The organism is Loktanella salsilacus (genome assembly GCF_900114485.1).
Taxonomy (GTDB): Bacteria; Pseudomonadota; Alphaproteobacteria; order Rhodobacterales; family Rhodobacteraceae; genus Loktanella; species Loktanella salsilacus.
In genome coordinates this window covers 112,138-153,274 of record NZ_FOTF01000011.1, presented here as the reverse complement: position 1 = coordinate 153,274, position 41,137 = coordinate 112,138, and the positions used below count along the sequence as shown (strand labels likewise).

Here is a 41,137-nt window from a genome sequence, read left to right as displayed (position 1 = left end):
GAGATGTTCCGCAAGCTGCTGGACTCCGGTCAAGCTGGTGACAACGTCGGTATCCTGCTGCGCGGCATCGACCGTGAAGGCGTGGAGCGTGGTCAGGTTCTGTGTAAGCCAAAGTCGGTTGCACCGCACACTAAGTTCGAGGCCGAGGCCTATATCCTGAACAAGGAAGAAGGCGGTCGTCACACACCGTTCTTCGCGAACTACCGCCCGCAGTTCTACTTCCGTACAACGGACGTGACCGGCACCGTGATCCTGCCCGAGGGCACGGAAATGGTTATGCCTGGTGACAACCTGAAGTTCGAAGTCGAACTGATCGCACCGATCGCCATGGAAGACGGCCTGCGTTTCGCAATCCGCGAAGGCGGCCGCACCGTCGGCGCTGGCGTTGTGTCCAAGATCCTGGCGTAAGCCATCCGTCAGACCGGCAACGGTCCGACAACAGAAAGGCCGCTTCCGAAAGGAGGCGGCCTTTTTCGTATATTTTTAAGCATTGCGATGAGCGCTTCGACGTCGAAAGGGAATACATGGACCGCAGAGAGCTAGAAATGACTGTTCTGATGACGCCTGATATGGCAAATTTCAGTGGAAAAGTTCACGGAGGCGCGCTTTTGAACTTGTTAGACCGCGTCGCTTTCTCCTGTGCGTCTCGCTATTCGGGTGAATACGCGGTGACCCTTTCGGTTGACCGCGTGGTGTTCAAGGAACCGATCGCAGTGGGGGAATTGGTCACATTTCGGGCGAGCGTGAACTACGCAGGGCGCACATCCATGGAGATTGGTATCAGGGTTGAAGCGGAGAATATCCGCGATGGAACGCGCCGACATACCAATTCATGCTATTTTACGATGGTTGCGGTGGACGCAGCGGGTAAACCATTTGCTATCCCTAAGCTTGCCGTGGACACGCCTGTGCGACAACGCCGAGTTGACGCCGCGATTAGGCGAAGGCAGCAGGCCCGCGACGAAGGCTAGGGGGGCATAGTGTGGCGTTGCAGGGCAAGAACCCCCCTTGCCACACCGCCCGACTCACCCTATACGGCCAGCAACTCACCAAGGGTGCGCTTTGCGTGCCCTTTTTAAGTTACCATAAGACGCGACGAGGGGGCCGGATGAGCCTGTCTCCTCCTCTCCGATCTAAGCCCTAGTTGAAGGGTGATGTCACATGGCAGCCAGCCAGAACATCCGCATCCGCCTGAAGGCGTTTGACTACCGCGTCCTTGACGCTTCCACCGCAGAGATCGTCTCTACCGCTAAGCGCACCGGCGCTTCGGTTCGTGGCCCGATCCCGCTGCCAAACAAGATCGAAAAATTCACCGTTTTGCGCGGTCCGCACATCGACAAGAAGTCGCGCGACCAGTTCGAGATCCGTACGCACAAGCGTTTGCTTGATATCGTCGATCCGACTCCGCAGACCGTTGACGCCCTGATGAAGCTCGACCTCGCCGCTGGCGTGGACGTGCAGATCAGCGTTTAAGGAGGATATTGAATATGCTCCGTACAGGATTGATCGCGAAGAAGCTGGGCATGACCCGCTTGTTCATGGAAGACGGCCGCCAGATCCCGGTGACCGTTCTTGCGCTGGAAAACCTTCAGGTCGTCGCACAGCGTACGCCCGAGCGTGACGGCTACACAGCCGTTCAGCTGGGTGCTGGCACAGCCAAGGTAAAGCGCGTCAGCGCGCCAATGCGTGGCCACTTCGCCAAGGCGAATGTGGAACCAAAGCGCAAGGTTGCTGAATTCCGCGTTGCGACCGAAAACATGATCGCCGTTGGCGAAGAAATCACTGCGAACCACTACTTCGCTGGTCAGTTTGTCGACATCTCCGGCACATCGATCGGTAAAGGTTTCCAGGGTGCCATGAAGCGTCACAACTTCGGTGGTTTGCGCGCGTCGCACGGTGTTTCCGTGTCGCACCGTTCGCACGGCTCCGTTGGCCAGTGTCAGGATCCGGGCCGCATCTTTAAAGGTAAAAAGATGGCCGGTCACATGGGTTCCGCTCGTGTTACCACCCAGAACCTGCAGGTCATCAAGACCGACCCCGATCGCGGCTTGATCATGGTCAAAGGCGCTGTTCCCGGTTCTAAGGGCGCATGGGTCACTGTTAAGGATGCCGTCAAAAAGGCGACACCCGAAGGCGTGATGTACCCAGCTGGCCTGAAGTCCATGGACGACGAAGCCAAGCGTCTGGCCGAAGAAGCAGCAGCAGCCGCAGCCGCTGCAGAAGCAGCAGCCGCACTGGCCGCCGCTGAAGCAGAGCAGGCCGCACTTGAGGCAGCTGAAGCTGAGGCCGCAAACGAAACCCCGGCGGACGACGCCGCAAACGAGGGTGACAAAAATGAAGGCTGATGCAATCAAGATCGACGGCGCATCCGCTGGTTCCGTGGAACTGGATGACGCCATCTTCGGACTGGAGCCGCGTGCGGACATCCTGCACCGTGTGGTCCGTTGGCAGCGTAACAACGCACAGCAGGGTACACACTCCACGCTGGGCCGTTCCGATGTGTCTTACTCGACCAAGAAGATCTATCGCCAAAAAGGCACCGGTGGCGCACGTCACGGTTCCAAAGGCGCGCCGATCTTCCGTCACGGTGGTGTTTACAAGGGTCCAACCCCGCGTAGCCACGGCCACGAGCTGACCAAGAAGTTCCGCAAGCTGGGTCTGCGTCACGCGCTGTCCGCTAAGCTGTTGGCTGGCGAGCTGGTCGTGATCGACCAACTGGCTGTCGACAACGCCAAGACATCGGCGCTGGCTAAGCACGTGAACGATCGCGGCTGGAAGCGCGCGCTGATCATCGACGGTGCCGAGGTCAACGCTGACTTCGCCCGCGCAGCGCGCAACTTGGCCAATCTGGACGTCCTGCCCTCCATGGGCGCGAACGTCTATGATATTCTGAAAAGCGATACCTTGGTCATCACGAAGGCCGGTCTCGAAGCACTGGAGGCTCGACTGAAATGAGCGCGAAGGCAGAACACTACGACGTGATCCGCAAGCCGATCATCACGGAAAAGGCGACCCAGACATCCGAGAACAACGGTGTTGTTTTCGAGGTGGCTATCGACGCCAACAAGCCGATGATCAAGCAGGCCGTTGAGGCCCTGTTCGGTGTGAAGGTCAAGGCCGTCAACACGACGATCACCAAAGGTAAAGTGAAGCGCTTCCGCGGCTCGCTTGGTACCCGTAAGGACGTTAAGAAGGCCTATGTGACGCTCGAAGAGGGTAACTCCATCGACGTGTCCACCGGTCTGTAAGACTGGCTTTACGGTTAGACTAAAAAAGGCCCCCTGCGAAAGCGGGGGGCCTTTTTTACGAAAGTCACCTTAATGATTTGGAACAAGGTTCGGCTAGGAGCTGAAAGCAAATGGGCGAAGCAAAGCTAAAACAGCGCAAGCACGCTGATATACTGGCAAACGCAAATGGATGCCTTTACTGCGCTGGTCGGCGCAAGGCTATCCAAATTGATCACATGCCACCCCGGGCGATGTTCCGAATGTCCCAGCGACCTCGGGGCTTAGAGTTTCCGTGTTGCGCTGAATGTAATCAGGGCACCAGCCGCTTGGATGTCGTGGCAACTTTTATGACTCGGACCTTCCCGGGTATCCAAAATGATGCAGATAGCGCTGAGTGGGACAAGGTAATGAATGAGGTCGGTCGGGTCGCACCCGGATTGCCGCGTGAAATCATGGTTCCCCCCAATGAAATGAGGGCGATGTTAGCATCTCAAGGCATTTTTGATGAAAATTTAGCTGCATTTAAAGCTGATGGTCCAATTTTAGGCTCTCATATGCAGGCTTTTGCAGCTAAAGTCGGCTTCGCTCTGCGATATGAGGATGTTGGATATCCCGTTCCAGATGCGGGAGCAGTTCAAGTGAGGTGGTTCACGAGCTCGGAAAATTTCTCTGGGGTACTTCCTGAAAGTCTTTTGAAAAGTGTCGGAGAGACAAAATTTTTGAAGCAGGGAAAAATTGATACAGAGGGTCACTTTGAATACGGATGGGGCGATTTCGCTCTTAAGCCGAATGTCAGGCTTTATTATGCAAAGTTTCGTGAGGCATTTACAATCGCGGCCTTTGTTGCTGATGATTTGAAGGATGTCCCCTTTCCGGTAGGTCAGCTAGCTACATTTGCGCCTGGGGATCTTACCGAAGATCTTTATGATAGGATTGTAGACTGGTAAGTGTTGCGCCGCCCTTGCCAGCTCACCCCCTCCCTGCTATCAGCCGTCAATCACGCGGCCTCGGATTCGTTCCGGGGCCGTTTGGTTTATTCTTTGGGACCTTCGGGGCCCTTCACTTCAGGCACCCTGCAAGGGGCGCCGCCAAGCAAACGGAAGACAGAAACATGGCACTAAAGTCGTACAAACCGACGACGCCGGGCCAGCGTGGGCTGGTGCTGATCGACCGTTCGGAGCTTTGGAAAGGACGTCCCGTTAAGGCCCTTACTCAGGGTCTTACGAAATCGGGCGGCCGGAACAACACCGGACGGATCACCATGCGTCGTATTGGTGGGGGCGCTAAGCGTCTTTACCGCATCGTCGATTTCAAGCGTAACAAGCTGGACATGTCCGCTGTTATCGTGCGGATCGAATATGACCCGAACCGCACCGCTTTCATCGCGCTGATCCAGTACGAAGACGGCACACAGAATTACATCCTGGCACCTCAGCGTGTTTCGATCGGTGACAAGGTCATCGCGTCGGCCAAAGCTGACATCAAGCCAGGCAACGCTATGCCTTTCTCTGGCATGCCGATCGGTACCATCGTTCACAACATCGAACTGAAGCAAGGCAAGGGCGGCCAGATCGCTCGTGCTGCTGGCACCTATGCCCAGTTCGTTGGTCGTGACGGCGGCTACGCTCAGATCCGTTTGTCCTCGGGCGAACTGCGTCTGGTCCGTCAGGAATGCATGGCCACCATCGGTGCCGTGTCTAACCCTGACAACAGCAACCAGAACCTCGGTAAAGCCGGTCGTATGCGCCACTATGGCGTGCGTCCGTCCGTTCGCGGTGTCGCTATGAACCCGATCGACCACCCGCATGGTGGTGGTGAAGGTCGGACCTCCGGTGGTCGTCACCCGGTCACCCCGTGGGGCAAGGGCACCAAGGGCAACAAGACTCGCGACAAGAACAAGGCGTCCTCGCGTCTGATCGTCCGTTCGCGTCACCAGAAGAAGAAAGGCCGCTAATATGGCTCGCTCTGTATGGAAAGGCCCTTTCGTCGACGCTTATGTGTTGAAGAAGGCCGAAGCGGTCCGCGAAGGCGGCCGCAACGAAGTTATCAAGATCTGGTCGCGTCGCTCCACGATCCTGCCCCAGTTTGTGGGCCTGACGTTTGGTGTGTACAACGGCAAGAAGCATATCCCTGTCAACGTCAGCGAAGACATGATCGGTCAGAAGTTCGGTGAGTATTCCCCGACACGGACCTATTACGGTCACGCAGCCGACAAAAAAGCGAAGCGGAAGTAAGCCATGAGCAAGGACAAAAATCCCCGCCGCGTGGCCGACAACGAAGCCCGCGCAAAGCTGCGGATGCTGCGTACCAGCCCGCAAAAGCTGAACCTGGTTGCTGCGTTGATCCGCGGTAAAAAGGTTGAGAAGGCCCTGACGGACCTGACCTTCAGCAAGAAGCGTATTGCTGGCGACGTGAAGAAGTGCCTTCAGTCGGCTATCGCTAACGCCGAGAACAACCACAACCTGGACGTCGATGAACTGGTCGTCGCCGAGGCCTATGTGGGCAAGAACCTGATCATGAAGCGCGGTCGTCCGCGGGCTCGTGGCCGGTTCGGCAAGATCGTCAAGCCGTTCTCGGAAATCACAATCCTGGTACGCCAGATTGAGGAGCAAGCATAATGGGTAACAAAGTCAATCCCATCGGCATGCGTCTGCAGGTCAACCGTACCTGGGACAGCCGCTGGTATGCAGATACCAAGGACTACGGCAATCTGCTGCTGGAAGACCTCGCCATCAAGGCGTTCATCCGCAAAGAGTGCAAGCAGGCTGGCATCAGCCACGTGATCATCGAGCGTCCGCACCGTAAGTGCCGCGTCACGATCCACGCAGCACGTCCGGGCGTCATCATTGGCAAAAAAGGTGCAGACATCGAAGGTCTGCGTCTGAAACTGGCCAAGCTGACGAAGTCCGAACTGCACCTGAACATCGTTGAAGTGCGCAAGCCCGAGATGGACGCAGCCCTGGTTGCTGAAAACATCGGTCAGCAGCTTGAGCGTCGTGTGTCCTTCCGTCGTGCTATGAAGCGCGCCGTGCAGAACACCATGCGTATGGGTGCCTTGGGCATTCGTGTGAACCTGGCCGGCCGTCTTGGCGGCGCCGAGATCGCACGGACCGAATGGTACCGTGAAGGCCGCGTGCCTCTGCACACGCTGCGTGCCGACATCGACTATGCGCTGTACGAAGCAATGACCCCCTATGGCATCATCGGGATCAAGGTCTGGATCTTCAAAGGCGAGCTGATGGAGCACGACCCAACCGGACATGATCGCAAGCACGCCGAGCTTCAGGAAGGCGCTATCCCGCGCGGTCCTGGTGGCCCGCGCCGTGATCGCTAAGGAGTAACACAAGATGCTGCAACCAAAGCGCACTAAATTCCGCAAGATGCACAAGGGCCGGATCCATGGCGAAGCAAAGGGCGGGTCTGACCTGAACTTTGGCACCTATGGTCTGAAGGCGATTGAGCCCGAGCGGATCACTGCACGCCAGATCGAAGCTGCACGTCGTGCCATGACGCGTCACATGAAGCGTCAAGGCCGCGTCTGGATCCGTATTTTCCCGGATCTGCCCGTCACCTCTAAGCCCGTCGAAGTTCGTATGGGTAAAGGTAAGGGTTCTGTCGACTTCTGGGCAGCCAAGGTTAAGCCTGGCCGCGTGATGTTCGAAATCGACGGTGTTGACGAAGTCACTGCACGCGAGGCTCTGCGCCTTGCTGCGATGAAGCTTCCGATCAAGACCCGCACGGTCGTTCGCGAAGACTGGTAAAAAGTCGGGCTTATCGCCCTTCTGAAATAAGAAGCCCCCGCCGAGAGATCGGCGGGGGCTTTTTCGTTTCAGCGGTGAGCTTGAGTTCAAGCGGCGGAAAGTGCCGCAGCGATCTGATCTTTCAAATGCAGGCGCTGCTTGCGCATGTCAGCCATATGCTCGTCTGTGGTGGGCTCCACGTCAGTTTCCGCCCGGTGAACGGCGCGATTTACCTCGTGGTATTCGTCAGTCAGTTTTGCGAAGTGCGCGTTCGATGCGCGCAGGGCCTTCAGCTGCTCGGCTTGCGCGGGAAATTCTTCGGATAGTTCGTGGGGTGTGTTGGACATCGTTGTCTCCTTTTTACTTCGCTATTCTAGCTTGCTGCCGCTCAATCAGCCTTGACCCAAATCAAGATGCGTAAGTCTGCTCTCGCCACAGCTCTGGCGCTGCGATATGATGGGGGCATGTCAGATATCTCATCACTCTTCGTGACCCGCCTTTATCGCGCCAAGCTGTCAGAGCATGGCAAACCTATCGACGCCGCCGAGTTGGAGGCGACATGTCTGTCCATTGCCGAGGATGATGAGGCAGGGCAGGCGTGGTGCGAGGAGCACGACTTTCCGGGCTACACGTCTTACGCGTCGCTGACGGACCTGCCGTGGCGGATGCCGATCTTTAAGACGCTGAAGAAAGCGCTGGATAAGCACGTCAAATCCTTTGCGGCCGATCTGGCGTTCGATCTGGGCGATAAGAAGCTGAAGCTGGAAGATTTGTGGATCAACATCCTGCCAGAGGGCGGCATTCACACGGCGCACATCCACCCGCATTCCGTCATCTCTGGCACGACCTATGTTGCCATGCCCAAGGGTACTTCTGCGATCAAGTTTGAAGACCCGCGTCTGCCGATGATGATGGCCTCTCCTGGCCGCGTGAAAGGGGCAGAGGAGGCGCTGCGCCAGTTCATCTATGTCGCCCCGGACGTGGGTGATGTGCTGCTGTGGGAAAGCTGGCTGCGCCACGAGGTGCCGATGAACATGGCAGAGGAAGACCGGATCAGTGTGAGCTTTAACTATCGCTGGGGCGATTGATTACTCTGCCGCTGCCGGCACGATATCAAGGCTGATATTGCCGATCGTCTTGTCCCGCAGCGGAGCCCGATACTTGAGGGCTCCGTTGACGATATAAAGCTTGGCGACCTCATATTCCGTAAATGCGCCTGTGCTATCGGCAATGATCAAGATCGCTTGCTTAGCGAGCGGGGTACTTGGCTGAATGAGCTCGAAATAGAGCGGGTCTGCGTTCGCCGCGAGGCTTTGCACCACGCTTAGTACATCATCGTACTCGGTGATCCGCTCATCCTTAAAGTAGCAGTACCCTTCGGATCCCGCGACACCGACGGCAAGGACCACGCCAACCGCAATTCCGATCGGTGATACCAGTGCCGCGCCTGCAGCGCCAAGGCCGGATCCGGTGCTTGCCACCAGACCCGCTGCCCCAGCCGCCGAGGTGCTAACGGCCGCCGACCCCAACAAGGACGCCCCAGTCGCGGCGTCGGTTAAGGTGTAATACCCAAGGGCATTGCCAGCAGCGCTGGTGACGCTGCTTCCGGTGGATGCGACCGCGGCGGAGCCTTTGCCGATCAGGGAGCTTAGTCTGTAGTCGCAGGCCCCGGCTGATGCGGTGTGGGCTTGCAAGGCCACGGATAGAGCGCAAAAGGCAAGGAAAGGTCTGAACGCCATCTTATCGAATCCCTAAAACCGCGAAAGGCAGATATGCGCAGATACTGCATCGCGGCCCGCATTCAACAAGCCACAGTTCGGTTACTGAGCGACAACGCGCTGCGAGGCGATGTTTTCTGGCAGGGACTGGCCTTCTGGTGAAACGGTCTGCTTTAGCGTTTCGTTGTGGGCGTCTTGGGCGGCGGCTGCGACGGGGTCGAACGAGTTGCAGGCCGTCAGGGCCATCAGGGCGGAGAGGGCTAGGGAAATCTTTAGCACGGTTAAAACCTTTCAATTTGGCCGGGGCCGTTAGTGCGAAATTAACCCTCGACCCAAAGCGATGGCAGCGCAAGCCGAAACCCTAGTTTACAGTGGTCTAAGGGGTTGCCACATGGGTGCAACACCTGTAGAGGAGCGCTTCATCGTGAACTCCACTGGACGACGGGTGACCCTTTTGGGCCTTCCAGTGATGTTGAAAGGAAATGGCATGAACGCCAACGAACTGCGTGACAAGACGCCCGACCAACTTCGGGAAGAGCTTGTAAACCTTAAGAAAGAGTCCTTCAATCTGCGTTTCCAGCAGGCTACTGGCCAGCTGGAAAACACCGCAGGCATCCGGAACGCACGTCGCTCCGCTGCTCGCGTGAAAACGATTCTTAACCAAAAAGCAGCAGACGCTGCCAAGTCGGAGGCCTAAAGAATGCCTAAGCGTATCCTGACAGGCGTCGTGACGTCGAACCAGAACGAGCAGACTGTGACCGTTTCGGTCGAGCGTCGCTTTAAGCACCCGCTGCTGCACAAGACTGTGCGGAAGTCCAAGAAATACCGCGCCCACGACGAGAACAACACGTTCAACGTTGGCGATCAGGTTCGCATTCAGGAATGTGCGCCTAAGTCCAAGACGAAACGCTGGGAAGTGATCGCAGCTTAAGCTGCGCCACCAACAGTTTAACGAAACCCTAGGGCCCGTCGGACAGAAATCGACAAAGCGCCTTAAAGGTCGAAAGGTAACCAAATGATCCAGATGCAGACCAACCTGGATGTTGCTGACAACAGCGGCGCTCGCCGTGTTCAGTGCATTAAGGTTCTGGGCGGTTCGCACCGCCGGTATGCTTCCGTGGGTGACATCATCGTGGTGTCGGTCAAAGAAGCTATTCCACGTGGTCGCGTAAAGAAGGGTGACGTCCGTAAGGCCGTCGTCGTACGCACCGCTAAAGAAGTTCGCCGTGAAGACGGCACCGCGATCCGTTTCGATCGCAACGCTGCTGTTATTCTGAATAACAACAACGAGCCAGTTGGTACCCGTATCTTCGGACCAGTTGTTCGTGAGCTGCGCGCCAAGAACTTCATGAAAATCATCTCTCTTGCGCCGGAGGTGCTGTAATGGCTGCCAAACTTCGCAAAGGTGACAAAGTCATCGTGCTTGCTGGTAAGGACAAAGGTCTGTCCGGCGAGATTAAATCTGTGGATCCGAAAGCTGGCAAAGCGATCGTCGAGGGTGTAAACATCTCGATCCGTCACGCCAAGCAGTCGCAGTCGTCCGAAGGCGGTCGTACGCCTAAGGCGATGCCGATCCAGCTGAGCAACCTGTCGCTGGTCGATGCCAACGGTAAAGCGACTCGCGTCGGTTTCCGTATGGACGGCGAGAACAAGGTGCGCTTTGCCAAGACCACAGGGGATGCACTCTGATGCTCGATCAAGCAAACTACACCCCGCGCCTGAAGCAGCAGTATATCGATACGATCCGCGCTGCGCTGACGGAAGAGTACAGCTACAAGAACCAAATGCAGGTTCCAAAGCTGGACAAAATCGTTCTGAACATCGGTTGTGGTGCTGAAGCTGTCCGTGACAGCAAAAAAGCCAAATCCGCTCAGGAAGATTTGTCCACAATCGCCGGCCAAAAGGCCCTGACCACACGCGCTAAGAGATCCATCGCTGGTTTCCGCGTTCGTGAGGACATGCCGCTGGGTGCGAAAGTTACCCTGCGTGGCGACAAGATGTACGAATTCCTGGACCGTCTGATCACCGTCGCAATGCCGCGTATCCGCGACTTCCGCGGCGTGTCCGGCAAGTCTTTTGACGGCCGTGGCAACTATGCCACCGGTCTGAAAGAGCACCTGGTGTTCCCCGAGATCAACTTCGACAAGATCGACGAGAACTGGGGCATGGACATCGTGATCTGCACCACCGCAGCAACCGACGCTGAAGCCAAGAGCCTGTTGAAAGCGTTCAACATGCCCTTCAACAGCTGATTGGGAGAATATTAGATATGGCTAAGAAATCCATGATCGAGCGCGAGAAGAAGCGCGAAAAGCTGGTGGCGCAGTATGCTGAGAAGCGTGCGGCTCTGAAAGCGATCATCAACGACCAAGAGAAGCCAGTCGAAGAGCGTTTCAAGGCAACTATGGCTTTGGCCAAACTGCCGCGTAACTCTTCTGCCGTGCGTCTGCACAACCGTTGCCAGTTGACCGGGCGTCCTCACGCCTATTACCGCAAACTCAAGATCAGCCGGATCGCGCTGCGGAACCTTGGTTCCAATGGCGAAATCCCCGGCATGGTCAAGTCGAGCTGGTAAGGAGAATTTATTATGAACGATCCTATCGGTGATATGCTGACACGCATCCGTAACGGCCAAATGCGCGGCAAGAGCGTGGTGGAAACACCTGCGTCCAAGCTGCGTGGCTGGGTTCTGGATGTGCTGGCCGACGAAGGCTACATCCGCGGCTATGAGGCGAAAGATGGCAAGGACGGTCACCCCGCCTTTGACATTAGCCTCAAGTACTATGAAGGCGATGCCGTCATTCGTGAAGTGAAGCGGGTCTCTAAGCCCGGTCGTCGCGTCTACATGGCCGTCAATGATCTGCCGTCCGTCCGTCAGGGCCTCGGTGTTTCGATTGTCTCCACCTCTAAAGGTGTGATGTCTGATGCAAATGCACGCGCAGCCAACGTCGGCGGCGAAGTGCTTTGCACCGTATTCTAAGGAGAGCATAATGTCTCGTATTGGTAAGAAGCCGGTCGAGCTGCCCTCCGGGGTTGAGGCGACAGTCTCCGGCCAGACCATCGAAGTAAAAGGCCCTAAAGGGACACGTTCCTTTAAGGCAACCGACGACGTGACCTTCTCGGTCGAGAACAATGCAATCACTGTGACGCCGCGCGGCAAATCCAAGCGCGCTCGTCAGCAGTGGGGCATGTCTCGTTCGATGGTGGAAAACCTCGTCACCGGCGTCACCACTGGTTTCAAGAAAGAACTTGAAATCAACGGCGTTGGTTATCGTGCAACAATGCAGGGCGACAAAGTCCTGAAATTGGCGCTCGGTTACAGCCACGATGTGAACTTCGAAGTGCCTGAGGGCGTCACTGTGACGGCCCCTAAGCAGACCGAAATCATTGTTGAAGGTATCGACCAGCAGCTTGTTGGCCAGGTCGCCGCGAATATTCGCGAGTGGCGTGCACCCGAGCCCTATAAGGGCAAGGGCATCAAGTACAAAGGTGAGTATATCTTCCGCAAAGAAGGTAAGAAGAAGTAAGGACGCATATCATGGCAAACAGCAAAAGAACTCTGTTTCTGAAGCGCCGCATGCGCGTCCGGAACAAACTGCGGGCTGTGAACTCCGGGCGTATGCGCCTGTCGGTTCACCGTTCCAACAAGAACATCAGCGTCCAGCTGATCGACGATGTGAACGGCGTGACGCTTGCGTCCGCTTCCACTCTCGAAAAGGCACTGGGCGTCGTTGGTCAGAACAACATCGAAGCTGCCAAGAAGGTGGGCGCTGCTATTGCAGAGCGTGCCAAGGCAGCTGGTGTCGAAACCGCGTACTTCGATCGTGGCGGTTTCCTGTTTCATGGCAAGGTGAAGGCAGTTGCCGACGCCGCGCGTGAAGCTGGTCTGAAAGTCTAAGCTAAAGTGAAGGCGGATGCCCGTTAGGGTGTCCGCCTCGATGATCGGGGGGCTTTTTGTCCCACTGCGATCGACCCAAGCGGCGCAAGCCACCAAGATAAGGAATGCCACACATGGCAGAACGTGAACAGCGCGGGAACCGTCGTCCTCGCGAAGAAGCAACACCGGAATTTGCCGATCGTCTGGTCGCCATCAACCGCGTGTCCAAGACCGTCAAGGGTGGTAAGCGCTTTGGCTTCGCCGCACTCGTCGTCGTCGGCGACCAAAAAGGCCGCGTCGGTTTCGGTAAGGGCAAGGCCAAAGAGGTCCCCGAAGCGATCCGTAAGGCAACTGAGCAAGCTAAGCGTCAGATGATTCGCGTCGCCCTGAAGGACGGCCGGACTCTGCACCACGACATGGAAGGCCGCCACGGCGCTGGCCGCGTTGTGATGCGTGCAGCAACAGCTGGTACTGGTATCATCGCCGGTGGTCCAATGCGTGCTGTGTTCGAAATGCTGGGCGTTCAGGACGTTGTGTCCAAGTCCATCGGTTCGTCGAACCCCTACAACATGATCCGGGCCACCATCGAAGGCCTGAACAAAGAACAATCGCCCCGCTCTGTGGCGCAGCGTCGCGGCAAGAAAGTCGCCGACATTCTGCCCAAGCGTGACGATCACGTGACCGAGCAAAGCGACGTGGCCCACAATGCCACCGAAGCTGAAGCTTCGGCTGACGCGTAAGGAGATCTGAGCATGGCTAAAACAATCGTCGTCAAGCAGATCGGTTCTCCGATCCGTCGCCCCGCCGTTCAGCGTGCAACGCTGGTCGGCCTCGGCCTGAACAAAATGAACCGTGAGCGCGAGCTGGAAGATACACCTTCCGTCCGCGGCATGGTCAACAGCATCCCGCACCTCGTTAAGATCATCGAAGAGCGCGGCTAAGCTGCCAGCGACCATTTGGTTGCGAGAACTATCGGAACGCCCCGAGGGAAACCTTGGGGCGTTTTGCGTTTCTGACAGAGTGTAAATTCAGCGTTTATAAACTGCTTAAATGCTATGCGTTTCGCGCATAACAGCCCGCAGTTTCTAGCGATTGTCCGACTCGGTTATGGGGCCTAGATGAGCCCTACAAACGAAATGAACTGTTTGGTGAAAAACACCAAATGGCCCGCACATAGATTGGACGCCATCATGGCAAATATGAACACTCTCGCACCGCACGTTTCCGGCTCGACCTTTGGTCAGGTCATCATCGACACCATCGCAGACCTGCGCGACCGCCGTGCGCAGCGCGCTGTCTATCGCCGCGTCTATAACGAACTAAGCGCCATGGGCCCACGCGAGCTTGCCGACATCGGTATCAGCCGTAACAACATTGCGGAAATCGCCAAGCAGTCCGCTTACGGACTTTAAGCTTCAAACATCCGCATGATGATGAACGCCTCGGCTACCGCCGGGGCGTCTTGCGTTAAATCGGTCGGATTTTAAGGCGGCTAGCAGGGCAGGGGGCAAATAGTGCGATCCAAGATTCGGTTCCTTGACGCAGGAATGCGCCAACGCTATACGCCGCCAGTCTGCTCCCGTTCGGGTGCCGATTCATATGTAATGCCGTGTGCCACGTTCCCGTCGCTGGGTGTGGTCCTCCGGCTAAAGGAGAAGCGACAATGTTTAAGCTGAATGAACTGTCCGACAACGAAGGCGCAACCCACCGTCGCAAGCGCGTTGGCCGTGGCCCAGGTTCCGGCAAAGGTAAGACCGGTGGTCGTGGTATCAAAGGTCAGAAGTCCCGTTCGGGTGTTTCGATCGGTGGCTACGAAGGCGGTCAGATGCCGTTGTACCAGCGTCTTCCTAAGCGCGGTTTCAACAACATCAACGCAAAGACCTATTCGGTCGTGAACGTGGGCCTGATCCAGAAGTTCATCGACGAAGGTAAAATCGATCCTAAGAACGACCTGACCGAAGATGCGCTGATCGCATCCGGCCTGATCCGTCGTCTGAAGGACGGTATCCGCGTTCTGGCAAAAGGCGAGATCACATCGAAGATCACGCTGGTCGTTCACGGTGCATCCAAAGGCGCAATCGAGGCAATCGAAAAAGCCGGCGGTAGCGTGACTGTGACTGCTAAGCCAAAGGCTGGCACTGAAGCGGCCTGATCGCTTGCGGGCGACGGCTTCGTCGCCTAGATAGGGTCTGAGTTTTCCCAAACGCCGCCACCGGGACATCCGACTGGCGGCGTTTTTCATATAAAAGAGACTTGCATGGCATCCGCTGCAGAACAAATGGCCGCCAACATGAGCTGGGGCGCCTTCGGCAAGGCGACAGAGCTGCGCAGCCGTATCCTTTTCACCATTGGTATGCTGATGGTGTACCGCCTTGGGACGTATATTCCGGTTCCCGGCATCGACGGCATCCAGCTGCGCGCCTTTATGGACGACGCGGCTGCTGGTATCGGTGGCATCCTTTCGATGTTCACCGGTGGTGCGCTGTCCCGGATGGGCATCTTTGCCCTTGGGATCATGCCGTATATCTCGGCTTCGATCATTGTGCAGCTTCTGGGCTCCATGTGGGAGCCGCTGAAGAACCTCAAGAAAGAGGGTGAGCAGGGGCGTCGCAAGATGAACCAGTACACGCGCTATGGTACGGTTCTGCTGGCAACGGCGCAGGCCTATGGTCTTGCAAAGTCACTTGAGGCGGGCGGCCTTGCGTCCAACCCTGGCCTGTTCTTTACCGCAGCTTGCGTGATTACGATCGTCGGCGGCACCATGTTCCTGATGTGGGTGGGTGAGCAGATCACCAGCCGCGGCATCGGTAACGGTATCTCTTTGATCATCTTCGTCGGCATCATTGCCGAGGTACCGGCTGCTTTGGCGCAGTTCCTGTCGCAGGGCCGGTCGGGTGCAATTAGCCCCTTCGTCATTGTCGGTGTGATCTTAATGGTCATCGCAATTCTGGCCTTTGTGGTGTTCATGGAGCGGAGCTTGCGCAAGATCCACATCCAGTACCCCCGTCAGCAACGCGGCATGAAGGTCTATGACGCCTCCTCTAGCCACTTGCCGATCAAGGTGAACCCGGCTGGCGTGATTCCTGCGATCTTTGCCTCGGCTCTGCTTCTGCTGCCGACGACGATCAGCACATTCTCTGGTGGATCGACCAACGTCGTGATGTCGACGCTTCTGGCCTACTTTGGCCCGGGTCAGCCTCTTTATCTGTTGTTCTTCACGATCATGATCGTGTTCTTTACCTACTTCTATACCCGCGAGGTCGCCTTTAAGACCGATGAGGTCGCGGATAACTTGAAGAACCAAAACGGCTTTGTTCCAGGCATTCGTCCGGGCAAGAAGACGGCCGAATATCTTGACTATGTCGTAACTCGCATTCTGGTTTTGGGCTCTGGCTATCTGGCGCTTGTCGCCTTGTTGCCGGAAATCATCCGTAGCCAGTTCGCTGTGCCATTCTACTTTGGTGGCACTTCGGTTTTGATTATCGTCTCGGTAGGGATGGATACGATACAACAGATTCAGTCTCACTTGCTGGCACACCAGTACGAGGGGCTGATTGAAAAATCGCAGCTACGTGGCAAGCGTGGTGCGAGCAAGCGGAGGGGACCGGCGCGTCGATGAATATTATCCTACTAGGACCGCCGGGGGCGGGCAAAGGAACACAAGCGCGTCGTCTCGTTGACGAACGTGGCATGGTGCAGCTTTCCACGGGTGATATGCTGCGGGCCGCCCGCACGTCTGGCACCGAAATGGGCAAGCGCGTCGCTGATGTCATGGATCGCGGCGAACTGGTCACCGATGAAATCGTCATCGGTCTGATCCGCGAGCAACTGACCAATGACGATTCGGCGAACGGCTACATCTTTGACGGCTTCCCCCGGACTCTGGCGCAGGCTGATGCACTTGGTAATTTACTGGCTGAGCTGGGCGAGAACCTTGACCGCGTGATCGAGATGAAGGTCGACGATAATGCGCTTGTTGCGCGGATCACGGCACGATCGACCTGCGGGAATTGCGGCGAAGTCTATAATGACGCGACCAAGCCAATTCCGAGTGATGGCGTCTGCACCAGCTGCGGCGAAAAATCCGAGTTTGTTCGCCGCGCCGATGACAACGAAGAAAGCCTAAAGACGCGTCTGCTGGCTTATTACAAGCAAACCAGTCCGCTTGTCGGCTATTACTACGCCCGTGGTGACCTGCGGTCGGTTGATGGTTTGGCCAGCATGGACGAAGTGGCGGCGCAGATCAAAAAATCGCTATGACGGCACTGTTCGGTTGGGGGCTTGACCCCCGGCCAGCACGCCTCTAGATACCCCCATCCCGCAAGGGAATCACTGCCGTAGCTAGGGTCGCACCCAAACGTTACGGATTACCTTATATGACATGGGCCCGCCGCACGTTCGGTCGGGCCTGCGTTGTGAAAAAAGGGTCTGGTATCACGGACCCGCAACGAAAAGGAAAGCTCACGTGGCACGTATTGCCGGCGTAAACATCCCGACTGCAAAGCGGGTTCCAATCGCCCTGACCTATATTGCCGGAATCGGCAACACGACTGCAGCACAGATCTGCGAAGCAACTGGCATCGACGTCACGCGCCGCGTGAACGATCTGTCCGACGCTGAAGTGTTGAAGATCCGCGAATACATCGACGAGCACGTTACTGTTGAAGGTGACCTGCGTCGTGAAACCCAGATGAACATCAAGCGTTTGATGGACCTTGGCTGCTACCGCGGCCTGCGTCACCGTCGTGGTCTGCCCGTTCGCGGTCAGCGTACGCACACCAACGCTCGCACCCGCAAAGGCCCCGCTAAGGCCATTGCTGGCAAGAAGAAATAAGGAGCCCCCGTCATGGCACGAGATACCCGCCGGACCGGCAAGAAAAAGGTCTCCAAGAACATCGCAGCTGGCGTTGCGCATGTGAACTCTTCTTTCAACAACACCAAGATCCTGATCTCGGACGTTCAAGGCAACGCGATTGCCTGGTCGTCCGCAGGCACCATGGGCTTCAAGGGTTCGCGTAAATCGACTCCTTATGCTGCTCAGATGGCTGCAGAAGATGTTGGCAAGAAAGCCCAAGAACACGGCGTCAAGACGCTGGAAGTCGAAGTGCAGGGCCCCGGTTCGGGTCGTGAGTCCGCGCTGCGTGCGCTGGCTGCTGCCGGTTTCAACATCACTTCGATCCGTGATGTGACCCCGATGGCCCACAACGGCTGCCGCCCACCAAAGCGTCGCCGGGTCTAAGTTAGACTACTACATGAGAGGGGCCGCGCGATTGTGCGCGGCCCCAATCTGCCGTTTTGAAACCTCGAGCGCCCGACTTTTTGGACATGAAGTCGAGCAAGGATGGAGGGACTATGATCCACAAAAACTGGGCTGAGCTGATCAAGCCGACACAGCTGGACGTGAAGCCGGGCAATGACCCGCACCGTCAGGCGACCTTGATCGCAGAACCGCTGGAGCGTGGCTTTGGCCTTACGCTTGGCAACGCGCTGCGCCGCATCCTGATGTCGTCGCTGCAAGGTGCCGCTATCACGGCCGTGCAGATCGACAATGTCCTGCATGAATTCTCCTCCGTCTCTGGTGTTCGCGAAGATGTCACTGACATCGTTCTGAACCTGAAGGGCGTCGCGATCCGTATGGACGTGGAAGGCCCGAAGCGTCTGAGCGTTCAGGCTAAAGGTCCGGGCATTGTCACCGCTGGCGACATCTCGGAAACGTCTGGCATTGAGGTTCTGAACAAGGATCACGTGATCTGCCACCTTGACGATGGCGCTGATCTGTACATGGAACTGACCGTCAACACCGGTAAGGGCTATGTCGCCGCTGACAAGAACAAGCCCGAGGATGCCCCGATTGGCATGATCGCAATCGACGCGATCTATTCCCCGGTCAAGAAGGTCAGCTATGACGTTCAGCCGACCCGCGAAGGTCAGGTTCTGGACTATGACAAGCTGACGATGAAGATCGAAACCGACGGCTCGCTGACGCCTGACGATGCTGTGGCCTATGCTGCGCGCATCCTTCAGGACCAGCTGCAGGTTTTCGTGAACTTCGACGAACCAGAATCGGCTTCTGCTGGTGGCGACGACGACGGGCTGGAATTCAACCCGCTGCTGCTCAAGAAAGTCGACGAGCTGGAACTGTCTGTTCGTTCGGCAAACTGCCTGAAGAACGACAACATCGTCTATATCGGCGATCTGATCCAGAAGACCGAAGCCGAAATGCTGCGCACGCCGAACTTTGGCCGCAAGTCCTTGAACGAGATCAAGGAAGTGCTGTCGGGCATGGGTCTGCACCTTGGCATGGACGTCGAGGACTGGCCGCCAGACAATATCGAAGATCTGGCCAAGAAGTTCGACGACCAGTTCTAAGAATAGGGGGCGGGTCACGATCCGCCCCTTTCCAAAATGCCCGCACGTAGCGGGGAATACCTGGGCAATACTGCCCCAATAATGCGGCTGACACGCATCAGACCGCTGCACAAAGTATAATTAGGAGATGACCAAATGCGTCACGCAAGCGGCTACCGCAAACTGAACCGGACCCACGAGCACCGTAAAGCGATGTTTGCTAACATGGCTGGTTCGTTGATCGAGCACGAGCAGATCAAGACGACTCTGCCGAAAGCTAAAGAATTGAAGCGTATCATCGACAAGCTGATCACGCTGGGCAAGCGCGGCGACCTGCACGCGCGCCGTCAGGCCAACGCGCAGCTGAAGCAAGAGATGCACACTGCCAAACTGTTCGAAATCCTCGGCCCACGTTACGCAGAGCGCATGGGCGGCTACTGCCGCGTCATGAAAGCTGGCTTCCGTTATGGCGACATGGCACCGATGGCGATCATCGAGCTGGTCGACCGTGACCGCGACGCCAAAGGCGCTGCTGACAAGGCCCGCCTGATCGAGATCGACGAAGAGGCGTAAGCACTCTCCTCCATCCTATCGCGAAAGGCTCGGTCCAGTGGACCGGGCCTTTTTCGTTTTCGGGGTGCTGCGCAGATGTCTTTCAATACTGCTGAAACGGACCTAGATATCTTTTATGCCGGATCTTTTTGATAGCCCCTCCTCGCCGTCCTCTGCCAGCGCTGGCCCGCGCCCGTTGGCGGACCGTTTGCGGCCGCAGACCTTGGGGCAGGTGATTGGGCAGGAACAGGTTCTGGGGCCTGACGCGCCGCTTGGCGCGATGCTCGCTTCGGGTTCACTGTCGTCACTGGTGTTGTGGGGGCCGCCCGGCGTGGGCAAGACCACCATCGCCCGGCTGCTGGCGGATGAGACGGACTTGCATTTCGTCCAGATCAGCGCGATCTTTACCGGTGTGCCCGAACTGCGCAAAGTGTTCGAGGCGGCCCGCATGCGCCGCCAGAATGGCAAGGGCACGCTGCTGTTCGTGGACGAGATTCACCGTTTTAATAAGGCGCAGCAGGACGGTTTTCTGCCGCATATGGAAGACGGCACAATCCTTCTGGTCGGTGCCACGACGGAAAACCCCAGCTTCGAACTGAACGCCGCTTTGCTATCGCGCGCGCAGGTGCTGATCCTGACGCGCTTGAATGACGCTGACCTAGAACGCCTCGCGCAGCGTGCAGAGGCCGACCTTGACCGCAAGCTGCCGCTGGACGCGCAGGCGCGGGGTCAACTGATCAACATGGCCGACGGCGACGGGCGCACCCTGTTGAACTTGATTGAACAGGTGGCGGCGTGGAAGACGGACAAGCCGCTTGGCACGGACGCGCTGACGTCCCGCCTGATGAAGCGGGCGACGAAATACGACAAGTCCGGCGACGAGCATTACAACCTGATCTCTGCGTTGCATAAATCGGTGCGCGGATCTGACCCCGATGCTGCGCTGTATTGGCTGGCGCGGATGCTGACGGGCGGTGAAGACCCGCGTTACCTTGCGCGCCGTATTGTGCGTATGGCGGTCGAAGATATTGGCCTTGCCGATCCGCAGGCCCAGCACATCTGCATTCAAGCCTGGGAGACCTACGAGCGCCTTGGCAGCCCAGAGGGCGAACTGGCGCTGGGGCAGGCGGTCACGTACCTCGCGCTCGCGCCTAAATCGAACGCAGGCTATGTCGCCTTCAAGGCGGCGATGGCTGCTGCGAAGCAAACCGGGTCAGAGCCGCCGCCGCGACATATCCTGAACGCGCCGACGAAGCTGATGAAGGAACAAGGTTTTGGCACTGGATATGCCTATGACCACGACGCGGAGGACGGTTTTTCCGGTCAGAACTATTTCCCCGATACGATGAAGCGGGGGATCTACTATCTACCTGTCGATCGCGGGTTCGAGCGCGAGCTGAAAAAGCGCGTGGATTTCTTTGCAGGGCTGCGGGTCAAGCGTCAGGGCGGCACGAATTGACAAGTTGACCTGTTCGGGCGACAGGGGGTGATGATCTTGACTGCTTTCACTGTGGCCCTTGGCGGGGCGATCGGCGCGACGTTGCGCTGGCTGAGCGGAATGCTGACGCTGCGCATCATGGGGCAGGGGTTCCCTTGGGGAACAGTGTCGGTGAATGTACTCGGCTCGTTGCTGATGGGCGTGGTCGTTGTGGCGCTGGCGGAAAAGGGCGGCATGCGTGCAGCCCCGTTTCTGATGACCGGACTGCTCGGCGGCTTCACGACCTTTTCGGCGTTTTCGCTTGATGCGGTGGCGCTGATGGAAAGAGGCCAGTTCAATCTGGCCGTCGCCTATGTAGGCGGCAGCGTAATTATTGGACTGGCGGCGCTGGTCTTTGGCATGACTTTGACACGGATGGTATTGGCATGAGCGGCGGTGTTCAGACGCGGGTAATTGGCCCGGACGACGGCGATCAGCGGCTTGACCGTTACCTGCGGCGGCTGTTTCCGCACCTGACGCAGGGTCGGATCGAAAAGATGTGCCGCAAGGGCGACATCCGCGTCGACGGCGGCCGGGTAAAGTCGAACACGCGGCTTGACGTCGGGCAAAGCGTCCGCATTCCGCCGCTGCCGACAGAGGCACAGGTCGATGCCGAGCGGAGCATGATGAAGCAGGGCGTCACCAAGGCTGACGCTGCGCTGATCATGTCCTGCGTGATTTACCGCGACGACCATATGATCGTCATTAACAAGCCTGCTGGCCTCGCCACGCAGGGCGGCACGAACACCACCCGCCACGTTGACGCGATGTCAGAGGCGCTGATGTTTGGCTATGACGAAAAGCCGCGTCTGGTGCACCGTTTGGACAAGGACACCTCTGGCGTTCTGATCTTGGCCCGCACGCGTATGGCGGCCAAGCAGTTGACAGAGAACCTAAAGCACCACGCCACGCGCAAGATTTATTGGGCCGCCGTCGCTGGCGTGCCGCATCCTCGCGCTGCGACGATCAAGTACGGCCTGCTGAAGGCACCGGGTCACGGCAAGGGCGGCGAGAACGAAAAGATGCGCTGCATTCACCCCAAAGACGTCGACAGCACCGAAGGCGCAAAGCGCGCCACGACGGATTACGCTGTGCTAGACACGCTGGCAAAGCGGGCTGCATGGGTTGCTTTGGTGCCGATCACAGGCCGGACCCACCAGTTGCGCGCCCACATGGCCGAGATCGGTCATCCGATTATCGGTGACGGCAAATACGGTGGGACAGAGCAGGAAAACATGGGCGACGGCTGGGGCGCTGGCATGGGCGGCGATATCAGCCGCAAAATGCACCTGCATGCGCGCAGCTTGACCATCGAGCATCCCGAAACTGGCGCAATTCTGCACCTGACAGCACCGCTGCCAGACCATATGCAGCGCACGTGGGACTTCGTCGGCTGGCAGGTCAGCCATGCGCCGGTCGATCCCTTTAATATGCCCGACTAATCACAAGGGGCCCGTTATGCCTGACCTGCGCCTTGTCATTTTTGACGTGGACGGAACGCTTGTCGACAGTCAGGCGGAAATCCTTGGCGCGATGACGCACGCCTTTGGTGCGGTTGGGCTTGTCACCCCAAGCAGGGCAGAGGTTTTGTCGATCGTCGGTCTGTCGCTGCCAGAAACCTTTGCCGTGCTGTGCCCCGATCTGGACGCCGCGACGCGCGATGAATTGACGCGGCAATACCGCGCGTCGTTTCATGACCATGCGGTAGAGGACCTGAAACGGCGCAGCCCCCTGTTTCCCGGCGCGCTAGAGGCGTTGCACCGCTTGCAAGCGCAGGATCACACGCTGCTTGCTGTCGCGACGGGGAAGTCTAAGCGGGGGCTGGATCGGCTTGTTGATCAACATGCGCTGCAGGGGCTGTTTATTAGCGGCCAGACCTCAGATTTTCACCCGTCCAAGCCGCATCCGTCGATGGTGTTGACTTGTTTGGCGGACGCCGAGGTTGCGCCGCACCGCGCGGTGATGGTCGGCGACACACGCTACGACATGGATATGGCCCGCGCCGCCGGGGTTGCCACGATTGGCGTCGATTGGGGCTATCACGCGCCAGATACCCTTGGCGCTGACCGTCTGATTAATACCTTCGCGGCGCTGGACGCTGCCATTGATGACCTGATCGGAGATCCCGCATGAGCGACTGGGCCCCCAAACGTTTCTGGACCAATGCCACAACTGTAGCCCGCGACGGTGGCTTTGCCGTCGATCTGGACGGCCGTGCGGTCAAGACGCCTTACAAGCAGCCCCTGATCATGCCGACGCAGGCCATGGCAGACCGTGTCGCCGCAGAATGGCAGGCGCAAGGCGAGAAAATTGACCCCACAACAATGCCAGCCACACGCGCTGCGAACTCTGCCATCGACAAGGTGACGCCGCAGTATGCGGATGTTGTGGCGATGCTGGCGTCTTACGGCGAAAGCGATTTGCTGTGCTATCGCGCTGCTAATCCAGACGTGTTGGTCGCCGCCCAATCGCAGGCTTGGGACCCATGGCTAGATTGGTCTGCGACGACACTGCAAGCCCATCTGCACGTCACGACGGGTCTGATGCCAATCCCGCAGCCTGCCGAATCGCTGGATCGGTTGCACGCCCATGTCGGGCAGTTCGATCCCTTTGCGCTAACGGGCTTTCACGATCTTGTGCAACTGTCAGGTTCTTTGGTTCTGGCCGCTGCCGTCGCATCGGACGCATTGACGCCGCAGGATGCTTGGCCGCTAAGCCGGATCGATGAGGACTTTCAGATCAGCCAATGGGGTGACGACGAGGAAGCCGCTGAAGCGGCAGCGATTAAACAGCAGGCGTTCTACGATGCCGCGTTGTTTCTGAACCTAAGTCGATCAACCTAAGGCGGTCAAAAAACAGGCCAATCCAGTCAAACTGCCGCTCGCGTAGGCAGATACAGCCGATTGACCCGGCAGTAACTCTTGACCTCTGGGCTGGAATCCGCCCAATCTCTCTCCATTGGGGGGGTAACCCGTCAAAACCCAACCGTTCGGACGAACGGAGTAATTGGCTGCCCTTTATGGGCGGATACTCAGGAAGAGGTAATAATGAAAAAGACCGTACTTTTTGGAACGCTGGCAGTTGCCGGTCTGACAGCTGCTGCTGCATCCGCGGCAACGCTGGATGACGTCAAGGCACGCGGCCACCTGAACTGCGGCGTCGTGACCGGTCTTGCCGGTTTTGGTGCACCAGACGCCAATGGCGTTTGGGAAGGTTTTGACGTTGATGTCTGCCGCGCTGTTGCAGCTGCGATCTTTGGCGACAAGGACGCTGTCGAATTCGTTCCGACAACCGGCGAAACACGTTTCACCGCGCTGTCCTCGGGCGAGATCGACCTGCTGGCTCGTAACACCACCTGGACAATGTCCCGCGACACCGACCTGAAGTTCGACTTCATCGGCGTGAACTACTACGACGGTCAGGGCTTCCTGATCCCGAAATCGCTGGGTGTGACATCCGCTAAGGATCTGGACGGCGCAACCGTCTGCATTCAGACCGGCACCACGACAGAGCTGAACTTGGCCGACTTCTTCCGCGCTAATAACATCAGCTACCAGCCTGTGGCCGTTCAGACGAACGCCGAAGGTCAGCAGCAGTATCTGGCTGGCGCCTGCGACGTCTATACCACGGACGCATCCGGCCTGGCCGCAACCCGTGCGACTTTCGAAGCACCGGGCGACCACGTTCTGCTGCCTGAAATCATCTCGAAAGAGCCGCTGGGCCCGCTGGTCCGTCACGGCGACAACGAGTGGGGCGATATCGCCATGTGGACGCTGAACGCACTGATCGCAGCTGAAGAGCTGGGCATCACGTCTGCCAACATCGCAGAGATGTCCGCAGCACCGACCAACAACCCTGAAGTGAACCGTATCCTCGGCACCGAAGGCGAGCTGGGCGCGATGATCGGTCTGTCCGCTGATTGGGCAAAGAACGCGATCATGGCTGGCGGCAACTACGGCGAGATCTTCGAGCGCAACATCGGTGAGAACACTCCCATCGGTCTGGCACGTGGTCTGAACGCACAGTGGACCGACGGCGGCCTGCTGTATTCGCCACCTTTCCGCTAAAAATATAGGCGAAAGGCCCGGTTTATGCCGGGCCTTTCGTCATTCTGATCCACATACGTTAAGAACGTCTGCCAGCGCGTGGTGCATCCGGGCCAACCGGAGCAACCTGAACAAAGTCTGGCATTGCCCGGGGAGAATATAATGTCATCGATGTCGGATAGCCCGCCACGCGAAAGCTTTCGGCTGAGCCAGCTTATCTACGACACACGCTATCGGTCTTTGACCATCCAAGTCATCACGCTCGCCTTGGTCTGCGTCGGTATTTATTGGCTGGTCTCTAACCTTTTGGCGAACCTTGCCAGTCTTGGACTGCAGCCTGATTTCAGCTTTCTAAGCTCGCGCGCTAGCTACGATATCACATCGAGTATCGGCACATGGCTGGTGGGCTACACCAACGCAGGGTCTCACTTTGATGCGGCCCTTGTCGGTCTTTACAACACGTTGCTCGTCGCCTTTCTGGGCATCATTTTGGCAACCATCCTTGGCGTTCTAGCGGGTGTTCTGCGCCTGTCACGCAACTGGTTGGTCAGCCGCCTGATGGCAGTCTATGTCGAAGGCTTCCGCAACGTGCCGTTGCTGCTGTGGATCCTATTGATCTACGCAGTCTTTTCCGAAGCTACCCCGCGCCCCGGCGATTTCCGTGTCGGCGACGATGGCACGGCAACAGCGTCGTTGATCTGGAACAGCATCGCTGTGACCAACCGTGGCACCTATTTGCCAGCGCCAATCTGGGGGGCGAACTCAGGTCTGCTGGTCGCGGTCTTTGTTGCATCGCTGATCGGTGCTTTCGCCTATCGGCGCTATGCGAAAAAGTTGCTGTTTGATACGGGCCGCCTGCTGCCTATGGTCTGGCCGCTGTTTGCGATCGTGATCGTGCCGTCCGTTCTGGCGTTCTTTGTGCTGGGGCGTCCTGTGACGCTAAGCTATCCTGAACTGACCGGTTTCAACTTCAGCGGTGGCTTTCAGTTAAGCAACCAGTTGATGGCCTTGTGGTTGGCCCTGTCGCTTTACACCGGTGCCTTCATCACGGAAATCGTCCGCGCTGGCATTCTGTCTGTGTCCAAAGGTCAGTCAGAGGCCGCAGCCGCCCTGGGCGTGCGTCCGAACCGCGCGATGAGCCTTGTGATCCTGCCGCAGGCGATGCGTGTCATCATTCCACCGCTGACTTCGCAATACTTGAACCTGACCAAGAACTCGTCCCTCGCCTTGGCTGTTGGCTATGCCGACGTGCGGGCGACGCTGGGTGGCATTACGCTGAACCAGACGGGACGCGCGCTCGAATGTATGTTGCTGCTTGGCCTCGTTTATCTGGCCCTGTCCCTTGCGATTTCGTTCGTCATGAACGTCTTCAATAATTCAATGAAACTAGAGGAGCGTTAAGATGAGCGATACGCACGCACAAACCGCCCCTTACGTCCGCGAGAGCATGATTGCGCAGCAGCCGCCCCCCCTGAAGGAGGCGGGTGCAGTGAAATGGGTGCGCGAAAACCTGTTCCCGACATGGCTAAATGGCCTGATGACACTGATCGCGATCTACGTCGTCTGGGTCGTCCTAAGCCATCTGGTGCCGTGGTTCGTCAGCCCGACATGGACGGCGACGTCTTTGTCGAACTGCCGCGAAATCTTGGCCGCCAGCGGCGACGCTGCGTCCAAGGCCTGCTGGGGCGTTATCCGTGACCGCTGGGAGCAGTTGTTGTTCGGTTTCTACCCGTCAGAGTTTTACTGGCGTCCCACACTTGCACTGGTCGTGATGTTGCTGGGCCTTGGCCCCGTGCTGTTCGGCAACTTCCCGCGCTGGTTCATGGGCTTCTCGCTCGCGTCGCCTTTCTTGATCTTCTTTCTGATCTGGGGCGGGCCGATCTGGCTGCCAATTGCTGTTGCGCTTGGCTTTGTGCTGGGTGTGTTCGCATTCCGGGCACTGGTCGGTGTTAACCAGATCGTCGGCGTGATCGCTGCAATCTTGGTACCGGTGCTGTATTGGTTGTTCGTCATGGGACCGCTGGTCGATACGCTGGCTTCTATCGCGCCCATCGGCCTTGAATCTGTACGGTCGAACCAGCTGGGCGGCTTCCTGCTGTCCGTGGTCATCGGTGTTTCAGCCATCGTGCTATCGCTGCCGCTGGGCATCATCCTTGCCCTTGGCCGTGCGTCCGACCTGTTCATCGTGACCAAGCTAAGCGTTGGTTTCATCGAGATTATCCGCGGCGTGCCGCTGATCGTCTGGTTGTTCACCGCGTCCTTGCTGCTGAACTACTTCCTGCCGCCGGGTACGAACTTTGACCTGACGCTGCGGGTTATCATCATGGTGACGCTGTTCTCTGCCGCATATATCGCAGAGGTCGTGCGCGGCGGCTTGGCCGCTGTGCCCAAGGGTCAGTACGAAGGTGCCGATTCGCTGGGCCTATCCTATTGGCAGTCCATGCAGCTGATCGTCCTGCCGCAGGCGCTCAAGATCTCGATCCCAGGTATCGTGAACACCTTTATCGGCCTGTTCAAAGATACCACGCTGGTGCTGTTTATTGGTCTGCTTGATCCGCTGGGTCTGACCAACGCAATTCGTGCCAGCACCGACTGGAACGGCGTCTATTGGGAACTGTTCGTCTTTATCGGCGTCCTGTTCTTCATCGCCTGCTTCAGCATGGGCCGTTATTCACTGCACCTGGAGAAGAAACTCCAGCGCGAAAACCGTTAAGGGAGGCATGACAATGTCAGAGGCCGTTCAAGATCGCCAAATCAATCGCAGCGCCATGCAGGTCAGCGATGAAGTTGCCATCGATATCAACAACATGAACAAGTGGTACGGCACGTTCCACGTGCTGCGCGACATCAACCTGACGGTGAACCGCGGCGAGCGGATCGTTATTTGTGGGCCTTCTGGCTCTGGCAAATCGACGCTGATCCGCTGCATCAACCGTTTGGAAGAGCACCAGTCCGGTCAGATTATCGTCGACGGCACAGAGCTGTCGTCGGACTTGAAAAACATCGATAAGATCCGGTCAGAGGTTGGTATGTGCTTTCAGCACTTCAACCTGTTCCCGCACCTTACGATTCTGGAAAACTGCACGCTGGCCCCCATCTGGGTCCGCAAGACGCCCAAGAAAGAAGCCGAAGCAACGGCGATGCATTTCCTTGAGAAGGTGAAGATTCCCGATCAAGCAAATAAGTATCCCGGTCAGCTTTCCGGTGGCCAGCAGCAGCGCGTCGCTATCGCGCGGTCGCTATGCATGAAGCCGCGCATCATGCTGTTTGACGAGCCGACGTCGGCGCTGGACCCAGAAATGATCAAGGAAGTCTTGGACACCATGATCGAGCTGGCGGAAGAGGGCATGACCATGCTCTGCGTAACCCACGAAATGGGCTTTGCGCAGGCTGTGGCGAACCGTGTGATCTTTATGGACCAAGGTCAGATCGTGGAGCAGAACGAGCCGCATGCGTTCTTTAACAACCCGCAATCAGACCGGACGAAACTGTTCCTGAGCCAGATTCTGGGTCACTGACGAATGCTCGGTCGGAAAAGGGCGGGGGCCAGCCCCCGCACCCCCGAGGTATTTTTGACCAGAAGAATTAAGGACCGCTTGCTGGCTGGCAGGCGGTCCTTATTGATTTAGATCGGCGGGGATAACGAAGTCGGTGACTGTGCCTTGGCGAATGTCTGACCAGTCGGCGGCATCGAACCGCATGACGGTTGTCGCGGCAGTGGGGTAATCGTCAAAGCGTTGGTGCTGCGGCGGTGTTAGTGCCAGTTGCTGCGCCGCAAACCCAATGCCTGGGTTATGGGCGCAGATCAGTACGGTCTTTGCGCTTTGGCGTTTGATAAGCCGCAGGATCGTATCCACAGAGGCATTGTAGAGGGCAGACAGGTACTGCGTCTGATCCGTTTGGTTTAGGCCAGACAAAACGCCCTGCATCGTCTGGCGCGTGCGGGTCGCGTCAGAGGACAAAGCCGCATCTGGCAGGTAGCGATTCTGCCGAAGCCAGGCACCTATCGCATGTGCATCGCGTGTGCCGCGATCTGTTAGGGTGCGTTCGTGATCCGATGCGATCGGATCGTCCCAGCCGGATTTCGCATGGCGCAGCAGGATCAGTGTAAGGGACACCGATTAGTCCTGCCGCGATTTGACGCGCGATTCCGTGGATCGGATGATCGAACCGGCACCATGTTCGGTAAAGAGTTCAAGCAAGGATGCGTTCGGCAAACGTCCGTCAAGGATCACGACGGCGCGCACGCCGTCCTCGATCGCCTTGAGGGCCGTTTCCACCTTTGGGATCATGCCGCCAGCGATGGTGCCGTCGGCGATCATGTCGCGGATCTGGTCGGGGTTGAGTTGGGTCAGGACTTCGCCATTCGCATCCTTGACGCCGGCCACGTCCGTTAGCAGCAACAAGCGGTCAGCCTTAAGGGCACCCGCAATCGCGCCGGCGGCTGTGTCGCCGTTGACGTTAAATGTCTCAAGGAAATCCATGCCGGTCGCCACGGGGGCGACCACAGGAATGATGCCCGCGCCGTAAAGGTCGCGTAGCACTTGGACGTTCATTTCGACCGGGCGACCGACAAAGCCGAGTTCTGGATCGTCCACCTCGGCGACCATCAGGTCGTCATCTTTACCGGACAGGCCGACAGCGCGGCCGCCTTCGTCCATGATGGCCTGGACAATACGCTTGTTCACAAGCCCGGTCAGTACCATTTCGACCACTTCGACAGTCGCTTGATCGGTGACGCGCTTGCCGCGGATAAATTTCGATTCGATGCCAAGTTTGTCGAGCATCTCGTTAATCATGGGGCCGCCGCCGTGGACGACTACGGGGTTCATACCGACTTGTTTCATCAGCACGATGTCGCGGGCGAATTCAGCCATCGCGTTGGCGTCGCCCATAGCGTTGCCGCCAAATTTCACGACGACAACGGCACCGGAATAGCGTTGCAGATAGGGCAGGGCCTCTGACAGCGTGCGCGCTGTGGCGATCCAGTCTCGGTTCATGTCCTGAGTCCTCATGGCTATCCCCCGGGGTGTGTTGCCTAGGGATAGCGGAGCGCGCGCGCCCCCTCAAGCGATGATCGCAAGCGAGGTTTAAGCTTCGATAGACGCGATCACAGCGCGCAAGGCGGCGATGCCCTCACCTTTTTCCGAACTGGTCAGGATAAGCTCTGGATAGGCGGCGGGGTGCTTTGCCATGGCGGCGCGGGTTGCGGCCATGCTGGCGTCAAGCGCGTCGCCTTTGACCTTGTCCACCTTGGTCATCACGACTTGGAACGTCACCGCGGCGCGGTCGAGGAGGGTCATGATTTCTTCGTCCACGGCTTTGGCCCCGTGACGCGCGTCGATCAGAACAAAGACCCGGCGCAGTGTCGGGCGACCTTGCAGATAGTTTTTTAGCAGGGCCTGCCACTTGGCAACGACGGCGACGGGCGCATTGGCAAAGCCATAGCCCGGAAGGTCGACGACATACAGCTCACCTGCGGTGAAGAAGTTGATCTCTTGCGTCCGGCCCGGCGTGTTGGACGCGCGGGCAAGGCCCTTGCGACCCGTCAGCGCGTTAATCAACGACGACTTGCCGACGTTCGATCGTCCGGCAAAGCAGACCTCTAACCGGTCGGCAGGGGGCAGGCCGTCCATTGCGACGACACCTTTTAGGAATGTCGTCTCGCCTGCGAACAGCAGGCGACCTTTTTCCAACGCCTCGTCCGAGGGCATTTCAATTTCTGGGAATGGCAGTTGCATCACAGCACCTCTAGTTCGTCGCCAAGGGCGATCCTGCCGCCGGTCATTACGGCTGCATAAACGCCGAAGTCGGTATGAGTCCAGCCATCGCGCAATGCACCAAGCGTATCAGCGTCGCGTAGGCCGGTTTCTGGGCTGGCTGCGGTATGGGCGCAACGGGCAATCCGCTCTTGGATCCGTAGGGTTACCGCGCCAATCCGAATGTCACGTCCAATCCAGTCCCACTCGGCCCAAGGGGGCAGGCCGTCGAGCCAGATATTCCCGCGCCACCGCTCTGGTTCCAGCGGTTTCCCCAGTTGATCCGCCACTGCGGCATGGCTGGCGGTGTTCATAATCGAAACAGAGGGGTATTTCGTGTCCGTCATGCCGCGCTGGCCTGCGGTGACGATAGCCTGCGGCGCAGCGCGGCCCGGCGGCGTCAGGGGCGTAACCCAAGTGATGAATGCGGCGGCGCTTTGCGGATCATCCGGCTGGATTGAAATATCGGGCAGGGCAGGGTGCTGCAGATGCACAGTCTGCGATTCTTCGTCCAGCGTGGCCGTCATTGCTGCCAATGCTGGGTTGCGGGTGCCGATCATGAAGGCGTGGCACTCGTCCCAGCCCCCCTGATACCGAGAGGCGCCGGACGTAACCGCCCAGCGCCTGTCGTATGGCATCGTCTGACCCGCAATCAGTGTGATCGCGTCCAATGCCTGTCGTCCATGGCTTTTGATCGGGTGCCGCCACAGTGCGGCGACAGTTCCGGTCACTTGGACTTAGGCTTCTTAGGGCTATTGGCCGCGACCGGTTCACCCTTTTTGCGGCTAAAGGTGGTTCGGATGTTGCCAAACACATCAGGCTTTGCCCCGTGGCTGCGCATGATGATGTACTGCTGCATAAAGGTGATTGTGTTGTTCGTGATCCAGTAAAGAACCAGACCCGACGCAAAGCGACCCAGCATAAACATGAACACCCAAGGCATCCACGCAAAGATCATCTTTTGCGTCGCATCTGCTGGGGCTGGGTTCAGTTTCTGCTGCAGCCACATCGAGATACCCAGCAGGATCGGCAGAACGCCAAGGCTGATGATATGGATCGGCGAGGTGACGTCAGGCGTCGCCCATGGGAACAGGCCGAACAGGTTCAGGATGGACGACGGATCGGGTGCGGACAAGTCTTGGATCCAGCTGATCCACGGCGCGTGACGCAGTTCCAGCGTGACGAAGATCACTTTGTACAGCGAGAAGAAAATAGGGATCTGGATCAGGATCGGCAGACAACCCGCGGCGGGGTTCACCTTGTTTTCCTTATACAGTTTCATCATGCCGGTTTGCAGTTGCGATTTATCGTCGCCGGCACGCTCTTTCAGCTTCTCCATCTCTGGCTGAAGTTCCTTCATCTTCGCCATGCTGACGTAGGACTTATAGGCCAGCGGAAGAACCAGGAGTTTGAGGAAGAAGGTCAGCGCGATGATGGCGAAACCCATGTTGCCGATCAGCAGGTTCAGGTGGTGAAGTACCCAGAAAATCGGCTTAGTCAGGAAAAAGAACCAGCCCCAGTCGATGCTGTCGACAAAGCCCGTGACACCAGCCTCTTGGTAGTCACGGATGGTTTCCCATTCCTTAGCACCGGCGAAAAGCTGCGTTGTTACGCTGGCGGTGCCGCCGGGGGCGACAGTCTGGGCGTCCTGCACAGCCTCTGCCTGAAAGATGTCGCGGCCGGGGAAGTATTTGGCGACGGACCGGAAGGGCACAGCCTGGTTCGGGATCAGCGTCGTCATCCAGTAGTGGTCGGTATAGCCGATCCAGCCTGCGGATGTGACGTCCTGCCGTTCCGCATTGGTGCCTTCGCGGTCATCGACCGCGAAATCAAGCATTTTCTTGTACTTAACTTCTTCCAGCGTGCCGTCGGTCATGCGGACCAGACCTTCGTGCAGGATAAAGAAGTTCTGCAAGTCAGACGGCATACCTTCTTGGCGCAGCAGACCGTAGGGGCGCAGGCTGATCTCTTCGGTGCCGGTGTTTTCGACGCTTTGGTCGACGCTGAACATGTATTTGTCATCAACCGAGATTTGGTTGCGGAAGATCTGGCCAGCGCCGTTGTCCCAAACCAGCGTGATTGGCGTGTCCGGGGTCAGCGTCTCTCCAGCTTCAACGGTCCACAGTGTGTCGGGGCCGGGGACGGCATCGGCAGCGATACCCGTCGCCGCGGCCCAGCCGAATGACGCGAAATAGGCGTCCGGCGTGCCGCTGGGGGACAGCAGCGTGACCTCGGGCGAGGTGTCGTCGATTGTCTCGTTGTATTGCGTCAGCTTCAGATCGTCGATCCGGCCACCCAGCAAGGAAATCGTGCCCGACAGCTCTGGTGTCTGCACGTTCACGCGCGGGGCGTCGGCTACAGCGGCTGCTTCCGCGTCAGTTGGGGCCGCGATGCCGCCAGTGACAGGATCAGCCGTCGGCACCGTCGTATCCATCTGTTCCTGCGTCGCCTCTAGCGTCGCGGGGGCCTGCACCTCTGGCGGGAACAAGAATGTCCAGACGATGATAACCAGCGTGCTGAGCACAAGTGCCAGGATCAGGTTCTTGTTTTGATCTTCCATGCGTCGCAACCGTCCGTCTGTGAAATCTGGTGGGATTGGTTCAAACCGTGCAGGCCCCAAAGGTCAAGGGGTTTCAGGGTCTTTGTGATTTAGGGCAAGTCCCGTAAAATCGAACAATGCCGTATCAAGCAGATGGCTTGGCCGGGTGTTCATCAGGGATGAGAATATTTTCTGGCGCCGTCCTGGGCTGTTGGTTTCCCAGCCATCCAGCAGGCGTTTGATCTGCTGGCGCTGCAACCCGTCCTGCGATCCACACAGGTCGCAGGGGATAATGGGATAGTTCATCGCTTGGGCGAATTTTTCGCAATCCGCTTCGGCCACATGGGCAAGAGGGCGGTACAGAAACAGATCGCCCTCGTCATTCTTTAGCTTGGGCGGCATCGTGGCCAGCTTGCCACCGTGGAAAAGGTTCAGGAAGAACGTTTCCAAAATGTCATCGCGGTGATGGCCCAGCACAACGGCGGTGCAGCCTTCCTCGCGGGCGATGCGATAAAGATTGGCGCGGCGCAGGCGTGAACACATGGTGCAAAGAGTGCGGCCTTGCGGGGTTTTATCCATCACGACGGAATAGGTGTCGCGATATTCGATCCGGTGCGGCACGCCCATTTTCTGCAGAAATTCGGGCAGAACGGTCGCGGGAAAGTTAGGTTGGCCCTGATCGAGGTTGCAGGCAAGAAGCTCTACCGGAAGCAAGCCGCGCCACTGCAATTCGTATAGGATCGCCAAAAGTGTATAGCTGTCCTTGCCGCCTGACAGGCAAACGAGCCACTTGCCGCCGGGCGCAATCATGCCATAGCGGTCAATCGCTTCCCGGGTGTCGCGCACGAGGCGTTTGCGTAATTTCTTGAACGCGACCGTGTCCGGTGCGCCGTGAAACAGCGGATGAATTTCGGTTTCGTCAAGCATGGCATCACCTACTGCGGCAGGGGGCAAAACACTAGTAAAATTGATCGGCAAGGCGATTCCCGTGTCCGGCGACGCCAGCCAATTTTTTGCCTAAGATTTGGTGGCTAGTCAGGCACGTTATCGATGCCGGACCCGCCCCAAGGCTGGCAGCGCCCGATGCGCCGCAAGGTCAGCCATCCGCCCTTTACCGCGCCATGCTTTTCCAGCGCTTCAAGGGCATAGGCCGAGCAGGTCGGATGAAAGCGGCAGCCATGACCAACCCACGGGGACAGCAGCAAGCGATATGCACGCACGGGCACCGCGACAATATACGCCAGCGGCGTCACTGGTGTACCTTCGCAAGGGCGCGGATCAGGTCTGATTGCAATTGCAAAAAGGGCAGCGCACCGGTTGTCTGGGCGCGGCCCACAAGGACGTAGTCCCAGCCGGGGCGGCCATGCACCGGCAGGATCATGCGCGCAATTTCACGCAGACGGCGCTTGGCTCGGTTCCGCGCTACGGCGTTGCCGACCTTTTTAGAGCAGGTATAGCCCACACGCATCAGATCACTGCCGTCGTCGCGCGGACGGCCCTGCAAATGAATGCCGGGCGTGCCTTGTCTGCGACCATGGCTTGCGGCGATAAAATCGCGCCGCTTTGTCAGGACCTGCGGACACACTAAAACCGCCGGTTCGCCCTTGTCAGGCGTATCCGGCGGCGTCATGTCGGTCATCGTCAAGTGACGCGCTTACGCGCTCAGCTTGGCCCGGCCTTTTGCGCGGCGGGCGTTGATGATCTTGCGGCCAGACGGCGTCGCCATACGGGCACGGAAACCGTGACGGTTTTTGCGGACGCGGTTGCTGGGTTGGAACGTGCGCTTCATCGCTTGTCCTCCGGTTCGGGGGCCAAACCCGGGATGGATTCGAGGCCCGTCATTCATTCAGACCTGCCCTTTAAGTGGAGGGCCCTCGCGTGTCAACGGCGCTGCGCGGTAAGTTTTGCTACGGTGTGCAATATATAGTGCAACGAATTGTTACAGTTTAGCCCCTAGAAGCCCGACTTTGGGCTGGTCGGATCAAGGCCGCGTGAGTCGTCTATCCGCCGCCCATCCAGTGCGCCATGTAGGGTGCCAAGGTCCAGCGCCCCTGCGGCAGAAAGAGTGAAGATGTCCGATACGACCACCGCGAACCCTATTTTGCGCCGCCTACCTTTGATTGTGATCGTCATCGTTGCGGTTCTGGGGGCTTGGTTGCTCCGTGACTATCTCTCGTTCGATGCGCTTAGCCAGAACAGAGAGGCGCTGCTGGCGTTCCGCGATGCTAATTATCTGCTTTGCGTGCTTGGGTTTATCGCGGCCTATGCCGTGATCGTGGCGTTCAGTTTGCCCGGTGCGACGATTGCCACACTGACGGGCGGCTTTCTGTTCGGCAGCTTCCCCGCTGCCTTTCCGGTGCTGCCGGGTGCGATTTTTAACGTGACCGGGGCGACGATCGGCGCGATTGCGCTGTTTCTTGCGGCACGCTGGGGGCTTGGACAGTCTTTGGCGAAAAAAATGGATGCCAGTGACGGTGTCGTTAAGCGAATCAAGGACGGCATTGATGATGAAGGCAATCAGTGGTCGATGTTGTTCCTGATCCGGTTGGTTCCGGCTGTGCCATTCTTCGTTGCGAATCTGGTGCCCGCTTTGGTGGGCGTGCCGCTTTACCGTTTCGCGGTTACGACCTTTTTCGGAATCATGCCCGGCGCGGTTGTCTATACTTCGGTGGGTGCGGGCCTTGGTGAAGTGTTCGCCCGCGGCGAGACGCCCGATCTGGGCATTATCTTTCAGCCGGCGATTCTGTTGCCAATCCTTGGGCTTTCCCTGCTGGCCGCCCTTCCTCTGATCATCAATGCCCTGCGCGGCAAGAAAGGCCTGTAACATGAGCCGTATTGAAACTGATATTTGCATCATCGGTGCCGGATCCGCTGGCCTGTCTATCGCATCGGGTGCTGCCCAGATGGGCGCGCGCGTTGTCCTGATCGAGGGGCATAAGATGGGCGGGGATTGCCTAAATTACGGCTGTGTTCCGTCAAAGGCGCTGTTGGCGTCGGCCAAGCACGCTCATGCTGGGCTGGATAATCCTGACTTCGGCATCGCGCAGGCTCATCCAGAGGTTAACTACGCAGGTGCCAAGGATCATGTGCGCCGCGTGATTGATGCGATCGCCCCAGTCGATAGTCAGGAACGATTCGAAGGATTCGGTTGCACAGTCATCCGCGAAAACGGACGCTTCATTTCTGAAACAGAAGTGCAGGCCGGCGAGACCATCATCAAGGCCCGCCGTTTCGTCGTTGCCACCGGGTCCGGCCCTTTTGTGCCGCCCATTGATGGCCTCGATAGCGTAACGGTTCACACCAACGAGACGATTTTTGATCTGCGCGAAAAGCCTGACCACCTGCTGGTCGTGGGCGGCGGTCCCATCGGGATGGAGATGGCACAGGCGCATGTGCGACTTGGCTGCAAAGTCACGGTGATCGAAGGCGCCAAGGCGATGGGCAAGGATGACCCTGAAATGGCTGCCATCGTGCTGGACAATCTGCGCAGCGAAGGCATCGAAATTGTCGAAGATGCGCAAGCCAGCCGGATTAGCGGCGGTGATGGCACGATTACAGTGCACACACCTAAGGGCGACTTCACCGGCTCTCACTTGTTGATGGCCGTGGGCCGCGCTGTGAACGTCGCAAATCTGGGCTTGGATACGGCCAATGTCGAACATAATCGCAGGGGCCTTAAGGTTGACGACAGCCTGCGTTCTGTCAGCAACAAGCGCGTTTATGCTGCGGGGGATGTTGCTGGCGGTCTGCAATTCACTCACGTCGCGGGCTATCACGGCGGACAGCTCGTGCGGTCGCTGGTGCTTGGCCTGCCGTCCAAGGTGCGTACGGACCACATTCCGTGGGTCACCTATACTGACCCAGAGCTCGCGCAGGTCGGGCTGACCGAAGCGCAGGCGCGCGAAGCACATGGCGACAAGCTGACGGTCGTGCGGTCTGAATATTCTCATAATGACCGCGCGAATACAGAGCTTCAGATGCGCGGTCTGATCAAGGTCATGGTTGTCGGTGGCAAGCCTGTGGGTGCGTCGATTGCGGGGCATCTTGCAGGCGAATTGATCGCGCTTTGGGCTATGGCGATTGCCAACAAGATGAAAATGCAGGCTATCAGTAATACCGTTTTACCTTATCCAACCTATATGGAACTGAACAAGCGGGCCGCCGGGGCATATTTCACCCCCAAGCTGTTCGAAAGTGATATGGTCAAACGGATCGTGGGGCTGGTACAGCGCTTCCTTCCCTAACGTCGGAGGTGCAATGCTGAACACTCTCTCAGGTCGCTTCCTGATTCTGACCGTCATCTTCGTGATGCTGGCAGAAATATTTATCTTCGTCCCCTCGGTGGCCCGCTTCCGAGAGGACTATTTGCTGGCTCGTCTGGAACGGGCGCAGATCGCGTCGCTGGCGGTTGAAGCCACCGACATGATTGCGCCCGAGCTAGAGGCAGAGTTGCTGACCAACGCTGGCGTCTTTAACGTCGTGTTGCGGCGCGACGACATGCGGCAGCTGGCGCTGTCCTCTCCAATCCCGGCGGAAATCGCGGCCACCTACGATATGCGCGACCCTTCTGGGCCCGCATTGATTCGGGCGGCTCTGGGCACCCTGTGGGATCAGTCGCCGCGGATCATTCGTGTGATCGGCACCCCGGTGCAGGGCGGGGGGCAGCTGATCGAGGTTACGATGGATCAGATGCCGCTGCGCAGCGCGATGATCGAATACGGTCTGAACGTCCTGCTGCTGTCGGCTATTATCTCTGTCATTACGGCCTTTTTGCTGTTCCTCGCGGTGCAAACGTTTTTGGTCCGCCCGATCAAGGGCGTCATCAGTCACATGCAAAATTACGCAGAGGCACCAGAGGACGCACGCCGCATCATTGCGCCCAGCGCCGGTGTACGAGAGTTGCGCGATGCCGAAAACGCGCTGCAGATGATGCAGACCCAGTTGACGTCGGCTCTGCGCCAGAAGGATCGCCTTGCACAGTTGGGCGGCGCGGTCGCCAAGGTTAGTCACGACTTGCGAAATATCCTCACGTCGGCGCAGCTGTTTACCGATCGCATCGAAGGCTCTGACGATCCGCTTGTTATTCGCATGGCGCCAAAGCTTGTGGGGTCAATCACCCGGGCCGTTCACCTGTGCGAAAGTACGCTCGCCTTTGGCCGTGCGGATGAGCCTTCCCCGCGCCTCGCCCGCGTTGAGCTTGCGCAAATCGTCGACGAGGTCGTCGAGAGTGAACGCCTTGCGGCGGGCGACTACCCCCTGTCCTTCGCCGAGGATATTCCGGCGACCATGAACCTGCGCGCCGATTCAGAGCAGATCTACCGCGTGCTGTCGAACCTTGTGCGCAACGCGCGCCAAGCTGTCACGGCCACAGGTAACCCCGGTGAAATCTGTATCTGCGGCGAAGAGGACGACAGGCTGTGGCGTATCACCGTGTCAGACACTGGCCCGGGCTTGCCGCCAAAAGCGAAAGAGCATTTGTTCCAACCCTTCCAAGGCGGTGTGCGTAAAGGCGGGGCAGGGCTTGGCCTCGTCATTTCTGGCGATCTGGTGCGCGGGCACGGCGGCCGACTGACGCTTTTGCAAAGCGATGCCAATGGCACCACCTTTGAAATCACCCTGCCAAAAGCTGATTTTGCACTTAGTCCAGAAACTGTATGATTATTTTACGTTTTGCGCTTGCATCGGTCTGACGCTGCAGCTAAATCCCACCACAGGCGGATTGGTAGCTCAGTTGGATAGAGTACTTGACTACGAATCAAGGGGTCGGGGGTTCGAATCCTCCCCAGTCCACCAAAAAATGCGTGTGAAGCGACACATAGATTTGCCCTTAGCGGCAAGCATGTGTCGCTTCACAAAACCTCCCAAAATCCTGTAACTTGTTGGTTCGGTTTGTGGCTCTTGCTGTGAATGGACACATATCTCTGCCCTTTGCGGGATAGGTTTTTCCATCGTGGCGCTTAGGCTTCCTAAGCCCTGCCATCTCTTGCTTAACTTCATCCCTCTTACTTTCAGTCGGCGCAGGTTTTTAGGACAGCCGCTTTAGCGGCTTGCTTTGAAACCTTGCCACGTGGCGAACGCGGATGGGGGCGAGGCGATGCTATTCGATTGGGGGGAACGGCCTGCAGCGCAGTGCGGACACCGCCAAACCTAATGAGGTTGCTCGAAGGGGAAGGCTGCGCCTTCACCCTGACTCGGAGCAGTGAAGTCATGCAGCCCGCGTGGCGGCCGCTGTCGCAATAGCTGGGCTGGACTTATTCTAATGCCCTGCATGAGGCGAATAGCGATTTTCGATCCCGCTTAATGTCAGGGATGGGCGGAAAACGGACCTTCGCTGCAGCTTGGACGAATTGCGGATAGGCAAAGGAAGCGAGCGTCGGCGAAAGAACCGTGGGCAGCACGTAAAGTGTCAACTGCATCATGACGTCTGCAGTTTTGCCTTAACAGCCGGCCAGAGGACGAGGCAGTGCTAGCACTTATCGGGATCGGTTATGGACCTGTCCCGCTTCAGGACGCCGCTCAAAAACATATGCCTCTTTCGGAGGAGTATGGCATCTGTTGGCCGTGCTCTCTACTGTTGGAAACGGGCTAGGTCGGGGCGTAAGTTCTTTCTTAGCAATCCCAGGAAATGGTCCAATGCCAACTGTTCTTGTTCTTGGAGGCTATGGCCTCATCGGCTCAGCATGTTGCCGTGCTCTCTCAATGGCTGATTTCCAAGTCGTGGGCCTCGGCCGATCACGCCACGCCGCCATGGCGGCCGCACCGAACCAGAAATGGATTTTTCGGGATCTCGCTGTGCTCGATGCAGCCGCATGGACAGAGATACTGAAAGATGTGGACATCGTCGTGAACGCCGCCGGTGCGCTTCAAGAGGGCCCCAGCGACGATCTCGAGGCCATTCACGCGACGATGCTCAATCAGCTTTGTGCGGCTGCTCCTCCTACACTGCGCCTCGTCCAGATTTCGGCGGCAGGTGTCTCTCTGGAGGCCTCAACGGAGTTTTTTCGCAGTAAGGCCCGCGGAGACGCATATGTCGCGGGCGCGTCGTGTGACTGGGTGATCCTACGACCGAGCCTTGTGCTCGCACCCGATGCCTATGGCGGCACGGCACTTCTGCGCGGCGCGGCGGCGATGCCCGGAGTTCTGCTGGAGGTTCTATCAGAAAGTCTGATCCAGACTGTCTATATCGAGGATTTGGCCGCTGCCGTCGTCGCGGCCGCGCGCGGAGATATCGCCTCCGGCACGATTGCCGATATTACAGAGAAGGAGGCTCGACCTCTTCCAGAACTCATCCGCAAAATCCGCAGTTGGCAAGGCTATCCCCAGCCGCGCCTGCGTCTTCTCTTGCCGAACAAACTTCTCGACCTCATCGGATTCGGCGCGGACATTGCGGGCCGCTTGGGGTGGCGCTCTCCGCTGCGGTCGACGGCGATTAACGTCCTGCGCGACGGTATTCGTGGCGACCCCGGACAGTGGGTTGCGGCTGGTGGGACATTGCCTCGAGATCTCGATGCGACGCTAGGTGCATTACCGGCGACGCGGCAAGAGCGCCTCTACGCTCGGCTTTATTTCGCTCTTCCGTTGGCGATTTTGGTGCTCTCGATCTTCTGGCTCGCCTCGGGTCTCGTGGCTCTCGTCCGGCCCGCGGCCGCCGCATCGGCGCTCGCGGGCGGCACCCTTCCGGCTTGGGCCGTCGGCGCAACAGTCATTGGTGGAGGCCTGATCGACATCGCGCTCGGCGTTGCCATCCTTTGGCGACCCTGGTGCCGGCGGGCCGCGCTCGGCATGGTGGCCGTCTCCGGTGCCTATCTCGCTGGCGGCACGCTCTTCGCGCCCGATCTCTGGATCGATCCGCTC

The 41,137-nt window shown here is 58.1% G+C and carries 57 protein-coding genes and 1 tRNA gene (1 of these 58 cut by a window edge); 46 read left to right on the top strand and 12 right to left on the bottom strand.

Translation table 11 applies throughout. The features are described from left to right. The 12 genes from BM131_RS11910 to rplP form a co-directional block, all read left to right on the top strand. The coding region (locus BM131_RS11910; RefSeq protein WP_483869203.1) for an elongation factor Tu at positions 1 to 408 on the top strand (408 nt) is incomplete at its 5' end. Positions 409 to 524: 116 nt separating this feature from the next. Further along, positions 525 to 971 (top strand): acyl-CoA thioesterase, encoded by a 447-nt coding sequence (locus BM131_RS11905; RefSeq protein WP_090189723.1) that lies wholly within the window; start codon positions 525 to 527, stop codon positions 969 to 971. 190 nt (positions 972 to 1,161) lie between these two features. Next, positions 1,162 to 1,473 carry a 30S ribosomal protein S10 gene (gene rpsJ / locus BM131_RS11900; RefSeq protein ID WP_056032218.1) on the top strand — a complete coding sequence of 104 codons (312 nt, stop codon included), beginning with the start codon at positions 1,162 to 1,164 and terminating at the stop codon, positions 1,471 to 1,473. A gap of 14 nt (positions 1,474 to 1,487) precedes the next feature. Beyond that, positions 1,488 to 2,345: a 50S ribosomal protein L3 gene (gene rplC / locus BM131_RS11895; RefSeq protein ID WP_090189721.1), complete on the top strand. Its 858-nt coding sequence runs from the start codon at positions 1,488 to 1,490 to the stop codon at positions 2,343 to 2,345. After that, positions 2,335 to 2,955, top strand: coding sequence for a 50S ribosomal protein L4 (gene rplD, locus BM131_RS11890; protein WP_090189719.1), 621 nt, complete (start codon positions 2,335 to 2,337; stop codon positions 2,953 to 2,955). The genes rplC and rplD overlap by 11 nt, the downstream gene beginning before the upstream one ends. Then, positions 2,952 to 3,248 carry a 50S ribosomal protein L23 gene (locus BM131_RS11885; RefSeq protein ID WP_090189717.1) on the top strand — a complete coding sequence of 99 codons (297 nt, stop codon included), beginning with the start codon at positions 2,952 to 2,954 and terminating at the stop codon, positions 3,246 to 3,248. The genes rplD and BM131_RS11885 overlap by 4 nt, the downstream gene beginning before the upstream one ends. 305 nt (positions 3,249 to 3,553) lie before the next feature. Then, positions 3,554 to 4,174: a hypothetical protein gene (locus BM131_RS11880; protein ID WP_139222618.1), complete on the top strand. Its 621-nt coding sequence runs from the start codon at positions 3,554 to 3,556 to the stop codon at positions 4,172 to 4,174. Positions 4,175 to 4,338: 164 nt separating this feature from the next. Then, positions 4,339 to 5,181, top strand: coding sequence for a 50S ribosomal protein L2 (gene rplB, locus BM131_RS11875; RefSeq protein WP_090189713.1), 843 nt, complete (start codon positions 4,339 to 4,341; stop codon positions 5,179 to 5,181). A gap of 1 nt (position 5,182) precedes the next feature. Beyond that, a complete protein-coding gene (gene rpsS / locus BM131_RS11870) occupies positions 5,183 to 5,461 on the top strand; it encodes a 30S ribosomal protein S19 (protein ID WP_090189711.1) in 279 nt (92 codons plus the stop codon). Between the two features lie 3 nt (positions 5,462 to 5,464). Continuing rightward, on the top strand, positions 5,465 to 5,845 hold the full coding sequence (gene rplV / locus BM131_RS11865) for a 50S ribosomal protein L22 (protein ID WP_090189709.1): 381 nt from the start codon (positions 5,465 to 5,467) through the stop codon (positions 5,843 to 5,845). Further along, the gene (gene rpsC, locus BM131_RS11860; RefSeq protein ID WP_090189707.1) at positions 5,845 to 6,561 is read left to right on the top strand and encodes a 30S ribosomal protein S3; all 717 of its coding nucleotides are present in this window, start codon (positions 5,845 to 5,847) and stop codon (positions 6,559 to 6,561) included. Before rplV ends, rpsC begins: the two co-directional genes overlap by 1 nt. 13 nt (positions 6,562 to 6,574) lie before the next feature. Then, entirely contained in the window at positions 6,575 to 6,988 is a 414-nt protein-coding gene (gene rplP / locus BM131_RS11855; RefSeq protein ID WP_090189705.1) for a 50S ribosomal protein L16, read from the top strand. 86 nt (positions 6,989 to 7,074) lie between these two features. Here rplP and BM131_RS11850 read toward each other — a convergent pair whose 3' ends face one another. Continuing rightward, positions 7,075 to 7,314: an HP1242/YdcH family protein gene (locus BM131_RS11850; RefSeq protein WP_090189703.1), complete on the bottom strand. Its 240-nt coding sequence runs from the start codon at positions 7,312 to 7,314 to the stop codon at positions 7,075 to 7,077. Between the two features lie 117 nt (positions 7,315 to 7,431). Here BM131_RS11850 and BM131_RS11845 point away from each other — a divergent pair, with 117 nt between their 5' ends. Continuing rightward, positions 7,432 to 8,055, top strand: a complete 624-nt coding sequence (locus tag BM131_RS11845; protein WP_090189700.1) for a TIGR02466 family protein — start codon at positions 7,432 to 7,434, stop codon at positions 8,053 to 8,055. Here the strand turns inward: BM131_RS11845 and BM131_RS11840 are convergent, their stop codons facing one another. Together BM131_RS11840 and BM131_RS20265 are read right to left on the bottom strand one after the other, a co-directional pair. Further along, entirely contained in the window at positions 8,056 to 8,706 is a 651-nt protein-coding gene (locus tag BM131_RS11840; RefSeq protein WP_090189698.1) for a hypothetical protein, read from the bottom strand. It abuts the gene before it with no gap. An 81-nt stretch (positions 8,707 to 8,787) separates the two neighbouring features. Further along, positions 8,788 to 8,964: a hypothetical protein gene (locus tag BM131_RS20265; protein ID WP_175499301.1), complete on the bottom strand. Its 177-nt coding sequence runs from the start codon at positions 8,962 to 8,964 to the stop codon at positions 8,788 to 8,790. 208 nt (positions 8,965 to 9,172) lie between these two features. Here BM131_RS20265 and rpmC point away from each other — a divergent pair, with 208 nt between their 5' ends. The 28 genes from rpmC (at position 9,173) to BM131_RS11700 (ending at position 28,503) form a co-directional block, all read left to right on the top strand. Then, positions 9,173 to 9,382: a 50S ribosomal protein L29 gene (gene rpmC / locus BM131_RS11835; protein ID WP_090189696.1), complete on the top strand. Its 210-nt coding sequence runs from the start codon at positions 9,173 to 9,175 to the stop codon at positions 9,380 to 9,382. A gap of 3 nt (positions 9,383 to 9,385) precedes the next feature. Further along, a complete protein-coding gene (rpsQ, locus tag BM131_RS11830; protein ID WP_090189694.1) occupies positions 9,386 to 9,616 on the top strand; it encodes a 30S ribosomal protein S17 in 231 nt (76 codons plus the stop codon). A gap of 84 nt (positions 9,617 to 9,700) precedes the next feature. Further along, on the top strand, positions 9,701 to 10,069 hold the full coding sequence (gene rplN, locus BM131_RS11825; RefSeq protein WP_009574016.1) for a 50S ribosomal protein L14: 369 nt from the start codon (positions 9,701 to 9,703) through the stop codon (positions 10,067 to 10,069). Further along, on the top strand, positions 10,069 to 10,374 hold the full coding sequence (gene rplX, locus BM131_RS11820) for a 50S ribosomal protein L24 (RefSeq protein WP_090189692.1): 306 nt from the start codon (positions 10,069 to 10,071) through the stop codon (positions 10,372 to 10,374). The genes rplN and rplX overlap by 1 nt, the downstream gene beginning before the upstream one ends. Beyond that, complete coding sequence (gene rplE / locus BM131_RS11815; RefSeq protein WP_090189690.1) at positions 10,374 to 10,937, top strand: 50S ribosomal protein L5; 564 nt, start codon at positions 10,374 to 10,376, stop codon at positions 10,935 to 10,937. The genes rplX and rplE overlap by 1 nt, the downstream gene beginning before the upstream one ends. 17 nt (positions 10,938 to 10,954) lie before the next feature. Continuing rightward, positions 10,955 to 11,260, top strand: a complete 306-nt coding sequence (rpsN, locus tag BM131_RS11810; protein WP_090189688.1) for a 30S ribosomal protein S14 — start codon at positions 10,955 to 10,957, stop codon at positions 11,258 to 11,260. 12 nt (positions 11,261 to 11,272) lie between these two features. Further along, complete coding sequence (gene rpsH / locus BM131_RS11805; protein WP_090189686.1) at positions 11,273 to 11,665, top strand: 30S ribosomal protein S8; 393 nt, start codon at positions 11,273 to 11,275, stop codon at positions 11,663 to 11,665. A gap of 10 nt (positions 11,666 to 11,675) precedes the next feature. After that, positions 11,676 to 12,212 (top strand): 50S ribosomal protein L6, encoded by a 537-nt coding sequence (gene rplF / locus BM131_RS11800; RefSeq protein WP_090189685.1) that lies wholly within the window; start codon positions 11,676 to 11,678, stop codon positions 12,210 to 12,212. Positions 12,213 to 12,223: 11 nt separating this feature from the next. Next, on the top strand, positions 12,224 to 12,583 hold the full coding sequence (gene rplR / locus BM131_RS11795; protein WP_090189683.1) for a 50S ribosomal protein L18: 360 nt from the start codon (positions 12,224 to 12,226) through the stop codon (positions 12,581 to 12,583). A gap of 113 nt (positions 12,584 to 12,696) precedes the next feature. Next, a complete protein-coding gene (gene rpsE / locus BM131_RS11790; protein WP_090189681.1) occupies positions 12,697 to 13,302 on the top strand; it encodes a 30S ribosomal protein S5 in 606 nt (201 codons plus the stop codon). A 12-nt stretch (positions 13,303 to 13,314) separates the two neighbouring features. Beyond that, complete coding sequence (gene rpmD / locus BM131_RS11785) at positions 13,315 to 13,503, top strand: 50S ribosomal protein L30 (RefSeq protein WP_090189679.1); 189 nt, start codon at positions 13,315 to 13,317, stop codon at positions 13,501 to 13,503. Positions 13,504 to 13,752: 249 nt separating this feature from the next. Then, positions 13,753 to 13,974 (top strand): DUF1127 domain-containing protein, encoded by a 222-nt coding sequence (locus BM131_RS11780; protein WP_245754223.1) that lies wholly within the window; start codon positions 13,753 to 13,755, stop codon positions 13,972 to 13,974. Positions 13,975 to 14,225: 251 nt separating this feature from the next. Then, positions 14,226 to 14,714: a 50S ribosomal protein L15 gene (rplO, locus tag BM131_RS11775; protein WP_090189675.1), complete on the top strand. Its 489-nt coding sequence runs from the start codon at positions 14,226 to 14,228 to the stop codon at positions 14,712 to 14,714. Between the two features lie 105 nt (positions 14,715 to 14,819). Next, the gene (secY, locus tag BM131_RS11770; RefSeq protein WP_245754222.1) at positions 14,820 to 16,181 is read left to right on the top strand and encodes a preprotein translocase subunit SecY; all 1,362 of its coding nucleotides are present in this window, start codon (positions 14,820 to 14,822) and stop codon (positions 16,179 to 16,181) included. Further along, positions 16,178 to 16,822: an adenylate kinase gene (locus BM131_RS11765; RefSeq protein WP_090189673.1), complete on the top strand. Its 645-nt coding sequence runs from the start codon at positions 16,178 to 16,180 to the stop codon at positions 16,820 to 16,822. Before secY ends, BM131_RS11765 begins: the two co-directional genes overlap by 4 nt. A gap of 205 nt (positions 16,823 to 17,027) precedes the next feature. After that, a complete protein-coding gene (gene rpsM, locus BM131_RS11760; RefSeq protein ID WP_090189672.1) occupies positions 17,028 to 17,396 on the top strand; it encodes a 30S ribosomal protein S13 in 369 nt (122 codons plus the stop codon). 12 nt (positions 17,397 to 17,408) lie between these two features. After that, positions 17,409 to 17,801, top strand: coding sequence for a 30S ribosomal protein S11 (rpsK, locus tag BM131_RS11755; RefSeq protein WP_072858530.1), 393 nt, complete (start codon positions 17,409 to 17,411; stop codon positions 17,799 to 17,801). A gap of 113 nt (positions 17,802 to 17,914) precedes the next feature. Further along, the gene (locus tag BM131_RS11750) at positions 17,915 to 18,931 is read left to right on the top strand and encodes a DNA-directed RNA polymerase subunit alpha (RefSeq protein ID WP_090189670.1); all 1,017 of its coding nucleotides are present in this window, start codon (positions 17,915 to 17,917) and stop codon (positions 18,929 to 18,931) included. Between the two features lie 135 nt (positions 18,932 to 19,066). After that, positions 19,067 to 19,483 (top strand): 50S ribosomal protein L17, encoded by a 417-nt coding sequence (gene rplQ, locus BM131_RS11745; protein WP_090189668.1) that lies wholly within the window; start codon positions 19,067 to 19,069, stop codon positions 19,481 to 19,483. Between the two features lie 115 nt (positions 19,484 to 19,598). Then, positions 19,599 to 20,921 carry a replication-associated recombination protein A gene (locus BM131_RS11740; protein ID WP_090189666.1) on the top strand — a complete coding sequence of 441 codons (1,323 nt, stop codon included), beginning with the start codon at positions 19,599 to 19,601 and terminating at the stop codon, positions 20,919 to 20,921. Positions 20,922 to 20,951: 30 nt separating this feature from the next. Beyond that, on the top strand, positions 20,952 to 21,329 hold the full coding sequence (gene crcB, locus BM131_RS11735) for a fluoride efflux transporter CrcB (protein ID WP_090189665.1): 378 nt from the start codon (positions 20,952 to 20,954) through the stop codon (positions 21,327 to 21,329). Further along, entirely contained in the window at positions 21,326 to 22,381 is a 1,056-nt protein-coding gene (locus BM131_RS11730) for an RluA family pseudouridine synthase (protein WP_090189663.1), read from the top strand. The genes crcB and BM131_RS11730 overlap by 4 nt, the downstream gene beginning before the upstream one ends. A 16-nt stretch (positions 22,382 to 22,397) precedes the next feature. Next, complete coding sequence (locus BM131_RS11725) at positions 22,398 to 23,072, top strand: HAD-IA family hydrolase (RefSeq protein ID WP_090189661.1); 675 nt, start codon at positions 22,398 to 22,400, stop codon at positions 23,070 to 23,072. Next, positions 23,069 to 23,782, top strand: coding sequence for an ATP12 family chaperone protein (locus tag BM131_RS11720; protein ID WP_090189659.1), 714 nt, complete (start codon positions 23,069 to 23,071; stop codon positions 23,780 to 23,782). The genes BM131_RS11725 and BM131_RS11720 overlap by 4 nt, the downstream gene beginning before the upstream one ends. A 204-nt stretch (positions 23,783 to 23,986) precedes the next feature. Beyond that, positions 23,987 to 25,006 (top strand): amino acid ABC transporter substrate-binding protein, encoded by a 1,020-nt coding sequence (locus tag BM131_RS11715; protein ID WP_090189657.1) that lies wholly within the window; start codon positions 23,987 to 23,989, stop codon positions 25,004 to 25,006. A 141-nt stretch (positions 25,007 to 25,147) separates the two neighbouring features. Beyond that, positions 25,148 to 26,386: an amino acid ABC transporter permease gene (locus BM131_RS11710; RefSeq protein WP_090189656.1), complete on the top strand. Its 1,239-nt coding sequence runs from the start codon at positions 25,148 to 25,150 to the stop codon at positions 26,384 to 26,386. 1 nt (position 26,387) lies between these two features. Continuing rightward, positions 26,388 to 27,698, top strand: a complete 1,311-nt coding sequence (locus tag BM131_RS11705) for an amino acid ABC transporter permease (protein WP_090189653.1) — start codon at positions 26,388 to 26,390, stop codon at positions 27,696 to 27,698. A 13-nt stretch (positions 27,699 to 27,711) separates the two neighbouring features. Further along, on the top strand, positions 27,712 to 28,503 hold the full coding sequence (locus tag BM131_RS11700) for an amino acid ABC transporter ATP-binding protein (protein WP_090189651.1): 792 nt from the start codon (positions 27,712 to 27,714) through the stop codon (positions 28,501 to 28,503). A 99-nt stretch (positions 28,504 to 28,602) separates the two neighbouring features. On the opposite strand, the gene BM131_RS11695 is transcribed toward BM131_RS11700, so the two are convergent. The 9 genes from BM131_RS11695 to rpmH all read right to left on the bottom strand — a co-directional run bounded on the left by BM131_RS11695 (position 28,603) and on the right by rpmH (position 35,072). Next, the gene (locus tag BM131_RS11695; RefSeq protein ID WP_090189649.1) at positions 28,603 to 29,103 is read right to left on the bottom strand and encodes a SixA phosphatase family protein; all 501 of its coding nucleotides are present in this window, start codon (positions 29,101 to 29,103) and stop codon (positions 28,603 to 28,605) included. A 3-nt stretch (positions 29,104 to 29,106) separates the two neighbouring features. Continuing rightward, on the bottom strand, positions 29,107 to 29,985 hold the full coding sequence (argB, locus tag BM131_RS11690) for an acetylglutamate kinase (RefSeq protein ID WP_175499299.1): 879 nt from the start codon (positions 29,983 to 29,985) through the stop codon (positions 29,107 to 29,109). Between the two features lie 90 nt (positions 29,986 to 30,075). Then, positions 30,076 to 30,726: a ribosome biogenesis GTP-binding protein YihA/YsxC gene (gene yihA / locus BM131_RS11685; protein ID WP_090189645.1), complete on the bottom strand. Its 651-nt coding sequence runs from the start codon at positions 30,724 to 30,726 to the stop codon at positions 30,076 to 30,078. Further along, on the bottom strand, positions 30,726 to 31,475 hold the full coding sequence (locus BM131_RS11680) for an MOSC domain-containing protein (protein WP_090189643.1): 750 nt from the start codon (positions 31,473 to 31,475) through the stop codon (positions 30,726 to 30,728). The genes yihA and BM131_RS11680 overlap by 1 nt, the downstream gene beginning before the upstream one ends. Then, positions 31,472 to 33,304, bottom strand: coding sequence for a membrane protein insertase YidC (gene yidC, locus BM131_RS11675; RefSeq protein ID WP_090189641.1), 1,833 nt, complete (start codon positions 33,302 to 33,304; stop codon positions 31,472 to 31,474). Before yidC ends, BM131_RS11680 begins: the two co-directional genes overlap by 4 nt. A gap of 63 nt (positions 33,305 to 33,367) precedes the next feature. Next, positions 33,368 to 34,210: a tRNA 2-thiocytidine(32) synthetase TtcA gene (gene ttcA, locus BM131_RS11670; protein ID WP_090189638.1), complete on the bottom strand. Its 843-nt coding sequence runs from the start codon at positions 34,208 to 34,210 to the stop codon at positions 33,368 to 33,370. A gap of 104 nt (positions 34,211 to 34,314) precedes the next feature. Beyond that, positions 34,315 to 34,536: a membrane protein insertion efficiency factor YidD gene (yidD, locus tag BM131_RS11665; RefSeq protein ID WP_090189636.1), complete on the bottom strand. Its 222-nt coding sequence runs from the start codon at positions 34,534 to 34,536 to the stop codon at positions 34,315 to 34,317. Continuing rightward, a complete protein-coding gene (gene rnpA / locus BM131_RS11660; protein ID WP_411723548.1) occupies positions 34,533 to 34,913 on the bottom strand; it encodes a ribonuclease P protein component in 381 nt (126 codons plus the stop codon). Before rnpA ends, yidD begins: the two co-directional genes overlap by 4 nt. A gap of 24 nt (positions 34,914 to 34,937) precedes the next feature. Further along, the gene (gene rpmH / locus BM131_RS11655; protein WP_072858510.1) at positions 34,938 to 35,072 is read right to left on the bottom strand and encodes a 50S ribosomal protein L34; all 135 of its coding nucleotides are present in this window, start codon (positions 35,070 to 35,072) and stop codon (positions 34,938 to 34,940) included. A gap of 282 nt (positions 35,073 to 35,354) precedes the next feature. On the opposite strand from rpmH, the gene BM131_RS11650 reads away from it, so the two are divergent. The 5 genes from BM131_RS11650 to BM131_RS11630 all read left to right on the top strand — a co-directional run. Next, complete coding sequence (locus BM131_RS11650; RefSeq protein ID WP_090189634.1) at positions 35,355 to 36,107, top strand: TVP38/TMEM64 family protein; 753 nt, start codon at positions 35,355 to 35,357, stop codon at positions 36,105 to 36,107. Position 36,108: 1 nt separating this feature from the next. Continuing rightward, positions 36,109 to 37,527, top strand: coding sequence for a dihydrolipoyl dehydrogenase family protein (locus tag BM131_RS11645; RefSeq protein WP_090189632.1), 1,419 nt, complete (start codon positions 36,109 to 36,111; stop codon positions 37,525 to 37,527). Positions 37,528 to 37,540: 13 nt separating this feature from the next. Further along, positions 37,541 to 38,941 carry a sensor histidine kinase gene (locus BM131_RS11640; protein WP_090189630.1) on the top strand — a complete coding sequence of 467 codons (1,401 nt, stop codon included), beginning with the start codon at positions 37,541 to 37,543 and terminating at the stop codon, positions 38,939 to 38,941. Positions 38,942 to 38,999: 58 nt separating this feature from the next. Further along, positions 39,000 to 39,076 (top strand) — tRNA-Arg (locus tag BM131_RS11635). An 840-nt stretch (positions 39,077 to 39,916) separates the two neighbouring features. Next, positions 39,917 to 41,137, top strand: the 5' portion of a protein-coding gene (locus BM131_RS11630) for an SDR family oxidoreductase (RefSeq protein ID WP_090189628.1). 72 nt of this gene lie beyond the right edge of the window; the window shows 1,221 of its 1,293 coding nt (coding positions 1-1,221); it begins with the start codon at positions 39,917 to 39,919; its stop codon lies off the right edge, out of view.

Coding starts and splice junctions, on each gene's coding strand:
- BM131_RS11905 (WP_090189723.1), top strand. CDS start 525: ATGGACCGCAGAGAGCTAGAAATGACTGTTCTGATGACGCCTGATATG.
- rpsJ (WP_056032218.1), top strand. CDS start 1,162: ATGGCAGCCAGCCAGAACATCCGCATCCGCCTGAAGGCGTTTGACTAC.
- rplC (WP_090189721.1), top strand. CDS start 1,488: ATGCTCCGTACAGGATTGATCGCGAAGAAGCTGGGCATGACCCGCTTG.
- rplD (WP_090189719.1), top strand. CDS start 2,335: ATGAAGGCTGATGCAATCAAGATCGACGGCGCATCCGCTGGTTCCGTG.
- BM131_RS11885 (WP_090189717.1), top strand. CDS start 2,952: ATGAGCGCGAAGGCAGAACACTACGACGTGATCCGCAAGCCGATCATC.
- rplB (WP_090189713.1), top strand. CDS start 4,339: ATGGCACTAAAGTCGTACAAACCGACGACGCCGGGCCAGCGTGGGCTG.
- rpsS (WP_090189711.1), top strand. CDS start 5,183: ATGGCTCGCTCTGTATGGAAAGGCCCTTTCGTCGACGCTTATGTGTTG.
- rplV (WP_090189709.1), top strand. CDS start 5,465: ATGAGCAAGGACAAAAATCCCCGCCGCGTGGCCGACAACGAAGCCCGC.
- rpsC (WP_090189707.1), top strand. CDS start 5,845: ATGGGTAACAAAGTCAATCCCATCGGCATGCGTCTGCAGGTCAACCGT.
- rplP (WP_090189705.1), top strand. CDS start 6,575: ATGCTGCAACCAAAGCGCACTAAATTCCGCAAGATGCACAAGGGCCGG.
- BM131_RS11850 (WP_090189703.1), bottom strand. CDS start 7,314: ATGTCCAACACACCCCACGAACTATCCGAAGAATTTCCCGCGCAAGCC.
- BM131_RS11845 (WP_090189700.1), top strand. CDS start 7,432: ATGTCAGATATCTCATCACTCTTCGTGACCCGCCTTTATCGCGCCAAG.
- BM131_RS11840 (WP_090189698.1), bottom strand. CDS start 8,706: ATGGCGTTCAGACCTTTCCTTGCCTTTTGCGCTCTATCCGTGGCCTTG.
- rpmC (WP_090189696.1), top strand. CDS start 9,173: ATGAACGCCAACGAACTGCGTGACAAGACGCCCGACCAACTTCGGGAA.
- rpsQ (WP_090189694.1), top strand. CDS start 9,386: ATGCCTAAGCGTATCCTGACAGGCGTCGTGACGTCGAACCAGAACGAG.
- rplN (WP_009574016.1), top strand. CDS start 9,701: ATGATCCAGATGCAGACCAACCTGGATGTTGCTGACAACAGCGGCGCT.
- rplX (WP_090189692.1), top strand. CDS start 10,069: ATGGCTGCCAAACTTCGCAAAGGTGACAAAGTCATCGTGCTTGCTGGT.
- rplE (WP_090189690.1), top strand. CDS start 10,374: ATGCTCGATCAAGCAAACTACACCCCGCGCCTGAAGCAGCAGTATATC.
- rpsN (WP_090189688.1), top strand. CDS start 10,955: ATGGCTAAGAAATCCATGATCGAGCGCGAGAAGAAGCGCGAAAAGCTG.
- rpsH (WP_090189686.1), top strand. CDS start 11,273: ATGAACGATCCTATCGGTGATATGCTGACACGCATCCGTAACGGCCAA.
- rplF (WP_090189685.1), top strand. CDS start 11,676: ATGTCTCGTATTGGTAAGAAGCCGGTCGAGCTGCCCTCCGGGGTTGAG.
- rplR (WP_090189683.1), top strand. CDS start 12,224: ATGGCAAACAGCAAAAGAACTCTGTTTCTGAAGCGCCGCATGCGCGTC.
- rpsE (WP_090189681.1), top strand. CDS start 12,697: ATGGCAGAACGTGAACAGCGCGGGAACCGTCGTCCTCGCGAAGAAGCA.
- rpmD (WP_090189679.1), top strand. CDS start 13,315: ATGGCTAAAACAATCGTCGTCAAGCAGATCGGTTCTCCGATCCGTCGC.
- BM131_RS11780 (WP_245754223.1), top strand. CDS start 13,753: ATGGCAAATATGAACACTCTCGCACCGCACGTTTCCGGCTCGACCTTT.
- rplO (WP_090189675.1), top strand. CDS start 14,226: ATGTTTAAGCTGAATGAACTGTCCGACAACGAAGGCGCAACCCACCGT.
- secY (WP_245754222.1), top strand. CDS start 14,820: ATGGCATCCGCTGCAGAACAAATGGCCGCCAACATGAGCTGGGGCGCC.
- BM131_RS11765 (WP_090189673.1), top strand. CDS start 16,178: ATGAATATTATCCTACTAGGACCGCCGGGGGCGGGCAAAGGAACACAA.
- rpsK (WP_072858530.1), top strand. CDS start 17,409: ATGGCACGAGATACCCGCCGGACCGGCAAGAAAAAGGTCTCCAAGAAC.
- BM131_RS11750 (WP_090189670.1), top strand. CDS start 17,915: ATGATCCACAAAAACTGGGCTGAGCTGATCAAGCCGACACAGCTGGAC.
- rplQ (WP_090189668.1), top strand. CDS start 19,067: ATGCGTCACGCAAGCGGCTACCGCAAACTGAACCGGACCCACGAGCAC.
- BM131_RS11740 (WP_090189666.1), top strand. CDS start 19,599: ATGCCGGATCTTTTTGATAGCCCCTCCTCGCCGTCCTCTGCCAGCGCT.
- crcB (WP_090189665.1), top strand. CDS start 20,952: ATGATCTTGACTGCTTTCACTGTGGCCCTTGGCGGGGCGATCGGCGCG.
- BM131_RS11730 (WP_090189663.1), top strand. CDS start 21,326: ATGAGCGGCGGTGTTCAGACGCGGGTAATTGGCCCGGACGACGGCGAT.
- BM131_RS11725 (WP_090189661.1), top strand. CDS start 22,398: ATGCCTGACCTGCGCCTTGTCATTTTTGACGTGGACGGAACGCTTGTC.
- BM131_RS11720 (WP_090189659.1), top strand. CDS start 23,069: ATGAGCGACTGGGCCCCCAAACGTTTCTGGACCAATGCCACAACTGTA.
- BM131_RS11715 (WP_090189657.1), top strand. CDS start 23,987: ATGAAAAAGACCGTACTTTTTGGAACGCTGGCAGTTGCCGGTCTGACA.
- BM131_RS11710 (WP_090189656.1), top strand. CDS start 25,148: ATGTCATCGATGTCGGATAGCCCGCCACGCGAAAGCTTTCGGCTGAGC.
- BM131_RS11705 (WP_090189653.1), top strand. CDS start 26,388: ATGAGCGATACGCACGCACAAACCGCCCCTTACGTCCGCGAGAGCATG.
- BM131_RS11700 (WP_090189651.1), top strand. CDS start 27,712: ATGTCAGAGGCCGTTCAAGATCGCCAAATCAATCGCAGCGCCATGCAG.
- argB (WP_175499299.1), bottom strand. CDS start 29,985: ATGAACCGAGACTGGATCGCCACAGCGCGCACGCTGTCAGAGGCCCTG.
- yihA (WP_090189645.1), bottom strand. CDS start 30,726: ATGCAACTGCCATTCCCAGAAATTGAAATGCCCTCGGACGAGGCGTTG.
- yidC (WP_090189641.1), bottom strand. CDS start 33,304: ATGGAAGATCAAAACAAGAACCTGATCCTGGCACTTGTGCTCAGCACG.
- ttcA (WP_090189638.1), bottom strand. CDS start 34,210: ATGCTTGACGAAACCGAAATTCATCCGCTGTTTCACGGCGCACCGGAC.
- rnpA (WP_411723548.1), bottom strand. CDS start 34,913: ATGACGCCGCCGGATACGCCTGACAAGGGCGAACCGGCGGTTTTAGTG.
- rpmH (WP_072858510.1), bottom strand. CDS start 35,072: ATGAAGCGCACGTTCCAACCCAGCAACCGCGTCCGCAAAAACCGTCAC.
- BM131_RS11650 (WP_090189634.1), top strand. CDS start 35,355: ATGTCCGATACGACCACCGCGAACCCTATTTTGCGCCGCCTACCTTTG.
- BM131_RS11645 (WP_090189632.1), top strand. CDS start 36,109: ATGAGCCGTATTGAAACTGATATTTGCATCATCGGTGCCGGATCCGCT.
- BM131_RS11640 (WP_090189630.1), top strand. CDS start 37,541: ATGCTGAACACTCTCTCAGGTCGCTTCCTGATTCTGACCGTCATCTTC.